Raw genomic sequence first — 56403 nt, 5'->3', positions numbered from 1 at the left:
CACCCAGCATCAGGCGAGCCTGGCTGCGGGTCACGGTACCTTGTTGACTCAGCAGATCGAAGGCGATGGTGCAGGTGCAGCCGACGGCGCGGATCCAGGCATCCAGCGGAGACTGGGTGACCAGGGTACCGAGACGGTGGTGATCCACCAGACCCAATACATTGGCTTGTGCCAGTGTGGCAGGGCCCTGTTCCAGATCACTGAAATCCACCAGCCAGACATCTTCACCGGTCAAATCTTTGGTCAGCAACTCGGGTTCGCTGACGCCAGCCTGCTCCAGAATAAAACGGGTTTCGGTGCGCAGGTCACCCAGACGCCATGGGGTGGCCTGACGGCCCTGGCCATTGAGCCAGTCGGTGATAACCAGCGCACTGCAGATACTGTCGCTATCAGGATTCTTGTGACCAAAAACGTGGATCATAGACAAAGCCTCACAATTGGATACCCATAAAGGGGGGCAACACTATGCGAAATCCGCCACATGAAGGCAACCGGATCCACGCCCATGTTGCTGCCAGCTTCGCCTAACTCGCCATTTTATTGATCTGGGTCGGTGATCCTGACGGCTCTGCGAGGTTCAAGGTGGGGAACTCGGGGCTGGTGAGTCGTGAGTCGTGACTCGTGATGTGGGATTCGATTAACGATTCACCAGTAACGATTCACCGTTATTCGTGAGTCGTGACTCGTGACTCGTGATTAGATTAACGATTAACGATTAACGATTAACGATTAACGATTAACGATTAACGATTAACGATTCCCGATCCCCATTTCAACGACGCAGCAGCTCTCGGGCATTAGCCAATGTGTTGTCGGTGATCTGATCGCCACCGAGCAGGCGGGCCAGCTCATTGAGGCGGGCACTCTGATCGAGCGCATCCATCCGGGTTTCGGTGGTTTTGCCGTCGGTATGCTTGCTTACCACCATATGTTGGTGGCCGTTGCCCGCCACCTGAGGCAGGTGAGTGACCACCATCACCTGAGTGGACTCGCCGAGCTGGCGCAGCAGGCGACCCACCACGGCGGCAGTCGGGCCGCTGATCCCCACATCCACCTCGTCGAAAATCAGGGTTGGGGTTGAGATCTTGCGGGCGCTGATCACCACGATGGCCAGGCTGATGCGCGATAGTTCACCCCCCGAGGCCACCTTGCCAAGCGGCTGGATCGGTTGTCCCGGGTTGGTGGTGACCATAAATTCCACCCGATCTATACCCAGCGGAGAGAGGCTGCTCTGGGCATCGGGGCGCACCTCGATGGCAAAACGGCCATCGGGCATCGCCAGTTCGTGCATGCTGCTGGTTACCTTGGCACCCAGCTCCTGGGCGTAACGCTGACGGCTCTGGCTCAGGGCCTCGGCAGCCTGAACAAACGCCTGACGGGCGGCAGTCAGCTCATCTTCCATCCCCTCTAACCGTTCCTCATCGGAGTTGAGACGGGCGAGATCGGAGGCCAGCTCCTGATGGTGCTGGGCCAGATCTGCCGGTTTGACGTGGTGCTTGCGGGCCAGATTGATTGCCTTGGAGAGGCGGGCTTCCAGCTCGTTAAAACGTTCGGGGTCCAGCTCCAGCCGATCCAGATAATGGCGCAGCTCGCTGTGGCTCTCCTGCACCCCTATCAGGGCTTCGTTCAGCATCTCCAGTACTGGCGTGAGACGGCTGTCCATGCTGACCAGACCCTCGGCCCGATCTACTGCCGATTGCAGCAGGCCAGCGATAGTGGTCTCTTCGTTGTCATAGAGCAGATCGAGGCAGGCGCCACACTCTTGCATCAGCTCGGTGCCGTTGGCCAGACGCTGGTGCTCCTCTTCTATCTCTTCGAACTCCCCCGGCTGCAGGGCAAATTCGTCCAGCTCCTGCACCTGATACTCGATAAGCTGGCGGCGGGCCTCTCGCTGCTGCTGCTCGGCCTTGAGCCGGTTCAGTTCATTTTGCAGCTGACGCCACTGCTGATAGTGCTGACGCACATCGCCCAGCAGCAGATGGTGACCGGCATAACCATCGAGCAGAGCGAGCTGGTAGTCGGGTTTGAGCAGCATCTGGTGGGCATGTTGACCGTGCACGTTGACCAGCAGCTGGCCCAGATTCTTGAGCTGGGTGAGGGGGACGGGCACGCCATTGATATAGCTGCGTGAGCGACCCTCAGCAGAGATCACTCGCCGCACGATGCACTCACCTTCGTTTTCCAGCTCGTTGGTAGCGAGCCAGGCGCGGGCGGCCGGGTTGTTGTCCAGCAGGAAGCGGGCGCTGACCTCGCTTTTGTCGCTATCGGGCCGCACCATGCCGGCTTCGGCCCGCTCGCCGAGGCAGAGACCGAGGGCGTCGATGGCGATGGATTTACCGGCGCCGGTCTCACCTGTGATGCAGGTCATGCCCGGTTGCAGATCGAGTTCGAGAAACTTGACGATAGCGAAGTTGTTGACGGTCAGCTGGGTCAGCATGGTCTCATCCTGTATAGGTCAACATTACTGTGTATGTATCCAGTATATACTGGTCTTATATACAGTAAAGAGGGCGCCGTCATTTTTAACAAAGGAAAGCCGCGCCAGTGCGGTAGGGCGATGAGAAGAGGGCCGTGATAACTGGCGCGCGGTACTGATATGAGAACTGCGGGGGTTATCACGAAAGAAAAGAGCAGGGCGCCAACTGCGGCACCCTTCTCTAGCCAGACGGTTTCAACCCACGCCGGTTAAAACAGCTTGCTGCCCCAGCCGAGCTTGTTGCGCAGCACGTGGAAGTAGCTGTAGTCGAGGGGATGCACCAGATGAAGCTGGTGGTGGCTCTTCTTGATCAGGATCTCGTCCCCCGGGTGAACCGCAAGGGTCACCTGGCCGTCACAGCTGACCTGCATGGCATCGTCCTGATTATCCGGCGAGACCAGCAGCCGCACTTCGCTGTCGGCATCGAGCACGATGGGGCGACTGCTCAGGGTGTGCGGAAACATGGGCACCAGCGTGATGGCGTTGAGCTTGGGGGTGAGGATGGGGCCGCCCGCTGACAGGGAGTAGGCGGTGGAGCCTGTGGGGGTGGCCACTATGATGCCATCCGAGCGCTGGCTATACATAAAGCTGCCATCGATATAGACCTCGAACTCGATCATATGGGCAATCTTGCCCGGGTGCAGCACAGCCTCGTTGACCGCCAGATTGCTCGACTTGCGCTCGCCGTGGCGATAGACCGAGGCCTCCAGCAGGAAGCGGTGTTCGCTCTTGTAGTGGCCTGAGAGCACCTGCTCCAGCGGCAATAGATAATCCTGCGGCGAGAGGTCGGTCAGAAAGCCGAGGTTGCCCCGGTTAACCCCAATCACCGCCACATCAAAGCGCGACAGTACCCGCGCCGCCCCCAGCATGTTGCCATCCCCGCCCACCACGATGGCGAGATCGGCCTGCTGCCCGAGCTGGACCAGATCCATCACATCCTCTTCCAGGATGCTAATAGCCTGGGCGACGCGGCTCTCCACCAGTACCCGAAAGCCGCGGGCGGTCAGATATTGATGCAGGCCGGTCAGCGTCTGGTTGGCTCCCTCATGCTGGGGTTTGCCAATCAGGGCGATGGTTTTGAACGGAGAATCCATAGTCTGTCTGGTTTGGGGTGGATATTGCGGGCCAGTATACCGTGCTTTGCGCCGCTTGTGACGCTCTCCGTGTGATGGGGGCGGCTAGCCCCTTGAGGCAACGGGTTAAACGGTGAGCGGTAACCCGGAGAAACTGCCGGCTGTCGCTATTCAGCACCCCTGATTGGCCTTTTACCCCTTGAAAGCCGGGGATGCATCCCCATAATAGCGCCAACATAGTCGGTCTCTGATCGTCCGGTCGCTCAACCAGACGTCAAGACCCTCATTAAGTAACCCCCGGAATTGGAGATGTCATGAACCACGAAGAGCAAAAGGTTGAAGCGATGGAGCAAGTGGAAGCCCAGCCAGTCGAGCCGACCGATGTAGACAGTGAAGTGACAGCCGAGCAAGCCCGTATTGCCGAGCTGGAGGCGCAACTGGAGGCGGCCCAGCAAGCCTCTGCAGAAGAGCGCGAGCGCGCCATTCGCGCCGTCGCCGAGATGGAGAACCTGCGTCGTCGCGCGGCGCAGGATGTGGAGAAGGCCCACAAGTTTGCTCTGGAGAAGTTCGCAGGCGAGCTGCTGCCGGTGCTGGATAACCTTGAGCGTGCCATCGAACTGGCCGACAAGGAGAACGACGCCCTCAAACCGATGATCGAAGGTGTCGAGCTGACCCTGAAATCCATGCAGAGCTCGGTGGCCAAGTTTGGTCTGGTGGCGCTGGATCCGACCAACCAAGCGTTTGATCCCAACGCCCATCAGGCGATGAGCATGGTGCCGAGTGCCGATGTGGCCCCGAACACCGTTATTGCCGTGATGCAGAAAGGCTACGAGCTGAACGGTCGGGTGATCCGTCCTGCCATGGTCATGGTCTCCAAGGCCGCTGACTGAGTCGGTGCCTGATGTTCAGGCCCGCCCCGTGGCGGGCTTTTTGTTTGGTAGTGCAGCACCTGCTCATCTTGCCCGGTTTAACGGCTCAACGTGACCGCGCAACCATGACAAAGGGTGTGGTTTTTTAGGGTTGGGGCTTGAAGCTGGGTCTGGCGACCCCATATAGGGTGCAAGGCCGCGGCGGCACAAAAAATTTGATGCCGGGAGCTTGAAAGCCAGATTGGCAGCCCCCACCTAGCCGTTAACGCATTAAGGCGAGTTCCTCGCCAGTTTATTCAAAGTATTTGGAGATTCGTCAAATGGGTAAAATCATCGGTATTGACCTGGGTACTACCAACTCCTGCGTCGCTATTCTGGATGGCGACACTGCTCGCGTGATCGAGAACGCAGAAGGCGATCGTACTACTCCGTCCATCATTGCCTATGCCGATGATGGCGAGATCCTGGTTGGTCAGCCGGCCAAGCGTCAGGCCATCACCAACCCGAAAAACACCCTGTTCGCCATCAAGCGTCTGATCGGTCGTCGTTTTGAAGATGAAGAAGTGCAGCGTGACCTGAAAATCATGCCGTACGCCATCGCCAAGGCCGACAATGGTGACGCCTGGGTTGAGGTGAAGGGCAAGAAAATGGCACCGCCGCAGATCTCTGCCGAAGTGCTGAAAAAGATGAAGAAGACCGCCGAAGACTACCTGGGCGAGCCGGTAACCGAAGCCGTTATCACTGTGCCGGCCTACTTCAACGACGCCCAGCGTCAGGCTACCAAGGATGCCGGTCGCATCGCCGGTCTGGATGTAAAACGCATCATCAACGAACCGACTGCTGCGGCTTTTGCTTACGGCGTGAACAAGGTCAAGGGCGAGCGCAAGGTTGCCGTATATGACTTAGGGGGCGGTACTTTCGATATCTCCATCATCGAGATCGACGAAGTTGAAGGGGAAACCACCTTCGAAGTATTGGCGACCAACGGTAACACCCACCTGGGTGGTGAAGACTTCGACAACCGCGTCATCAACTATCTGGTTGACGAGTTCAAGCGTGAGCAGGGCATCGACCTGCGTAACGACCAGCTGGCGCTGCAGCGTCTGAAAGATGCCGCCGAGAAAGCCAAGATCGAGCTCTCTTCTGCCCAGCAGACCGACGTCAACCTGCCGTACATCACTGCCGATGCCACCGGTCCGAAGCACATGAACATCAAGGTGACCCGCGCCAAGCTGGAATCCCTGGTGGAAGACATGGTGAAGGACTCTCTGGAGCCGGTTCGTACTGCCCTGAAAGACTCCGGTCTGGCTGTTGGCGAGATCGACGATGTGATTCTGGTGGGTGGTCAGACCCGTATGCCGCTGGTTCAGAAGACCGTGGCCGAGTTCTTTGGCAAAGAGCCGCGTAAAGACGTCAACCCGGACGAAGCCGTGGCCATGGGTGCTGCCATTCAGGGTGCGGTACTGTCCGGTGACAAGACCGACGTACTGCTGCTGGACGTCACCCCGCTCTCCCTGGGGATCGAAACCATGGGCAGCGTGATGACTGCGCTGATCGAGAAGAACACCACCATTCCGACCAAGAAGTCCCAGGTGTTCTCCACTGCCGAAGACAACCAGTCTGCCGTGACCATTCACGTGCTGCAGGGTGAGCGCAAGCGCGCCAGCGACAACAAGTCTCTGGGCCAGTTCAACCTGGAAGGCATCCGTCCGGCACCCCGTGGTCTGCCGCAGATCGAAGTGACCTTCGACATCGATGCCAACGGTATCCTGCACGTCTCTGCGAAAGACAAAGAGACCAACAAAGAGCAGAAGATCACCATCCAGGCCTCCTCTGGTCTCTCTGATGACGAGATCGAGCGCATGGTACGCGAAGCCGAAGCCAATGCGGCCGAGGACAAGAAGTTTGAAGAGCTGGTACAGGCTCGCAACCAGGCTGATGGTCTGGTCCACTCCGTACGCAAGCAGATCACCGAAGCCGGTGAAGCCCTGCCTGCCGACGACAAGACCAAGATCGAAGCCGCTCTGAGCGAGCTGGAAGCGGCCATCAAGGGTGACGACAAGGCTGCCATCGAAGCCAAACAGCAGGCTCTGCTGGAAGCGTCCCAGAAGCTGATGGAAATTGCCCAGCAGCAGGCTCAGGCCCAGGGTGCAGCCGGTGCTGATGCCGGTCAGTCCTCCTCTTCTGCCAAGGCTGACGACGACGTAGTCGACGCCGAGTTCGAAGAAGTGAAAGACGACAAGAAATAAGCCCGACCCGGATGGGCGCAGTCCGCTTCGCCCATCAGCTAGGTTTATGAATTTACGGGCGTTGGGTAACCAACGCCCGTCTGCGTAACTGCTGATATAGCAACAGGATGAGTATGTCGAAGCGCGATTTCTACGAAGTGCTGGGGGTATCAAAAGGTGCCGACGAGCGCGAGATCAAGAAGGCGTACAAGCGTCTGGCCATGAAGTATCACCCTGATCGTAACCAGGGCGATGCCGGTGCCGAAGAGAAGTTCAAAGAGGTCAAGGAGGCCTACGAGGTCCTGACCGATGCCAACCTGCGTGCCCGTTACGACCAGTACGGCCATGCCGGTGTCGACCCGAGCCAGGGTGGCGGTGGCCACGGTGGCTTTGGCGGCGGTGCCGACTTCGCCGACATGTTTGGTGACGTATTCGGTGACATCTTCGGCGGTGGCCGTGGTGGTGCCCGTCGTGGCCCGGCCCGTGGCTCCGACCTGCGTTACACCATGGAGCTGACGCTGGAAGAGGCGGTGCGCGGGGTCTCCAAGGAGATCAAGGTGCCGACCCTGGTTCACTGTGAAGTCTGTAACGGCTCCGGTGCCCACACCGGCAGCAGTGCCCAGACCTGCCCGACCTGCCACGGCTCCGGCCAAGTGCAGATGCGTCAGGGCTTCTTCGCGGTGCAGCAGGCATGTCCGCACTGTCACGGGCGCGGCAAGATCATCAAGGATCCGTGCCGCAAGTGCCACGGTGAAGGTCGCTACCAGCGCACCAAGACCCTGTCGGTGAAAATTCCGGCGGGCGTCGATACCGGCGATCGCATCCGTCTCTCCGGTGAAGGGGAAGCGGGGGAAGCGGGAGCTCCGGCAGGGGATCTCTACGTACAGGTGCACGTCAAAGAGCACGAGATCTTCGTGCGTGACGGCAACAACCTCTACTGCGAAGTGCCCATCAGCTTCACCGCAGCTGCCCTCGGTGGCGAGATTGAAGTGCCGACCCTGGATGGCCGCGTCAAGCTCAAGGTCACTCCGGAGACCCAGACTGGCAAGATGTTCCGCATGCGTGGCAAGGGCGTGAAGTCAGTACGCTCCGGTCAGGTAGGGGATCTGATGTGCAAGGTGGTGATCGAGACTCCGGTCAACCTCACCGAGCAGCAGAAAGAGCTGCTGCGCCAGCTGGACGAATCCTTCAGCGGCGCCGCTGCCAAGACCCACAAGCCGAAATCGGAAGGCTTCTTCGAAGGGGTGAAACGCTTCTTCGACGATCTGACCAGCTGATTTCAGCGACCCGAATAAAAAGAGCCGGCCTTGTGCCGGCTCTTTTTTTGCCCGCCATTTAGCCAGGAGCCGCCCTATTGAGTGGATCCTGATGAGGGATCCTCCTCACAACTCCCGCCAATTCCTGCTGTACAAATGTTATCCCGCTCACACTGTTGCTGAAACGGTTTAGTTGTCGTATTGAGCTGGCTAAATTGGTTTAGCTATGCTCTAGCTGTCGATAACAACTGCGCCCATTTGGGCCATAGATGACAGGTGAGGAAGATGATGATGTTCAAGAGCAAGTTGGCGCTGGCGGTAGCGCTGGGATTGGGGATGAGCAGTCCGCTGTGGGCGGCGCAGGCGAGTGTTGCAGGTGAGAGTGTCGAGGCCAGACTGGCGGCGCTGGAGGCGCGGGTACAGGCGGCTGAAGCGAGAGCCGAGGCAGCAGAGAGCCGTGCCAGTCAGGCGGAAGTGAAGGCGAGCGCGGCCAGCGAGCAGGCGCAGGTGGCCGACAACCGCAGCCAGAAGGTGGATGAGAAGACCGCTGGTGCCCAGGGCTTCGAGTTTCACGGCTATGCCCGCTCGGGCCTGTTGGTAAACGGCAATGGCAACGGTGGGCGCGGCGGCCCCTACATCACGCCAGCCGGTTCGGTGGGCGGGGCCGTCGGTCGCCTTGGCAACGAAGATGACACCTACATGGAGGCTAACCTGCTGAAAACCCAGACCTTCGAGGATGGCAGCTGGGCTCGCTACAAGCTGATGCTGGCAGACGGGGTTGAGACCAGCAACGACTGGACCGGCAGCGATTCGAGCCTCAATACCCGTCAGGTGTTTGCCGAGATCGGCAATCTGGCGAGCTTCGACGGCCCCTTCAAGAATGCAGTATTGTGGGCGGGCAAGCGCTTTGATCGGGACAACTTCGACATCCACTGGCTCGATTCCGACGTGGTGTTCCTGGCCGGTACCGGCGGCGGCGTTTACGACGTGCAGCTCGCCGACAGCTGGAAGGCCAACTTCTCCCTCTATGGCCGCGATTACGGCGACATCAGCGCCAGCGGTCTCTCCGATATCGAGAGCTACATCCTCACCATGAACAACCGCGTCGGCAACTGGCAGTGGATGGTGAACGGCCTCTCGGCCAAGGACAATGACGCCCGCATCAATGACAAGGGGACGGGCAGCGAGGCGGCGGACCAGGGGGCACACACCCTGTTGGCCTACCACGGCGAGAGCTTCTTTGGCATCAACCCAGGGTTTGCCAAGGCGGCGGTGTTGTATGGTCATGGGCTGGGGGCCGAGGTCAAGGGGCTGGGCTCTGACAGCGAGCTGCTGCCGGACGCCGATGCAGTGCGGGTCGCCGTGTTTGGCGCCACCGATCTCAACTCGCGCTGGCGTTTTGCCCCGGCCCTGCTGGCCGAGCAGAGTCAGGATCGCTACGTGAAAGGGGACGAGTACCGCTGGCTCACCTTCAATACCCGGGTGGCGCAGGTGCTGAGCCAGAACGTCGAGCTGGTCTACGAGGCAGCCTGGCAGTACATGGATCTCGATCCCAAGGGTTACAAGGGACGCCAGGCGGTGAACGGCAACTTCACCAAGCTCACCTTCGCCCCCACCTTCAAGGCACAGACCGCCGGTTTCTTCGAGCGGCCCGAACTGAGGGTGTTCGCCAGCTGGATGGACTGGTCCTCCGAGCTCGACAACTACGCCAGCGACGATGCCATGGGCCAGAGCAACTTCACCGCCGGTGGCGAGTGGAACTTTGGCGTACAGATGGAAACCTGGTTCTAGTTCGTTATCCCGATCACAAAAATGGCAGCCGGTGCCGAGATCTATTGGTTGGCTAAAACGGTTTAGCTGATAATGCCAGCCAACAGAACAGAGTTCGGGTTTGACCGAGGATCCGATGCAGCAGTGGAGTAGCAAGGTGACGAATCGTGTGTGGGTAATGGGGGATGCGGTGGTGGACTTGATCCCGGAAGGGGCGTTGCACTACCTCAAGTGTCCGGGTGGTGCGCCCGCCAATGTGGCGGTTGGCGTGGCACGGCTGGGTGGCGATGCGGCCTTTATCGGCCGGGTTGGTGCTGACCCGTTCGGCCGCTTTATGGCCGACACCCTGAGCAGGGAGGGGGTGGATATCGGTGCGCTGCGGCTCGATCCTGACCATCGCACCTCTACCGTGTTGGTGGCACTGGATGATGAGGGGGAACGCAGCTTCACCTTTATGGTGCGCCCCAGTGCCGACCAGTTCCTCACCCCAAATGAGTTGCCCCGCTTCAAGGCCGGTCAGTGGTTGCTGACCTGCTCCATCGCGCTCGCCAACGAGCCGGTACGCACCAGCTGCCTGCAGGCCATGGCCGCCATCAAGGCGGCAGGCGGGCGGGTCTGCTTCGACCCCAACCTGCGCCCCGAGGTGTGGGGCAACCCCGCCGAGATGCTGCCGCTGGTGCGCAAAGCCATCGCGCAGGCGGATGTGGTCAAGCTCTCCATCGAGGAGCTGCAACTGCTGAGCGGCGAGGATGATCTGGTTGCCGGGCTCGCTACTCTCTCTGGCCCTGCGTTGGTGCTGGTGACCCGGGGCGCGGCCGGTGTGGTGGCTCGTCTGGGTGGTGAGCTGCTGGAGTGGGTGGGGCAGAAAGTGACGCCCATCGACACCACGGGGGCGGGGGATGCCTTCGTCGCCGGTCTGCTGGCGGCGCTGGCCGGGCGCTCGTCGCTGCCGACTCTGGCCGAGCTACCCGCCATCCTGGCTCAGGCCCACGGCTGCGGGGCGCTCGCCACCACCGCCAAGGGGGCGATGACGGCGCTGCCGACCCGCTTCGAACTGGATGCCTTTTTGCGATCAGGCGCAAGCGGCTGTTGAGCTGCGGCTAGAAGCCCGGCTCGACAGCCCCTACTCTCATGTGACAAGGACCCGCCAGCGTGGCGGGTCATAAGAGGAAGAATATGAATATCAGTGCGATAGCCAAGGATCTGGTGCCCCTGCTCGGGGGCAAGGAGAATATCGTCAGCGCTGCCCACTGCGCCACCCGGCTGCGGTTGGTGCTGGCCGATGACAGCAAGGTAAACAAGGCCGCCATCGACAAGCTGGAGGGGGTCAAGGGGTGCTTTAGCAACGCGGGCCAAATTCAGGTGATCTTCGGCACCGGTCTGGTCAACAAGGTCTATGCGGAGTTTGTGGCGCTGACCGGTACCGGCACCGCCAGCAAGGCGGAGCTGACCGACATGGCAGCGGCCAAGCTCAACGTGGCCCAGCGGTTGGCGCGAACCCTCTCCAACATCTTCGTGCCGATCATTCCGGCCATCGTCGCCTCGGGCTTGCTGATGGGGCTGCTCGGCATGGTGCGCACCTACGGCTGGGTCAATGCCGACAGCGCCCTGTTTGTGATGCTCGACATGTTCAGCTCGGCGGCCTTTATCATACTGCCGATCCTCATCGGCTTTACGGCAGCACGTGAGTTTGGTGGCAATCCGTACCTCGGGGCGACCCTTGGCGGCATCCTCACCCACCCGGCGTTGACCAACGCCTGGGGCGTGGCCGGTGGCTTCAAGACCATGGACTTCTTCGGGCTCGATGTCGCCATGATCGGCTATCAGGGCACCGTATTCCCGGTACTGTTGGCGGTCTGGTTTATGTCCCATCTGGAGAAACAGCTGCGCAAGCGCATTCCGGATGCGCTGGATCTGATCCTCACGCCGTTTCTCACCGTCATCATCACCGGCTTCGTGGCGCTGCTCTTTATCGGCCCTGCGGGTCGGGTGCTGGGGGATGGCATCTCGTTCGGTCTGAGCGCCCTCTATGAGCAGGCAGGCTGGTTGGCGGGGCTGGTGTTTGGCGGCACTTACTCGCTTATCGTCATCACCGGCATCCACCACAGCTTCCATGCCATCGAGGCGGGGCTGCTGGCCAATCCGCAAATTGGCGTCAACTTCCTGCTGCCCATCTGGGCCATGGCCAACGTGGCGCAGGGCGGGGCTTGCCTCGCGGTCTACTTCAAGACCCGCGATGTGAAGATCAAGGCCATTACCGTGCCGGCGGCCATGTCCTGTCTGCTGGGCATCACGGAAGCGGCCATCTTTGGGGTGAACCTGCGCTACATCAAACCCTTCCTCGCCGGTCTGTTTGGCGGGGCCTGCGGCGGCGCCTACGTGGTGGCGGCCAAGGTGGGGATGACGGCGGTGGGGCTGACCGGTATTCCCGGCATGGCCATCGTCCAGCCCATGAGCCTTGTTCATTACATCATCGGGCTGGTGATCGCCTTTGGCGCCGCCTTCGCTGCATCCTACCTGCTCAAGTACAAGGTGGAGTGATGAAGGAAAACGATCTTCTCAACCAGATTGTCCGGTCGCTGCTGGCCGGACAGCTCAAGGCGGCGGCCGATCCCCATCGGCCCCGCTGGCATCTGGCAGCCCCGGTGGGGCTGCTTAACGATCCCAATGGCTTTATCGAGCACAACGGGCGCTACCACCTCTTCTACCAATGGAATCCGCTGGGCTGCGAGCACCGCAACAAGGGCTGGGGCCATGTCACCTCCACTGATCTGCTGCATTGGCAGCACGAGCCGGTGGCGCTGTTGCCCACCGAAGCCTATGAGAGCCACGGCTGCTATTCGGGCTCTGCGGTGAGCGACGAGCAGGGGCGTCTGACCCTCATCTACACCGGCAATGTCAAATACCCGGATGGCAGTCGTACCGCCTATCAGTGTCTGGCCCGCGCCGATGGTGAGGGAGGCTTCGAGAAGCTGGGGCCTGTGCTGGATCTGCCCGAAGGCTACAGCGGCCACGTGCGCGACCCCAAGGTGTGGCACGACGGCCAGCAGTGGCTGATGGTGCTGGGGGCCCGCACCCTGGATGACAAGGGCGAAGTGCTGCTCTATCGCGGTGACACCCTGCAAAGCTGGCAGCGGGTGGGCCCCATCGCCGGTAGCGGGCGAGGTGGGCTGGGTGAGTTTGGCTATATGTGGGAGTGCCCGGATCTCTTCCCGCTGGGGGAGCGCCATGTGCTGATCAGCTGCCCGCAGGGGATTGCCCCGGTGGGCGAGGATTATCGCAACCTCTACCAGTGCGGCTGGCTGGCGGGGGATTTCGACGGCGAGCGCTTCGCGCACGGGGCTTTCCACGAGCTGGACCGGGGCTTTGAGTTCTATGCGCCGCAAACTACCCGAGACAGTCAGGGTCGCCGCCTCTTGCTCGGTTGGCTGGGGCTGCCGGAGGAGAACGAGATGAGCCAACCTACTGTCGCTCACGGCTGGATCCACCAGATGAGCTGCCCGCGGGAGCTGTTCTGGCAGGATGAGTGGCTCTGCCAGCGGCCGGTGGCGGAGCTGGCGGCATTGAAGGGAGAGTTGACCCGTTTCGAGGGGACGCTTGGCGAGTTTCCGGGGCTGGCCATCGACTCGGCCTGGCTCGATATGGGGCTCTGCGGTGAGGGGAGTCTCTGGTTTGGCGCCGTGGCCGAGCTGTGCTGGCAGCCGGGGCGCATCACCTTGCGGCGCCAGAACTGGCAGAGCGGGGAGTGGGAGACCCGCAGCAGCCCATGGGCTGGCGGGCGGATCACCGTCCTGTGCGATCGCTCCAGTCTGGAGTGTTTCATCGATGAGGGGCGTCACAGCCTGTCTGCGCGCTACTTCCCCGGGGAAAAGCCTCAACTTTCATCAGGTAACGGCGATGATGGCTGCAAAATTTGCCTCAATCACTGGCCGCTGTCGGCGTGCCTAGTACAATAGCCCGGTTCTAGTCAGCCGGGAGGCCAGGTGGAGAAGAAGAAACGGATCACGATTGCCCAGATCGCCGAACTGGCGGGGGTGTCCAAGGCGACCGCCAGTCTGGTGCTCAACGGGAAGAGTGCGGAGTACCGCATTGCCGACGATACCCGCAAGCGCATTCAGGCGGTGGCGGAGGAGTGTCACTACCTGCCGAGCTTTCATGCCCGCTCCCTGCGCGAGACCCGCAGCTACACCTGGGGGCTGGTGATCCCCGATCTCACCAACTTCGGTTTTGCCCGCATCGCGCGCGCCCTCGAGGCTCACTGCCGGGAGGCGGGCATCCAGCTGCTGATCGCCTGCTCCGAGGATGATCCCGCCCTTGAGCAGCGGGTGGTGGACAACCTCATCAGCCGTCAGGTGGACGGGCTGATTGTCGCTTCCAGCGGCCACAGCGATGACATCTATGCCCGCATTCACGACCGCCTGCCAGTGGTACAGCTCGACCGCCATATTGGCGAGTCGCGCCTGCCCATGGTGATCTCCGATGCCTGCAAGGCCACCGCCGAGCTGGTGCGGGATATGGCCAGCGAGTGCGGTGAGGAGATCTACTACTTCGGCGGTTTGCTGGATCTCTCCCCCAGCCGTCACCGGCTGGCGGGCTATGAGCTGGGGCTCCATCGCGCCGGTTTTGAAGCCGATGCAGCCCGGGTGCGCCATCGCGACTACCAGCCGAGCTCCGGTTATCAGCTGATGGCTGAGCTGGTGGCCGAACTGGGGGCGCCCCCCAGGGGGCTCTTTACCGCCTCCTTTACCCTGCTGGAAGGGGTGCTGCGCTACCTCAACGAGGCGGGATTGATGGAGACGGGCATGCGGCTGTGTACCTTCGATGATCACGACCTGCTCGACTGCATTCCCATGCGCATCGACTCGGTGGCACAGGATTGTCCGGTGCTGGCCCACGCCGCTTTCGAGCTGATGCAGCAATTGATTGCAGGTAATCCTCCCGCACAGACCGCCCAGGTGATCACCCCCAGGGTGCGCTGGCGCAGTCGCCGCTAGCCACTCTTCGCCCATCCATATGAGAAAGCCCCGCCATTGCTGGCGGGGCTTTTTGCTGCGGGCGGATGGCTCGTTCCTCTGACCAACGGCTCAGTCGGTGGTACTGGTGCGCCAGAACACCTGCTTGATATGGGGGTGGATGGCCAGCTTTTGCATCAGGGCATCCAGCTCGTCGCCATCGATGGAGGTAGCCAGCAACACTGCCGAGATCTCCAGATCCCCCTCGCCAAACGGCTCGATATCGAGCTCGCTCAAGGGATAGTTGGCCTGCTCCAGCATCTCCTCGAGCCAGTGCAGCACCTCTTTTTGATGCTCGCGCTGGGTCAGGGCCGTCACCTTGTAGGTCACTTCGGTGTCCAAATTGTCTACCGGACGACGGTTGATCTGGTTGACCAGCGGTCTCAGCAGGGTGTTGGCGGCCAGCACGAACAGGGCGCCCAGAATGGCCTCCATGGCGAGCCCTGCGCCACAGGCGGCGCCGACCGCAGCTACGCCCCAGAGGGTGGCGGCGGTGTTGATGCCGCGGATATTGCCCGATTCGCGCATGATGACCCCGGCGCCGAGAAAGCCGATGCCGGAGACGATATAGGCCACCACATGGACCACACCGTAACTGCCGCCGTGCAGGTCATAGATACGCTGGGCCAGATTGACGAACAGCGCGGCTCCCACGGCGACCAACACGTTGGTGCGAAGGCCCGCGGTACGTTGGCGGTACTGGCGCTCCAGCCCGACCAGACTGCCGAGCACAAAGGCGAGCAGCAGGCTGGCCAGAGTGTCGAGCAGGGAGAGCATGTCAATTTGTTGCCACATCTTCATGGCGTACTCCTTCTGATAAGCGCTGGCTTGGCGCAATCCATGATGAAACGCCGGGAGGCGGATGGATCAGCGAATGATTGCGCGGATGGCCAGCAGACAAACAAAAACGCGGTGTCCCGGGGCGCGAGCATCATCAGATGCTCTAGCACTCGGAGAGGACGCAACAAGGGAGGCCAGCGTGGCTGGCCCCTTTCACTGTGGTTAACGCAGATGAGCGGTCAGTTGAGCTCGGGATCGCAGTCGATACGCGGGCGCAGTTGCCAGCGCACCGGATGCGCGACTCCGACCTGATGAACAAACTGCACCAGATAGCGGCGCTGGGGCGGGGTACAGAGCAGGTTGAGCACCAGCTCCCGCCCGCCGCCGCGACCGGGTCGCAGGGACTGCAGAGGGTGCAGGCCCGCCGGTTGCAGGGTGTGGCTCACCAGATCCAGCACCTGCTCCATATCGGCGCGATCCTCGCAGCGGATCTGCAGCCGGTAGTGGTGCTGGCGCGGTTTGCCACCCAGCCAGCGTGGCAGCAGGTCACGGCCGAGCCGGCTCAGCAGGGGATGAACCCGGCGAGCAACAGAACCTGTTGCGACCGTGGGATCCGCAGTCGGTTTGATTGAGATAAAACGCATAGCAGCCTCCTTGTGGGAAGTAGAAACTATGCAGGCATGGCGACCGTGGCGGTTGGCCTCTGGTTGCCAGACGTCAAGTGTAAATAGAGAGAAGAGGGGAGTGGATTTCCGCTTCTCGCAGGGTTGCGAGCATGCGGCACAAAGACCTGCGGCTAGCTCGCGACCTGAATACCGACGACGAGGGTCGGTCTACAACTGTCACTTGATGAGTTGCCCACTGATGGTCTCCGCTGTGTTAAGAACGGCGAAATGGTACTCATCCAGAGCGGTGGGGTAAAGCCTCAACGCCCTTTCAGCAACATTTAGATACAAGTTTGTCAGTAATTGGGGTCGGCTGGCTACCTTCGTGACCATGACAGGCCGCAGAGAAGCCAGCTCTTCCGTCCTGCATTCCATCTGGCTGATCAGCTACCTACCATCATCCGTGACCCTATCTTCAACCCCAGCCGCTTGAGGCCATCGCCGCTGGGCAGAAACCGGTGAGGGCACACTGGATCAGGTTGATCCCGATGAAGGCGCTCAACCAGGCAACCCCCCGGATGGACCCAGGTGGTAAGGATTAGCGAGAGCGGCAACATGCAACCCGCGACGATTCTGACGCCGTTATCTACCGTCATATCGCTAACCCATCTTTATTTAGATATTGCTAAATTAGAGTGGTTTTATACAATGGACGAATATCAGCAGTTGCTAATTTACTCTTGTGGGTCAATTCGACCCGATAAACAGACATGCGACAGCTGCCGCCCCCCTGCTCAAGGCGTTGGCTCATCCCAAACGCCTGCTGGTGCTTTGCCAGCTGGTGGAGGGGGAGAAGGGGGTCGGCGAGCTGCGGGCCCATAGCCAGCTGGGGAAGTCGGCTTTCTCCCAACAACTGGCGGTATTGAAGCGCTATGGCCTAATCCGTTCACGCAAGGTCTCCCAGCAGATCTGCGACTCGCTGGTGAGCGAGGCGGCCGCCGATCTCTTGGGGGCGCTGCAAACCCATTTTTGTCACTCGGAACATAAGGAGTCTTGATGATGGACACACAATGGCTGCTCTCTTTGGGCGGCGGCATGTTGGTGGGGCTGTCAGCCCTGATCCTGATGTTGTTCAACGGCCGGGTAGCCGGGATCAGCGGTATATTGGCGGGGGCGCTGCAACAGCGGACGCCCTGGCAGATCTGGTTTTTGCTCGGGCTGGGGGGCGGTGCCTGGCTGGCATTTCACGCAGGCTGGATCAGCATACCCGCCTTCACCACCTTGCCCGGCTGGCCGGTGGTGCTGCTGGCCGGTCTGCTGGTCGGTATCGGTACCCGTCTTGGCAATGGCTGCACCAGTGGCCACGGCATCTGCGGCATGGGACGGCTCTCCCTGCGCTCCATCGTTGCCACCCTGACCTTTATGGCGGCTGGCTTTATCACCGTCTTCGTCACTCATCATCTGCTGTAAGGGACTGATCGCCATGAAATTACTGATAAGTTTGCTGGCCGGTGTGTTGTTTGGGCTGGGGATGGCCCTCTCCGGCATGGTGGATCCGGCGCGAGTGATAGGTTTTCTCGATCTGGCGGGAGCCTGGGATCCCAGCCTCGCCTTTGTGATGGGGGGCGCCTTGCTGGTCTTTATGCCCGGTTACTTTCTGCTGGTGAAGCCAAGGCAACAGAGCCTGCTGGGCGAGCCGATTGCGACAGTGCCTGCGCCGCGCATCGATCGCCGACTGCTGGGGGGCGCTGCGCTGTTTGGTGTCGGCTGGGGGTTGGCCGGGGTCTGCCCTGGCCCTGCACTTAGCCTTATCACCAGTGGCCAGCCGCTGATCCTGCTGTTTATTGCTGCCATGGTGGTCGGGATTGTGTTGTTCGATCGTATTCTGGCCAAATGGGTGCGGGGTTAAGAGCGCTCTGCCGGGTGGCAACCCTTCTTTTTTTGAAGATGGGCAGTGGGATGGCAGGGTTGAGACTTGTCATCCCACCGCTCTCTCTTTGAGTTCATCGCGGCTTTTCGGGATCCGGCTCTCCCCTCATGCCACCTTGATGGTGATACTCTGGCACAACATGTACCTGCAGTGTGTTGTGGTCACTGACCGGGGCCAAAGCGAAAGGATGCGCGATGAAGAGAGGCTGGTTGTGGTGGGGAAGTGGCGCTGTGGTAGCGGTGGCAGCTGCGGCATGGTGGTGGCGACCGCAGCCGACGCCGATCAGACTGGCCGAGGTCGGGCGGGGGGATGTGCTGGTCACTGTGGTCAACACCCGGGCCGGCACCATCAAGTCGTGTCAGCGGGCCGGACTCAGTCTGCCCGGTGGTGGCGTGGTGGCGCAGATCGCCGTCAAGGCCGGGGAGCGGGTAGCCCGGGGAGATCTGCTGCTGACCCTCTGGAGTGACGATATTCACGCCGATCTTGCCCGTGCCCGTGCCCAGCAGGCCCTTGGCAAGACCCAGCGCGAGGAGCGTTGCAGCGAGGCGGCCTACTACGAGCGGGAGGCCAACCGGCTGGCCACCTTGCTGGCCAAAAACCTCACCTCCCGCACCCTCGCCGAACAGGCCCAGAATCTGGCCGATACCCGCCGCTATGTCTGCCGCGCATCCCGTCAGCAGGAGCGGGTCGACGAGGCACAGGTCGCCCAAGTGGAGGCCCGCTTGAGTGAACGCCGTCTGCTGGCGCCGTTTGCCGGGGTGGTGGCCGAGGTCAACAGCAAGCAGGGCGAGTACATGACCCCCTCTCCGCCCGGAGTGGCCATGCCACCGGTTATCGATCTTATCGACGATAACTGTCTGTATGTCTCAGCTCCCATCGATGAGGTGGATGCCGCCCGCCTCAAGGTGGGCCAGTCTGCCCGGGTACTGCTCGATGCCATGCCCGGGCGCGATTTTGCCGCCACCGTGACCCGCATTGCCCCCTATGTGAAGGAGCTGGAAAAACAGGCCCGCACCGTGGAGGTGGAGGCGGAGCTCACCGCCTTGCCTACCGATGTGCCCCTGCTTATCGGCTACAGTGCTGACCTCGAAGTCGAAGTGACCCGCGCCACCGATGTGCTGCGGGTAGCGGCCAGCAGCCGGGCCGACGATGGCAGCGTGCTGCGGCTGGAAGGGGATCAGCTGGTGCGGGTGCTGCCCCGTTGGGGAGTGGAGAACTGGAACTGGATTGAGGTGGCCGAGGGGCTCGCCGCCGGTGATCGGCTGGCAGCCCAGCCCGGCCAGATTGTCGGGGAAGGACCTTTCAGCGCCGCCACGGAGCAGACGGATGAGTGATCTCATTCGTCTTGATGCAGTCAGCCGTCGTTTCACGCTGGGGGGCAGTGAGGTGGCCGCCCTCGACCGCATATCCCTGCGGGTTGCCGAGGGGGAGTATCTGGCGGTGATGGGCCCCTCGGGATCCGGCAAATCGACCCTGCTCAATATGCTGGGGCTGCTGGATCGGCCCGATGAAGGGCGTTACTGGCTGGGAGGGGAGGATACCGCCACCCTGTCAGAGCCGGCGCTGGCCCAGCTGCGCGGTCATCGCATCGGTTTCGTGTTCCAGTCGTTTCATCTGATCTCCCGCCTCACCGCCCGTGAAAATGTCGAGCTGCCGCTGATGCTGTGCGGGATCGCTCCCGCCGAGCGCCATCGCCGCAGCCAGCAGTTGCTGGGAGAGCTGGGGTTGGAGAACCGGGCCGGCCACCGCCCTGCCGAGCTTTCCGGCGGTCAGCGCCAGCGGGTGGCCATCGCCCGGGCCATGGCCATGGCGCCGCGGCTTATTCTGGCCGACGAGCCCACCGGCAATCTCGATTCCCGCTCCGGGGAGGAGGTGATTACCCTGCTGGAGGAGCTCAACCGGGAGCAGGGGATCACGCTGGTGGTGGTAACCCACGACCCGCGCCTCGGTGATCGGGCGGGCAGGCGGATCCTGATGAACGATGGCCGCATCAACATTGATAGCTGCGGTGGCTGAATGCGGCGCCCCGATGTGATCCGCTTTGCCGCCGTGGCGTTATTGCGTCAGCGTTCACGGGCGCTGGTCTTGATCCTGGCGGTGAGTCTGAGCGTCACCTCTGTGCTGCTGCTTACCGCGCTGGGGGAGGGGGCGAGGCGCTATGTGGCCGACCAGTTCAGCTCCCTTGGCAAGGATCTGCTGGTGATGTTCCCCGGCCGCAAGGAGACCACCGGTGGGCTGCCGCCGGTCACCGGCAACAGCCTGCGGCAGATCACCCTGGATGACATGGACTATCTGGCCCAGCACCAGCCCAATCTGCGACTGGTGCCGCTGGTGATGGGCTTTGCCGAGGCCAAACAGGGGGCGCGGCTGCGCCAGACCATGCTGCTTGGCAGTAGCAACGGGCTGCGCGATACCCACGGACTGGTGCTGCTCTCTGGCCGCTGGCTGCCGGGAGATGCCGCAGCGGATCGATCGGTCACCCTGCTCGGGGCCAAGGTGGCCCGGGAGCTGTTCGGTCAGGCCGATCCGGTCGGCCAGTGGCTGCGTTTTGACAATCGCCGCTTTCGGGTGGTGGGGGTCTTCACCAGCCAGAGCAGCAATCTGGGGATGGATATGGCCGAGGCCGCGTTGATCCCGGTCGGTAGCGCCATGCGGCTGTTCAATACCGAGGGGCTGTTTCGGCTGCTGATCCAGCCGTTGGCGGGGCAAGCGGTGCCCCCGCTGGTCGCCCGGCTGGAGCGGCTGATGCAAGCGCGTCACGGCGCGCTCGATGTGACCGTGGTGCGCCGTGACGCCATGCTGGCCACCTTCTCCACCATTCTCTCGACCCTCACCCTGGCGGTGGCCGGTATTGGCGCCATCAGCCTGCTGGTCTCCGGCATCATGATGATGAATCTGGCGCTGATCAGCACCCGCCAGCGCACCGGCGAGATCGGCCTGCTCAAGGCGCTGGGGGCTGACAGTCGCCAGATCCGTCAGCTGTTTTTATGGGAGGCGCTGCTGCTAAGCGGCAGTGGTGCGCTGTTTGGCACGGCCTTGGGCTATGCCCTTGTTGCCCTCGCCGGAGTGATTTGGCCCGGTTTCCCGGTGGCGGTCCCTCTGCTCGCTACTTTCTGCACCATACCGGCGGCCCTGCTGACCGGGCTGTTTTTTAGCTGGCTGCCCGCCTCCCGGGCAGCACGGCAAGATCCGGTCAGCAGCCTGCGTAGCGGGCAGTGGAGCGGTGGCTGATGCGCGCCGCTGATCTGCTGCTCTGGCTCTGGCGCGCCTTGCTGGCGGGGCGCAGTCGCAGCCTGCTGTCGGCGCTGGGCATCGCCATCGGGATCGCCTCGGTGACTTTGCTCACCGGCATCGGCGAGGGGCTCAGACTCTATCTGCTCGACAGCTTCTCCCAATTTGGCACCCGGCTGATCGCCGTGACCCCGGGCAAGACCGAAACCGCCGGCGGCCCGCCCGGCATCCTCTCCAGCAGCCGTCCCCTGCTGCTGGAGGATGCCGATGCCCTGGCCAGATTACCGGGTATCGAGGCGGCACTGCCGGTGGTGCAGGGGCAGGGGGAGGTGCGCAGCCGCGGGCTGACCCGCAGCACCACCATTCTGGGCACAGGTCCGGCGGCGCTCTCTGGCTGGCGACTCACCCTGGTGCAGGGGCGTTTTCTGCCCGCGGATGACAGCGCCATGCCCCGCGCCTATGCGGTGCTGGGGGCCAAGGTGGCGGCTGAGCTGTTTCCCGGTGGCGATGCGCCGGGGAGTCTGCTGCGGGCCGGTGATCGCCGTTTTCGGGTGGCCGGGGTGCTGGCGCCCAAAGGGCAATTTCTCGGCTTTGATCTGGATGACATGATCTATCTGCCCGCCGCCCATGCCCAGGCGCTGTTCAACAAGGAGGGGCTGCAGGAGATCGACGTCATCTATCGCGCCGGGCAGACGGAGGCGGATATCTCGGCCCAAATCCGGCGGGTGCTGATCTCCCGCCACGGCGCCGAGGATTTTACCCTCACCTCCCAGCAGGACATGCTGGCCAGCCTCGACAAGATCCTCTCCATCATCAAGCTGGCGGTTGGCGGGCTCGGTATTATCTCGCTGCTGATCGGGGCGGTCGGCATCTTCAGCATCATGAGCATCGCCCAGCAGGAGCGGGTCCCCGAAGTGGGTCTGCTGATGGCGCTGGGCTGCCCGCGGCGGCGCATTCTATTGCTGTTCCTGCTCGAAGCCGTGGTGCTGGCGCTGCTGGGCGGAGCCATGGGGTTGGCCCTGCTCGGCGGGCTCAAGCTGCTGCTCACCCTGCTGGCGGCCGGCTTGCCGCTCACCCTCCATCCTCTCTATCTGCTGCTGGCGCTCGGTTGCAGCGCCCTGGTGGGTCTGCTGGCCGGGGTCGCTCCTGCGCTGCGGGCAGTGCGTCTCGACCCCGTGGTGGCCCTGCGGGGTGACTAGGCCGCCCCTTTCGCAAGAGTCGCATTACGCTCGGGTCTGAACGGGGGGGACTAGGCGACCACCTCCGCAACCGACAGGCTGCGCTCAGATCTGAACAGGGGGAAGTAGCGGCGATCCGCCTGACTCATGTGGCCGACTACCAGCTCCTGAATGATGAAGTTGAGCAGCTCGTCGTTGCCCAGAGTCCCCGCTTTGGCAGCGTGCAGCAGTTGGCTTGCTTTGTTGAGCAGGCGCTGGTGATCCTGACGGTGGCTAAGGAGTTCCTCATAGTCGATCTCCGCCAGCATCTGCTCTTCAAAGGCGAAGTGGTGGCGGGCCATGTCGAACAGGCTCTCCAGACTCTCCAGAAACGGGGCCGGATCCTCGTGCTGATCTTTCATCCGCTCCAGCAGCCGGTTGGTCAATACGAAGAGCTGGCGATGCTCGGCATCGATGCGCGGGTGACCGCACTCGTGGCCGGGTTGCCACAGCAGGGCGCCCTGCTCGGGATCAAGGCCTTCGGTATAGAGGCAGACCCGGCCGCGGCCGCGATTCTTCGCCTGATACATGGCCTGATCGGCGTGGTGCATCAGGGTCTTGGCATCCTCCCCGTGCTCGGGATAGAGCGCCAGCCCGATACTGCTGGAGATGAGTAGCTCCTGCCCCTCCAGCTGGAACGGATGGCGCAGCTGCTGGTGCAGCTTGTCGGCCATCGCCAGCACTTCGTCGCCACTATCCGGCAGCAAGATAACGAACTCATCGCCCCCCAGCCGTGCCACCAGATCCTGTTTGCGCACGCAGTGGCTCATCCGCTCGGCCACCATATTGAGCAGAATATCCCCGGTCTCATGGCCGAAGGTGTCGTTGATCGGCTTGAAGTGATCGAGATCGATAAACATCAGCGCCAGCGGACGGGGCGCCTCCTGCTCCATCAGCTCCTTGAGCCGTTGCTGCAGCAAGCGGCGATTGGGCAGCCCGGTGAGGGGGTCGTAGAATGCGAGGCGGCGCATCATCTCCTCCCGCGCTGCCCGCTCGGTGATATCCCGGGTGACCCCGAGGATCGCCTCCGGCTGGGCATTTTGGTTGCCATGGAGGGTGGTGATGGTCTCGGTCGACACCATATGGCCATCCTTGTGGCGCAGCTGGGTGCGAATGACCCGGCGAGTCTGGTCATGTTCCCCCCGCTGCCATGCCTCCAGAGTGGCAGAGATCTCCTCGCGCAGCAGTTGCCTTGAGGCATCCGGTAGCAGCTGTTTGAGGGGCAGGGCAAACAGCTCGGGGGCCTCGTAGCCGCTCAGAGGAGTGATGGCCGGGCTGACGTAGCGAAAGCGCAAGCTGGCGGCATCCATGGTCCAGATCACATCGGCGCTGTTCTCCGCCACGAAGCGATAGTGCTGCTCGCTCTGGGCCAGTTCACGGGTCAGCCGCTGGCGATCCCGCGCCTCCTCACGCAGGCGCAGATAGAGGTGCAAAAAGATGCCGAGCAGGGTCATCAGGGTAAAGGTGATGAGCATTGCCACCGCCACGCTCTTGTCGAGCAGTTGCCGTTGCTGGCGCAGCCGCTCCTGCGCCGGATCGTAGATAAAGCGGTCGAGGTTGGGCAATACCGTGAGCATGCCTGCCTCCAGATAGGTTTTGGCGATCTGCAGCCAGCGCTCCTGCTGCATGTAGCCGGGTTCGATCAGATCCGGCTGCATCAGCGCTCTGGTTTCGCGAGCCTCGAACTCCAGCTGTTCACGGCCAGCCCCGGTCGGGTACTGCTCCATGATGAGGTTGATCATCTCTTCGGGGTGGTCCATCGCATAGCGCCACCCCTTGAGGCTGGCCTGCTGGAAGGCGTAGACCCGATCCTGTCGGGTGATCAGCTCCCGCTCGGAGGTAAACAGGTTGTCGCCGTAGAAGTCAAAGTCGATGGTGCGCGGACTGAAGACCCGATAGGGGATCCCTTTTTGTTGCAGATAGAAGGGCTCGGTAGTGCTGTAGGCGCTGATGGCATCCACCTTGCCCGCCAGCAGTGCCTGTATTCCCTGTTTGTAGGGGAGGGTGACCCAGTCGCGGCTGCGGGTCTGGTGAGAAAGGTAGGTCAGCAGCTCGTTGGAGCCAGGCTCCAGCATCAGTCGCTTGTTGGCCAGATCGGCCGGGTTGCGAATATCTGGCCTATCCAGCGTGAGCAGAACCAGCGGCGAGTGCTGCAGCAGGGCGGCGAGCACCACCACCGGACGACCGGCAGCCCGATCCAGCAGCAGATCACTGCCGCTGATGCCAAAATGGGCCTTTCCCGAGATCACCTCGCTGACCACATCGGTGCGGGAGTCCGCTTCGCGCAGGGTGACATGCAGACCGGCCTCCCGATAAAACCCTTTGGCGATGGCCGCGTAGTAACCGGCAAACTGGAACTGGTGTTGCCACGGCAACTGGACGATGACCTGCTCGCCGGCTCGCACGGGGGGAGAGATCAGGGTCGCGATGACCATACTGACCAGCATTGGCAGAAGCAAGCTCAGGCGCTGGCGGGGGGCTGCATTCTCCGTCATACAACGTTTCTCTCGGGAGCGGTGTCTAGGCTAGATTCAAGCAATTTTGTGTCACCTGCAAGGGGAGAAAAGGCGTTTGCAATGGGGTATAGGGGGGTTGGAAAGTCATTTTTGTGTCGTTCATCACACGGGATGGATACATGCCGCTTTTTTGCAAGTTATGTGACCAATAAGAGAGTCATATGGCCTATCGAAGTGGTCGCATTCTAGCCACTTTTCCCGTTTTTATCGTTGTTATTGTGGCTTGACTGCATTTTTTCCGTGGTTGCACGTCAAGCTGTGTCGTTATATCAATAGATACTTTTATGAGGCGGTCAGGTGTGACCCAAATGTATCGCGGCTGCTGCGCACCGGTTAATGTGCGACTGCTCAGTGATGGTACCCCGTCAGTGTTATCATGCTGCCCCCAGTTCCGGATAAGGTCTTTTTATGTCCCGCTTGTGTCTGCTTGTCTCCGACTCTCACGATCCCCTGTTCAATCTGGCCGTTGAGGAGTGCATTTTCCGCCAGATGGACCCCGGCCAGCGGGTGCTGTTCCTCTGGCGCAACGCCAATACCGTGGTGATCGGCCGGGCCCAGAACCCGTGGAAGGAGTGCAATACCCGCCGCATGGAAGAGGATGGGGTCACCCTGGCCCGCCGCAGCAGTGGCGGTGGCGCCGTGTTCCACGACCTTGGCAACAGCTGTTTCACCTTTATGGCGGGCAAGCCGGAGTATGACAAGAGTGTCTCCACCGCCATCGTGCTGAACGGGCTCAAGGGATTGGGGATCGAGGCGTTTGCCTCCGGTCGCAACGATCTGCTGGTGGCGACCCCGGACGGGGAGCGCAAGGTATCGGGGTCGGCTTACAGGGAGACTCTGGATCGCGGGTTCCACCACGGCACCCTGCTGCTGGATGCCGATCTCGGCCGCCTTGCCAACTACCTCAACCCCGACCCCAAGAAACTGGCGGCCAAGGGGATCAACTCGGTGCGCAGCCGGGTGGCCAACCTGTGCGAACTGCTGGCGGGGATCGACCATCAACAGGTGAGCGAGGCCCTTGCCGAAGCCTTCTTCCACCACTATGGCGCGCGAGTTGAGCCCGAGCATATCTCCCCCGAGCAGATGCCCGATCTGCCCGGTTTTGCCGAGACCTTCGCTCGCCAGCGCAGCTGGGAGTGGAACTATGGCCATGCTCCGGCGTTCAGCCATCTGCTGGAGGAGCGGTTCAGCTGGGGCGGGGTGGAGCTGCACTTTGATGTGGCGAAAGGGGTCATCACCCGGGCGCAGCTCTTTAGCGATACTCTGGAGCCGGCCCCGTTTGATCTGCTGGCGACCGAACTGGCGGGCTGCGGCTATCGACCGGACGCCGTCGCCGCGCGCCTGCAGCCCTGGTTGGCGGCCTTTCCGCAGCAGCAGGTCGAGCTGGTGGAGTTTATCCGGTGGCTGTTGGCTGCCCTGCGTTGAGGGGGGCGCTGTGCTGATGGCGGTCCGTTAGTGCGTTGTCAGCCAGGATGGGAGCAAGATCACGAAATATAAAGAGGCGCCAGAAAGGCGCCTTTTTGCCAGCCCTTGTCATGGCTGATACATGACAAAAAGTAGGGTAGGCCATTAGATATTGTCACTGTCGGCCCTGCTGACACAGGGGTATAACGGCCGCACATTTGCTGTACTAATGGTATAAAAATGAGTGACTTAGTTTATCTTCAAGACGAAAGTGTCAATGCCGTCCACCCCGATTTCTCTGCCCGTTTCGCCACCGTCAAAGCCAACTTTTTCTCGCGCAATCCCGATCTCTGGCCGGTCTTTCGTGAACCCGGATTTGCCACCCTCAACGAATTTCGGGCCCGTGGCCTGGCCCCCGATGCCCGCCTGAACGCCTGGCCTGATGGCCGTGCCCGCTTGACCGATCTCTGCGAGACCATGCCGGTGCCTGCCCCCATGCGCACCCCTGGCGAACCGATGGCCGAGCTGCTCTTTGCCGCTGCTCTATCGAAGGATTGGGAGAACCCCGCCAGCGTCGAGAACGTCATCACCATGTCGGCGGATCCCGCCATCTACGGCGCCCAGCTGGGCATTCTGGCCAACCCCAATCTGGTCTACTCCGAATACGCCGGGGTGGCCGAGGAGCTGGAGAAGAAGGTGGTGCGCCAGATTGCGCTGCTGGCAGGTTACGACCCGGCTCGCGCCACCGGCATCTTCACCCAGGGGGGGACCTTCTGTAACCTCTACGGCTATTTGCTCGGCATTCGCAAAAGCTTGCCCGATGCCAAGCACAAGGGGCTCGGCCACTATCAGGATTATCGCATTATCAACTCTCAGGGCGGTCACTACTCCAACATCACCAACCTCTCCCTGCTCGGGGTCGACATCGAGAACAAGACCATTCGCATTCAGGTGGGTGAGAACAATGACATCGATCTCGACCACCTCGAGCGCACCCTGACCGCCTGTTTTGCCCTGAAACACGTGGTGCCGACCATCATGCTCACCATGGGCACCACCGACACCTTCGGGGTGGATCAGGTGAAACCCGTGTTCGAGCTGCGCAATCGCCTCTGCGAGCAGTTTGAGGTGGTGGTCAAGCCCCATATCCACGTCGACGCAGCCATCGGCTGGTCGATGATCTTCTTCCTCGATTACGACTTTGCCGCCAACCCGCTCGCCATCAACAGCGCCACTCTGGCGGGGATTGAGCGCAACGTGGCACGCTTTGCCGAGCTCAAATATGCCGACTCCTTTACCGTCGACTTCCAGAAGTGGGGCTATGTGCCCTACACCTCCAGTCTGGTGATGATCAAGGAGCAGGATGACCTCAAGGCGATGGAGAATGACCCGGAGAACTTCTCCTACTTCGAGCGGGACATTCAGGGCCAGACCCACCTGCAATCCACCATCGAGTGCTCCCGTGGTGCGAGCGGTCTGTTCGGTGCCTATGCGGCGCTCAACTACATGGGGGTCGAGGGGTATCGCACCGTGCTGGCCCACTGCCTGCAAAATGCCAACTACTTCCGCTTCCGGTTAAGCCAGCTCGGCAACGTCAAGCTGGTGGCGCAGGAGAATCAGGGGCCGAGTGTCGGCTTCAAGATCTACAATCCCGAGTGGGTGAGCGATCCGGAGGCCGAGTTCGCCTTCGAGCTGGCCCGCTCCAGCGATCCTGCCTACAAGGCGCGACTGCAGCGCAATACCGACTATCACCGCAGCCTGTTCAAGGGGCGCGGCAAGGTGGGGCTCTACACCAACTGGGTGGAGGCGGTGGCCCACTCCGACTATGACGCCCGCGGCAAATACTCTTACATCGCCGGGGAGAAGGCTGTCTTTATGAACCCCGCCTGCACCCGCGAGCAGATCGACGCTTTTATCGACCATATTCGCGGCTGACGGATGTGGCCCTGACAGCTGAGCGTGGCCTGTGATGGCAAAAGGCGGTCAGGGTACCTCGCCAACAGATAAACAAAGGGCAAGCCAATTGGCTTGCCCTGCTGTTTATGCGGCTCTGTGCGTAAGTAGTGGGGAAGGGCGGGTTCAGAGGGCCAGCAACTGCTCGTTTTCGACAATCTCGCACCCGGCGGGCAGTTTCGAGAGGGCGATCATGGCGCGGGCCACCTGACGGGCCTCGATGGCGCGCCAGCGGGTGAGCTTGCCCACCAGCAGCGGCCGAAACAGCGGGTAGATAGTCTGAAAGATCTGCTCGGAGAGGCGTGGTGGCTGGCGATCCCCCAGCAGCATGGCGGGCCGCACGATGGCGAGCCGTGGCCAGGATTGGGCCAGCAGGGCCTGCTCCATCTTTCCCTTAGTACGCGGATAGAGAGCCGGGGACGATGCGCTGGCTCCCATGCTCGAGACCACGATAAGGCGTTGACAGCCGTGGCGGCGGGCCAGTTCGGCAAAGGCGACCACATAGTCGAGATCGACCCGGCGAAACGCCTCGGCAGAGCCCGCCTCCTTGCGGGTGGTGCCGAGGGCACAGAAGGCGATATCGACCGGGCGGGAGAGGGTGACGCTGGCCAGATCATCAAAATCGACCGGTAGCCAGTGGTGTGCCTCCTTGCCCTGCTTGCGACAGAGCAGGGTCAGTTCATGTTCGGCAGGCAGTTGCTGCACCAGTTCGCGACCGATCAGGCCGCTGGCTCCGGCAATCAGGATCCGGCTCATGGGGATGCTCCCTGTGTTATTTGATGGTGTTGATGCCATGGTGGCTGCTCATCAGCATCAGCCAATTTGCAGGCAGCTGCAATGGGAAGAGATGACACAGGATTCCCAGACAGGATCACGGGCAGGATAGATAGTGCAGGGCTGGATAAAACAAAACCGGCGCGAGGCCGGTTTTGCGGGATATCAGAGCGGGGTATTGAAGGCGGCTGGCAGCGGGAAGTCCCCCGTCACCGTGGTGAGCCTGTCATTGGCAAAGGTCACAGTGAGCTCTTTACGCTCTTTCTGGCCTCGGCCCGGCTGGAACTCATAGAGGTAGTACCAGCTGTTGGGGTCAAAGCCGTCACGCAGCATAGGGGTCCCCAGCACATAGCTGACCTGCTCGCGGGTCATCCCCTGGCGCAGTTTGTCGACCTGTTTTTGTTCCACATAGTTGCCCTGGGGAATATCGATACGATAGACCAGGCTGCAACCGGAGAGGGTGAGGGCGGTCAAGGCCGCGGCAATCAGCTGTTTCATCCGCATATCGAGTTCAGATCATCCATTCAAGTCTTTTTACGCTGGCCGAATCATACCGACTCCCTCCACGGAAGTAAAAAGCCATTGATCCATCAGCCAATAAAAAGGGTCGCACTGCGACCCTTATGGGCAATCCGGCAGCCGTTACATCGCCGCGCGGAAGATGGCGACGATCTCGTCGTGGCTCGCCTGTTTCGGGTTGGTGAAGCCGCAGGCATCTTTCAGGGCGTTGCTGGCCAGGGTATCGAAGTCATCGGCCTTGACGCCGAGCTGCTCCAGACCGGCCGGGATCTTCACATCCAGCGCCAGCTGCTTGATGGCGGCAATGGCAGCGGCGGCGCCCTGCTCGTCGTTCATGGCGCTCACATCCACCCCCATGTAGCGGGCCACATCTTTCAGACGAGCCGCGCTCACCTGGGCGTTGAACGCCTGAACATGGGGTAGCAGCACGGCGTTGCAGACACCATGGGGCAGGTCATAGAAACCGCCCAGCTGGTGGGCCATGGCGTGCACGTAGCCCAGGCTTGCGTTGTTGAAGGCCATGCCGGCCAGGAACTGGGCATAGGCCATCTGCTCGCGGGCGTGCAGGTCATCGCCCTGGTGAACGGCGGTGCGCAGGTGCTTGGCAATCAGCTCGATGGCCATCACGGCGCTGGCATCGGTTACCGGGGTGGCGATGGTGGAGACATAGGCCTCGATGGCGTGGGTCAGGGCATCCATACCGGTGGCGGCGGTGAGACCGGCCGGCTTGGCCAGCATCAGCTCGGGATCGTTGACCGACATCAGCGGGGTAACGTGCTTGTCGATGATGGCCATTTTCACGTGGCGCGCTTCGTCGGTGATGATGCAGAAGCGGGTCATCTCGGAGGCGGTACCGGCGGTGGTGTTGATGGCGATAAGCGGCAGTTGCGGCTTGGCGGAGCGATCCACCCCTTCGTAATCCTTGATGCTGCCTCCGTTGGCGGCCACCAGCGCAATGCCCTTGGCGCAGTCGTGGGGCGAGCCGCCACCCAGCGAGATGACGCAGTCGCAGCCGTTGGCCTTGATCATCGCCAGACCCGCTTCAACGTTGTTGGTGGTGGGGTTGGGTTTGGTCTCATCGAAAACCACGCTCTCAATGCCATGTTCAGCCAACAGGGTGGTGAGCTTGGCGACCACGCCGATCTGATTGAGAATTTTGTCGGTGACGATCAACGCCTTGCCATAGCCATAACCCTTGATATCGGCGGCAGCCTCTTGCAGACAGCCGGCACCCATCAGGTTGATGGCCGGAATATAGAACTTGAATGTCGCCATGATGTACTCCCTGTTAGTTAGCCATTAAGTGGTATCTTTGGGACAGACTAGCACTTTAAAAGGGATACAAAAGCATCTTGTTTACAACTTTACGGAGTCGATCACGAGTCGTTAATTCAGCGCTGAACCGGGCTTGACTTTCTCGCGTCGGGCCCGGCAGGTGGAAAAACGTTTGTTAATTATTTCATTGGCTTAGCAAACGTTTTGCGTGTGATTTGTGGCTGTCAATGCATGGAAATGTGAGGCGCTTCAAGGAATTGGCCCGCGCTTTCGACCATAGTTGGCGCCTCCCCAAAGAGGGGGGTAAAGGCTTGAAAGTACCATAAAGAATCATCTTAACTTGCGCCCTGACCATGCTGGCAGGGGGCAACCAGGAGTCCACTATGTCTGATGTATTTCACTTGGGTTTGAAGAAAGCGGATCTGCAAGGCGCCACCCTGGCGATCGTCCCCGGTGACCCCGAGCGCGTGAAGCGTATCGCAGAGCTGTTGGATAACCCGGTGCACCTGGCCAGCCATCGTGAATTCACTACCTGGCGCGGCGAGATGGACGGCAAGGCCGTGATCATCTGCTCTACCGGTATCGGTGGCCCGTCCACCTCCATCGCGGTAGAAGAGCTGGCCCAGCTGGGTATCAACACTTTCCTGCGTATCGGCACCACCGGCGCCATCCAGCCGCACCTGAACGTGGGTGATGTGATCGTGACCACCGGTTCCGTGCGCCTCGACGGTGCCAGCCTGCACTTTGCACCCATGGAGTTCCCGGCGGTTGCCGACTTCGACTGCACCACCGCGCTGGTCAACACCGCCAAAGAGATGGGCTCCAAGCTGCATATCGGTGTGACTGCCTCATCTGACACCTTCTACCCGGGTCAGGAGCGTTACGACACCGTATCCGGCCGCGTAGTGAGCCGTTTCCAGGGTTCCATGAAAGAGTGGCAAGCCATGGGCGTGCTGAACTATGAGATGGAGTCCGCAACCCTGCTGACCATGTGCTCCAGCCAGGGCCTGCGTGCCGGTATGGTGGCTGGCGTTATCGTCAACCGTACCCAGCAAGAGATCCCGAACGCCGAGACCATGGCGAAGACCGAATCTGATGCCATCAAGATCGTACTGGGCGCTGCCCGCAAGCTGATCTGATAGCACCACTAAGAGTGGGGGGTGGGGGCCGTTGCGAAAGCGCGGCCCCTATCTTTATCCGCCGTTTGTCCCTTTTCTTCTCGCGTCACGCCTTTCTCTATTCCCGCCGCACTCGCGTCTATTGCCATCTACTGACGGCCTCTACTGATTGCTCCTAAAAAGGCGCGGCACAGCGGATCTGCATCGGCTCGCCGCTCACCGGATGAGCAAAATCCAGCTCGCTGGCATGCAGCATCAGCCGTGGTGCCTGTTCGCAGCCGGGTGGCAGCAAGCCACCATAGAGATCGCAGCCGAGAATGGGGTGGCCCAGCAGCTGGCTGTGGATGCGCAGCTGATGGGTGCGGCCGGTCTGTGGCACCAGTCGTACCCGGGTCAAAGGCACGGTCTGTCCCTGCATCAGCGGTTCCAGCCGCTCAATCACCTGATAGCGGGAGCGGGCGGGTTTGCCGCTGGTGGCGCAGATCTTCATCAGCGGGAAAATGGCCGGATCCTTGGCGATGGGGGCATCGATAAGCCCTTCATCACTAGCCAGATGACCGCACAGCAGGGCGCTGTAGGCCTTGCTCACCGCCCGCTGGCTGAACTGCTGGCAGAGCAGGGCATTGATGGTCTTGTTTTTGGCCACCACCATGATGCCCGAGGTACCAAAATCGAGGCGATGGACCAGGGTGCAGCCGGGGTAATCCTGCACCAAGCGATAGTGAACCGAGTCGAGGTTCTGCGGGTTCTTGCCCGACAGACTCAGCAGGCCGCTCGGCTTGTTGATAAGCAACAGGTGATCATCCTCAAACAGGATCTCGATGGCGGCACTGCAGGGCGGGGCGATAAAGGTGTCGACGATAACAGACATAGGACGCACGGGCAGAAAACGGGGGGCGATCATACCCGAACCGGCGCGACCGGGCTAATGGGCGGTGCGCAGCCTCGGAAAATGAACGGGATGACGCCATGCAACCTCTTGATAATGAGCCGCGTTGAGCGAGACGGTATAAAGTGCAAACCGCCCTGGTCAGCAACAAGGCGCCGTTTTGTGACCCCCTCCCGAGTTCATCCGACACTTGCTTGTTAAGGTATGGCTCCCTGTTATGTTGTAAGGAGTCATCCCATGGTACTGCCCGTTATTCTCGATTGTGATCCCGGCCACGACGACGCCATCGCCCTGATTCTGGCGCTGGCCAGCCCTGAACTGAAGGTGCTGGCGGTCACCACCAGCGCGGGCAACCAGACACCGGACAAGACCCTCAACAATGCCCTGCGCATCCTCACCCTGCTGGGGCGGGACGATATTCCGGTGGCGGCAGGGGCGCCGAAACCGCTGGCCCGCGAGCTGATTATCGCCGACAACGTCCATGGCGAGTCGGGCCTCGATGGCCCCACACTGCCGGATCCCGCCTTTGCACCGCAAGCCATGACGGCCCTTGAGCTGATGGCCAAGTGCCTGCGCGAGAGCCCGGAGCCGGTGACTCTGGTGCCGACCGGCCCGCTCACCAATATCGCCCTGCTGCTGGCGGCCCACCCCGAGCTCAAACTCAAGATCGCTCGTATCGTGCTGATGGGGGGCGCCGCAGGGGCCGGCAACTGGACCCCGGCTGCGGAATTCAATATTTATGTGGACCCACAAGCGGCCGATATGGTGTTCAAGTCGGGCATCCCCATCACCATGTGTGGCCTTGATGTGACCCACGAGGCGCAGGTGATGGATGAGGATATCGAACGGGTGCGCGCCATCACCAATCCGGTGGCCCAGTGCGTGGCCGGGCTGCTCGACTTTTTCATGATCTACCATCGGGATCCCAAGTGGGGATTTGCTGGTGCACCACTGCACGACCCCTGTACCATTGCCTGGTTGCTGGCGCCCGAGCTGTTCCACGGGGTCGAGTGCCGGGTCGATATCGAAACCAGTGGCGAGCATACCGTGGGGATGACGGTGGTGGACCGTTATGGTCTGACCGGCAAGCCAGCCAATGCGCTGGTATTGTTGGGGTTGGATCGTCCGGGCTTTATAGAACTGCTGGTGACGCGGCTGCGGGCCTTTGACTGATCGCCGATTCATTTTGGCAAGAAGGGGCGGGGAATGTGGAAGAGAGGCTTGGTGCTGCTGGCCGGGTTGCAACTGACGGGGTGCGCGACGCCATTTGAGCGGATGTGGCAGGGGCTGGCGACTTGCGATTTTAACGATCTTTACATCGATGGTGAGACGGGGCGGCCAGCCAATCTGCAGCTGGCTAATTACACCCCCTACAAGGTGAGCGACGGCTTTGCCTGGTACAAGGTGCACGAGGAGCTGCACGGCCTGCCGGTGGTCGGCTTTATCGTGCCTGCCGCAAGCTTCGAAGTGCATGCCCTGTTTGTCGATACCCCCATCGCCAACGCCCGCCGGTTGACCCATAACGCCTACGGCAGCGAGTTTAGCGACGAGCAGATGCACAACGAGGGCTCAGCCCCTCTGCTTTTGCGCGATCCCAACAACCCCAAGCGCTCCATCATCGACTGCACCCGCGGCGAGTCTGACGGGGAGCTTGAGGATTCGGTCATGCCTGAGTAGGGCAACCTGTCATGCTATCGGTCTGAAATAGAGGGGCCAGCCTTGCCGGCTGGCCCCTCTTTAGTTTAAAGCAGAGTGTGATTGCAGAGCGGTTCCCGGATCAGGGATAGCTCAGCGCCGCTTTGATAAGCGGCAGCTGTGCCTTGATCCAGGTCGGGTTGATGGGCCCCCAGTCGCTGATGCGGTAGTGTCCCTGCAGGTGGCGAGCCCCCTCGGTCTGCTCGAAGGCGCAGCTGATGTCGAGCTCGGCCAGCGCGCTCAGGGTATCTTGCGCGGTGCGGCGCGGCATGCCGGTCGCCTCCATGATGGCAGGTACCGTATCCGTGCCCTGGCTGATCAGCCAGGCCACGTAGAGCCGCCGGTAGAAGCTGGTGCGGGTCTTGCTCGGCTCGCTCATATCTCGTCCTCAAGACGATCGAAGTAGCGCCAGGTCGCAATGGCTGCCTTGCCCATCACCAGGGCCCAGAGGCCGAACCAGAACCAGCGGAAGAAGCTCCAGGTGGAGGCGTCAGGCTCTGTGCTCTCAATCTTGGTGACGTTGGGGAACATGGAGAACATGTTCACGCGCCAGCCGTAGGAAGTAATGATGGCCAGGCGTTTCTCGAACTCCATGGACTTGGCCTTGGCTTGGACGTCGGCGGCGTTGAACTTGAAGTAGAAGGGCCAGCCCCACTCGGTATCTTCATTGCGAAACACCCGGATCTTCTCGCCGGGGCGCTCGGTGTAGATGTAATAGACGTCGGTGGTGGGGCCGTCAGCCGGGTTTTTCTGGCTGATGGGGCCATCCTTGTCGGTACGCTTCACCTCGACCCCGGTGATGGTGGCGATGGTGTGCTCCGGCAGGTAGTAGTCGAGCCAGGCGGCGGAAATAAGGGCGATGAGCCCCAGGGCGATAAAAGCGGGTTTCTTGAATCTCAGGCTCATGGTGTGCTCACGTGAGGGGAAGTGACGTGCCTCTACCATACCGATATTTGACAGGGTAGCCCAGCCCCTTATGGCACCAACGGCCAAAAAATGGCGTTTAAAACAGCGACTTCGCATCAATCTTCCCCTTTTTTGCGGTACCTAAGGTCCGGAGGGCGTGAGTAGGTAATGGTCGGGTGGGCGGTGAGCAGGTCGGTTGGCATAATGTGTCGCTTTAGCCCGGCGATGCGACTTGAAGCTTGGGAATGTTTTCGCTTGTCGTTACTGGGTTGGCAAGGCAAGATTGCCATCCCCCGGAGTCTTGCCCAATTGCAGCGGTGTGCTGTTATCTGTGTGTTCCGGTTGCGTTGTTATCTGCCATTGCCATGGAGGTGTGTTGTGTCAAGCTGGATCGATCCGGCCATTCTGGCTCTGTTTATCCCGACCTTTTTCTTTGTCTCGGTGACCCCCGGCATGTGCATGACCCTGTCGATGACCCTGGGAATGAGCCTGGGGGTGCGCCGTACCCTCCATATGATGTGGGGGGAGCTTATCGGGGTCGGGTTGGTCTCGGTACTGTCGGTGATCGGGGTAGCCACCATCATGCTCAACTATCCGGGGATCTTTGCCGCCTTCAAATATGTGGGGGGCGCCTATCTGGTGTGGCTCGGCATTCAGATGTGGCAGGCCAAGGGGAAGATGGCCATTGTGGCGGATCTCTCGGCCAGTCAGCAGACCAGTGCCATGGGGCTGGCGGTGCAGGGCTTTGTGACCGCCATTGCCAACCCCAAGGGGTGGGCCTTTATGGTCTCGCTGTTGCCACCGTTTATTTCGGCCAGCAAGCCGATGGCGCCGCAGATCTCCGCGCTGGTGCTGCTGATTTTGTTTATCGAATTCTCCTGCCTGCTGCTCTATGCCAGTGGTGGCCGTACTCTGCGTCACTTCCTTGCCAAAAGTGGCAATGTTGCCCTGATGAACCGCATCGCCGGGACTCTGATGCTGGGGGTGGGGGTCTGGCTGGCGCTCGGTTAAAAGCCGTCAGTGACCCGCACCAGACAAGAAAAATGCCACCGGTCGGTGGCATTTTTATGGGTGCGGCTTGGCTCAGCGGGGTTTAAAACGTTCGACCCAGGGGTTGGCGGTGAGACCGTGCAGGATGACGCTCAATATGATGGTGCAGAGTACGGTGGCGATGATGGGACGCTGGCCGCTCAGCGCCGGTTCGTTTTGCAGCACCATCACCGCAAAGACGATACTGGCCAGACCCCGCGGCCCGAACCAGCCGATAAAGAGCTTGAGCTCAGGCTTGAGGCCGGTACCCATGAGGCTGAGCCAGACTGGCACCATCCGCAACAGGGTGAGGCTGGCGGCGGCATAGAGCCAGTATTGCCAGTGCAGCAGCTCCGGCAGGATGGGCATCAGGGTCGCGCCAAACACCATCCAGATCACCACCGAGAGCAGGTCGCCATAGCCTTCGCAGCTATTCATATAGGCGTGCTTGTGCTCGCCGAGCCGGTGGCCGATAAAGAGACCGCCGACAAAAGCAGCGATAAAGCCGCTGCCACCCAGGGTCTGGGCCAGGGCAAAGCAGAGCAACGCCAGCCCCGGCATGGTGAGCTGACGCCAGAGCGGCAGTTGCCAGCCGTTGAGATAGGAGATCTTCAGCAGCCGGATGGTGAGGCTGGTCAGCACAAAGGCGACCAGCAGACCAATGCCGATCTCCTCCAGCATCAGGGTGAGGGCAAGGGTAGCGGTGCCGGTGTGTTGCTCGGTGGGGGCGATAAGGGCCAGCAGCAGAAGCAGCACCGGCACACAGATGCCATCGTTGAGGCCGCTCTCCTGATTGAGCCCCTCTCGTAGTGGTGCCGGTACAGCGGGGTTGCTCACCACAGCCTTGCCGAGCGCCGCATCAGTGGGGGCAAGAATGGTGGCGAGGATAGCCATCTCCAGCAGCGGCAGGTCGGGGAAGAGCCAGTGACCAAACAGGGCGCCACAGGCCAAGGTGAGGGGCAGGCCAATCAGTAGCAGCCGGATCGGGAGCTGCCTGTTGGCCAGCAGCACCTGCCAGTTGGTGTTGGCGGCATCGTTGAACAGCACGATAACCAGGGTCAGCTCGGCCAGCAGCTTGATGCCGGCGCTGTCGATGGAGAGGGAGAGCAGCTCCAGTCCGCCAGGCCCCAGCAGCCAGCCGGTCAGCAGAAACAGCAGGGGGCCGTTGACCAGTTTTGATTCGAAGCGCCCCGCGATCAGGCTGTAGATCAGCAAGAAGGCGCCGATCACCGCCAGATTCTGGTAAAGCAGATGTGTATCCATACCAGCTCCCTTGAAACCAGCCTGTCAGGGCTATTGCACGACCAGCTTGGGTCCGGGCTGCGTCCATCACGCCAGCCGAGACAGACTCTAACGCTCCCCGCCTGGCGATTCAATCAATCAGTCAGACAGTCGGGGTCGAATACATATTCGCCATTCAGCCAGCGCACGATTTCGTCGACGCAGGATTGGTCGCGAAACGGCAGATAGCGCGCCTTGAGGGCGGCAATCTGCTCTGGGATGAGCTGGGCCAGCCCCAGATCCTGCAACAGCGGCAGGTCAGCCTCGATCATCGCCGAGATCTGTGGGCCGCAGGTGGCATTAAGGGCGGCGTGCAGCGCCTGATCGGGATCATACTGTTTGCCGAGCCGGTAGCTCATCGGCAGGGTGGCCAGCGGCAGGGCGGAGAGCGCCGCCTGCTTCATCGGGTTGACCGCGTGGCCGGATACCAGCTCCGCCAGCTCGGCAGGGCGATTCTCGAAGGCGCGCAGGTGCAGGTAGCTGCTCGCCTTGCTGCCATCGTTGACCGGGTAGTTGTCCCACAGGAAGGGCTTGCGGCCGAGCAGTTCGGCCACCTGCTTGAGATGTACCGCCGGATATTCGGTCGAGCAGACCTTGGGGCCGGTCCAGAAGATCTCGAAGCGGCGGTCGAGCTGCGCGCCAAGATCCGTGAGATAGCGGGGGGGCATGGTACCAAACACCTTCTCCAGCACCGGATCGGTCGAGTAGTAGCTGGGGCAGAAGAGGAGGCGGCTCGCCTTGCTGTGAGCCGCGATATCGTGGGCGATGGTGAGCTGGTGATGGGCCAGATCCGGGGTATCCCCCTTCATGTCATCGAACAGTACCGCCAGAATATCGGGCTGCAGCGCCTCGTCGATAAGACGCACTTTTTCAAGCAGTGCCGGGCGCTGCCGCTCATAGTCGTGATGCGCCCCCATGGGGCTCAAGCCCACCCCGAAGGCGAGGCCATTGGCGCGGCACTGGCGCGCCAGCTCGGCGAGATCGGCCAACTGCTGTTCGGGCCAGGGGAGGGCCCAGTGCTTGCGCAGATAGCCATCCTCTTTCGGGGCGTAGATATAGAAGCCGTAACCGTGGCGCGGCAGCCACTGGGCATAGCGGGTACGGGCCTGCCAGCTCCATCCCTTGCCAAAAAAGCCTTCAATGACCCCCAGATTGGCAGCGGGGGGCAGCTGGCCTGACAACAAACTCTGATATGGCATAACACTCTCCCTTCTTGCTTGGGGACGTGTGGTGGTCTGATGAATCAGACCGGGTCCTCTTCCTGAAAGCGCACCCCAATCTTGCTCGGCACGCTTTCGTCCATTTCGGCCACGGTCCAGATCAGGCCCTGCCATTCGATGTTGTCACCGACCACCAGATTATCGCCTAACTGGTTGGCAATAAAATCGCCCAGTGTCTGATCCGCTACCTCGCTCACATCCAGCCCGTAGAGGGGGGCGAGGTCGACCAGCCGCGCTGCCGCCTCCAGCAGAAAATCACCGAAGAAGCGGGGGCCGAGGTCTTGCTCCGGCGCCTGACTGAACAGCTGGCCAAGGGCGGGGAGGTCCCGTTCATGACCGATCACGCAGAGGATGTCATCGGCCTGCAGACAGGTACTGCCCGAGGGGTGGAGCAGCTCGCGGCCGCGAAACAGGGCGCATACCCGGGTACCGTCGGGCATCTTGAGATCCCGCAGCGGTGAACCGATGCACCACTTCTCCGCCCCCAGCTGGTAGACGAAAGTCTCCCATTGGCTGTCGAGATCGATCTCGAGCCCTGAACGGTTGATGGGGGACGGTGGTGCCGGTACTTCCACCCGTGCCAGTTTTGATGCCAGCGGCAGCGAGCTGCCCTGCAAAATCAGCGAGACCAGCACCACAAAGAAGGCGACGTTGAAGTAGAGCTGGGCGTTGGGTAGCCCCGCCATCATGGGGAACACCGCCAGAATGATCGGCACGGCGCCACGCAGGCCAACCCAGGAGATAAACCAGCGCTCGCGCGGCGCGAAGTTTTTGAATGGCAGCAGCCCGATCCAGACCGAAATGGGGCGAGCGAACAGGATCATCCACATCGCCAGTGCCAGCGCGGGCAGGGCGATGGGTAGCAGATTGCTGGGGGTGGCGAGCAGCCCCAGCACCAGAAACATGCCGATTTGGCTGAGCCAGGTCAGGCCATCCAGTACCGACAAGGTGGTACTGCGGCTGCGCAGGGCGAGGTTGCCGAGCAACAGACCGGTAAGATAGATGGCAAGAATGCCGCTGCCACCGACCGCCGTGGTGAGGGCAAAAATGAGCAGGCCGCCGCTGACGGTGAGCAGCGGATAGAGACCGGGAGCCAGCCGCGCACTGTTGATAAGCTTCCACAGTAACCAACCGCCGCCGAGGCCAATTGCTGCACCAAGGCCGAATTGCTTGAGCAGTTGCAACAGCAGAAAGCCCCCATCCAGCCCCTGCTGGGCGGTGGCGAGCACCTCGATCAGGGTAACGGTGAGAAACACCGCCATGGGGTCGTTGCTGCCTGACTCTATCTCCAGAGTGGCGCTCACCCGTTCGTTGAGGCTGCGTCCACCGAGCAGGGAGAAGACCGCCGCCGCATCGGTGGAGCCGACGATAGCCCCGATCAGCATCCCCTGCAGCAGGTTGAGGTCAAACAGCCAGGCGGCGGCGAGGCCGGTCAGAGCGGTAGTGATGGCCACCCCGACCGTCGCCAGCGACAAGGCAGGCCAGAGTGCAACCCGAAACGAAGAGACCCGGGTGCGCATGCCGCCGTCGAGCAGAATGATGGCCAGCGCCAGGTTACCCACCAGATAGGCAACGGAGTAGTCGGCAAAGTGAATGCCACCGGGGCCATCCTCACCGGCCAGCATGCCGACGGCGAGGAAGATAAGCAGAATAGGGATACCGAGGCGGGAAGAGAGGGTGCTGAGCAGTACGCTGGCCCCCACCAACAGGGCAGCGACAAAAAAGAAACTGTTGATGGTAGCGGCATCCAAGGGCGAACTCCTTCCCGGCAATCTGCAAAGTAGGCGCATTATATGCAGTTAAGCCCCCCTTGTGTGGCTTATTTGTGCATCAATTTGCACTTTCTTACATTTTTAATCCCTTTTCCCCGCATGGTTGCGCGTGACGGGGCTAACGAAAACAGAGTCAAAGGAGCGTTGATTTAAGGATTGGCAGGGAGGCGGTGGGAGGAGGAGTGACACGGCGTCAGTCAAGGGGAGCACAAGGGTGCTCCCCACGGGAGGAGGCGGGATGTCAGTCGTCCTCGTCATCCTTCACTTCGCGGATCTTGTCCTTGTACTTGGGCAGCTCCTTTTCCAGTCGTTTCATGTCTTTGATGGCATTGAGAAACAGCCCGAGCAGGAAGAGCAGCGGCAACCCTATCCAGAGCCAGAGATTCATGGGATTGTCCTTTCGTCAGGAGAGGTGGTGACATAACGGGTCAAGATGTCATCAAGGTTGGCCAATATGGTCGACTTGCCTTCAATATCCGCCTGTTGCAGGCACAGCGCCAGTGCCGCGGGATCGAGTCGCAGCTCGTCAGACTCCAGCGAGAAGCTGATATGCCAGGGCTCGTAGGCGACCCCGATCGCGGCCCCGACCGGTTTGGCATAAGGGAGGAAGAAGCCAAAGTCGCTCATATGGTCGCTGAGCCATTCGCTGAGGTCTGCAAACCAGCCCCCGGCTTCATACTCCCACGGCTCCAGCGCCAGTTTGGTATCGGCGGGCAGACAGTCGGGGTCGTAGATGTCGAGATCGGTCCCCCAGTGGTGCCGGCTGGTGCCTGGCAGGGCGCTCCAGCGCAGGATGGCGTGCAGCCGCTCTGTCTCGCCCAGTTGCAGGGCATCGATGGGCTGGCTGTTGGCATCGAGCAGCGGCCGCTCGCCGCGCCACTTGCCATTCCAGATGGCGAGCTGGCGCTCGAAGCTGCGCCAGCTGGAGGCTGCCTGCAGGTTGAACCCCTCATAGGCGGCCGCCACCTGCATGTCGTTGAAGGCCGCCGCGGTGGCGGCAGTCAGCCGATGGGGGCCGCGCCCCACCAGAATTAGGTGGCTCTCATCGAGCCCCAGCAGTTGCTCCTGCGTCATGCTAGCAATCTCTCCAGCACCCCTTGGTACATGTCCGCCAGCAGATCCAGATCGTCCTCCTTCACGCACTCGTTCACCTTGTGAATGGTGGCGTTGACGGGGCCAAGTTCAATCACCTCGGCGCCAGTGGGGGCGATAAAGCGCCCGTCGGAGGTGCCGCCGGTGGTGAGCAGGGCTGGCTGCTGGCCATTGACCGCCTCGATGGCCGCCACAGCCGCATCGAGCAGCGCGCCGGTGTCGGTGAGGAATGGCTGGCCGGAGAGGGTCCAGCTCAGCTGATAATCGAGGCGATGTTTATCCAGCAGCGCTTCGACCCGCTCACGGATATCCATGTCGGTCAGTTCGGTGCTGAAGCGGAAGTTGAACTGCACCTGCAACTCGCCCGGAATGACGTTGGATGCACCGGTGCCGGCCGATATGTTGGCGATCTGGAAGCTGGTGGGGGGGAAGTAGGCGTTACCCTCATCCCACTCGGTGGCAGCGAGTTCCGCCAGCGCTGGCGCGGCTTTGTGAATGGGGTTATCCGCCAGATGGGGATAAGCCACATGGCCCTGCACCCCGCGTACCAGCAGATCGCCGGTGATGGAGCCGCGGCGGCCATTCTTCACCACATCCCCGACCACGGCGGTGGAGGAGGGCTCGCCGACGATGCACCAGCGGATCTTCTCGTTGCGGGCCTCCAGGGTGTCGATCACCCGGGTGGTGCCATTGATAAAGGGTCCCTCCTCATCGGAGGTGATGAGAAAGGCGATGGACCCGGTGTGATCCGGATGTTCGGCCACGAAGCGCTCGACCGCCACCACCATGGAAGCCAGCGAGCCCTTCATGTCGGCGGCGCCGCGCCCGTAGAGCACACCATCCTTGATGGTCGGCTCGAACGGCGGGGTGTGCCATTTGTCCAGCGGCCCGGCGGGCACCACGTCGGTGTGGCCGGCGAAGCAGAACAGTGGCCCCTCGCTGCCACGGCGGGCCCAGAGGTTGGTGGTGTCCTCAAACACCATGGGCTCGATAACGAATCCGATCCTGGCGAGGCGCTCCGCCATCAGGGTCTGGCACCCTTCATCGAGGGGGGTAACGGAGGGGCGGCGGATCAGCTCCTTGGCCAGTGCGATGACATCCGACATCAGTTGTCCTTAGTTGTCCTTAACGGGAGAAGAGGGATTGGTAGTGATCAGCCTTGAAACCCAGGGTCAGTTCGCCGTCACGATCCAGCAGCGGGCGCTTGATCATCGCCGGGTGTTCCAGCAGCAGGGCGCGCGCCTTGGCGGTGTCGAGCCCCTGTTTGGCCTCGTCCGGCAGGGCGCGGAAGGTGGTGCCGCGGCTGTTGAGCAGCGCTTCCCAGCCGAGTTGTGCCAGCCAGCTGTCCAGATCGTCCGGGTTCAGGCCGTCGGCGCGGTGGTCGTGAAAGCGGTAGTCGATACCGGCCTCATCCAGCCACTTGCGGGCTTTCTTGATGGTGTCGCAGTTCTTGATGCCATAGAGGGTGATGGCCATGGGGAGTCCTTCTCTGGTGGGCGCAGGCGGTGGGCCGTGCCCGAAAATCCGAATCAACACAGTGCAAGGGCCTGATTCTGGCATTGTGGCGATCCCATGGCAACGCCGATGGTTCGGCTCGCGGGTTTTACCTGTGATAGCTGTACTTGAATTGGTCAGTACCGGAAATTGATAAAAGTGACCAAGCTTGAGTGGCTGGTTTGGAACACCCGGCACTTGCTGGAGATCACAGACCAGTTACACGCCAAAGGGGTAACATTACAGATCCAGAATCTGGGCATCGACACGGCCACACCGACAGGCAAACTGATGCTGACCATGATCGGAGCCATCGCCACGTTCGAGCGGGAAATCATGCTAGAGCGTCAGGCGGAAGGTATCGCCTTGGCGAAGACCAAGGGGGTCTACAAGGGCCGGAAGCCGACAGCGATGGATAAGCGGGACGTGGTGCTGCATCTTCTATCGCAAGGCATCGCTAAAGCATCAGTGGCAAAGCGGTTGGGTATCAGCGTGTCGAGTGTCCATCGGATAACTTGTATGTCGCTGTGATTTTGTACGTAATTTGGTAGTATTTCGCGGGGTGTTGTACTGCTTGAGTTGTGCCCCGCTGAAATTTTAATGATTTTACATATTTTATTATCGAGGGATTAGTGTAATGGGGCGGTATCGAAGTTGGCGTTATCGAAGAAGATTTGGGTCACAGACGCCATCAAAATATCGTGTTTTGATGTCATGTTTTGGAGATGCTATCACAGATATTCGTCAAGCATTCTTTAACTTTGATACCGATGCTCTTGATAGCATGCTTTCAGATTATGGTGATATGTATGGTTCATCTGCCGAGAGTTACGCTAGAAAAACTTTCCCTCTTTGGAAAAGTGGAAATACAAAACTATCTGGTCAAACAATGGAAAGGCTTGTTGAACTGGTTCCACCATACCTTTCTGCTAATCAAAGATATGACCTTCTATCAAAGGTTATACACAAGCACAAAGTGAAATGTACTACCTACAAATCTATAAGGATTAATGTAAAAGAGCCATCGTTGGGGTTCTCTGAATTGAATTCAGCGTTAGATTCTATGTCACATGATGACGTGTTGGCTCACATCCCAGAGAACGTGATGAAGGCGGCATCTTGGTTATATGATGACGATATATCTGCCGCACGTGCTATGTTAGCTCAGGCTACAAGGCTAGAGAATGAGTTGATAAAAAGCAATGCTAAAAAAGAAATTTAGTTGCTGAGGAAAACTATATCAACCGGGCAGGTTCAATCCGCAAGCTATAGTGTAACTATGCCAGCAGGTCAGCTTAATGTAGTTGCATATACACCATCTAAATGTTTCATTGCTACAGTGTGTTATGGTGAGCAGGCTTGGGAAACTCAAGTGCTACGCTATTGGAGAGACTCCCATCTGATCAATACATCTTATGGGAGGAGTTTTATAGTTTGGTATTACACCCATGGTGAGCATCTTTCTAAGATCATAGGAAAACATAAAGTTATAAAGCTATTAACTAAATCTATGGTCAGTCCATTGGTTAAGTTTGTTTATTTCTGCAATCGTAAGGAACTATCATGAGCAATGATGGCAATCTCCCCTCAAAAACACAAAGCAACTCATTGCAGTCGCTTCATGATAATGGCTTGAGGGCTGGTTCTCTTATTGATGCTGCCGTTCGTAGCCTTGATGAAGAGCAGACTAAAAACCTATTAGCAAAAGCTGCTGAAGAGGCTCTTAGGCTGGAAACAAAATCACGTGAACAAAATATGGATTATATTGCAGGAAAGAAAGTGGCTGAAGATCATATCGACACTTTCAGCATGTTAGAAAAAAGCGGTCGCTTGACACGCCAGAGTGTTACCTCAGATATAAAAACTGGGGCAGGTAACATGCGTATTGAAAGTAAGTCGGGAGCCACATGTTTCGTTGCATCTGTTGCATACGATGACCCTAATCATCCTGATGTAATGTTTTTGAGATGGTATCGTGACCATATTCTTCAGTATCATTTACTCGGTAGGGTATTCATCGCAACATATTGGAAAGTTGGTCCAAAGATCGCGAAGTTTGTAGGTAGAACGAATGTGCTTAGATCTTGGTCAAGATATGTTATTTCCATTATCGTTAAAGCCCTAAAAAATAAATGCAATAATCACTCCTAGCCTCGGCTTTTCTACTAAGAACAGCTCGCAGTTTTTGATGCCATAGAGGGTGATGGCCATGGGGAGTCCTTCTCTGGTGGGCGCAGGCGGTGGGCCGCGTCCCGAAAATCCGAATCAACACAGTGCAAGGGCCTGATTCTGGCATTGTGGCAATCCCATGGCAACGCCGATGGTCGGGAGTGAGCGGGATTCTCGTCACGGATCCCCCCTGAACGGCATGTTTGAGCTCAAGCGGATGAGCGCAGTAGCAGGTGGGCTCGATGGGAAGCGGTTATTGCAAGAGCACAACGGCTATTGCAGGGGAAAAAGAGAAAGGGCAAACGCCAGATAGCCAACACGCGCTCGCAGGCGCGTGTTGGGCGGCATCGTCAGGTACCCTAATCAGTGCAGGGTGGACCACTCATGGTCAAAGACCCGGGCGCGCTCCCAGGGTGCATCCGGCAGGCTGGAAGAGAGGCCAGTGTATTTGCCCACGTCATCCACCACGATGGCGGAGAGGATCGGCAGGTTGTTTTCGGTGCAGTACATGCGGATACGTTGCAGCAGGGTGCGCAGTTCATCCTGGCACTTTTCCAGCCCGGCCTGCTTGGCCAGTTTGGAGTAACGAATGGTAGTGCGTTCCTTTGCAGACTCGACGAGGATGTCCCACAGCTTGTAGTCGCAGGTCGAAGCACCTGCGGTGGCTTGGCTTGTCATAACTCTCTCCGGCGCGAAATGGTCGCTATATGTCGAAGCGCATCTTCGCCACTTCGGCGCTGTTATATGTTGATCCAACGCAAAAAAGAGGGGAGTCGCGTCACACAATTCCCGGATAAGGGGCGATCAAGGTTTTGCGGTAGTTGAAATGACTGAAATGTGTTTCGCTATCGACATATTGCGCTAGTTAATCACGATGATGACACCTTTCTTGATAGGGATCAAAGGCAAACTGAGGTCAGATCACTAGATTTCGCTCTTCGATAAATCTATCTGGAGTGAATATTGGAACTGTTATTCGTCTTGCTCGTTCTGGTCGCCGTGGTCTACGGCATTATCAAGGATTACAACCCGCAGGCGGTGCTGGCACTGGCGGGCATGGCCATCTTCGCCGTCGCCTATTGGCTGGGGCTACATCCCATTCTCCCCGCTGACAAGAGCACCGGCTTCGCCCTGTTCGACCTGTTCGAGGTGTTCAAGGGGATCTTCTCCTACCGCGCGGCGGGGTTGGGCCTCACCATTATGGCGGTCGCCGGCTTTGCCACCTATATGTCCCATATTGGTGCCTCCCAGGCGCTGGTGCGGGTAGCGGTCAAACCGGTGGCGAGGATCCAGTCCAGCTACCTGATGCTCTCCATCTGCTATCTGGTGGCGGTGTTCGTTTCCCTCTTCGTCACCTCTGCCACCGGCCTTGGCCTGCTGTTGATGGTCACCATGTACCCGGTGATGCGTAACCTCGGTATCAGTCCGGCCTCCGCCTGTGGCGTCATCGCCACCTCCCAGGCGTTCGAGATTGGCCCGACCCAGACCAACGCGATCTTCTCTGCCGGTCAGTCCGGCATGGATCCGACCAGCTATTTCGTTGACTACCAGATCTGGCTGGTGGCCCCCATGCTACTGGTGACAATGGTGCTGCACTTCTTCTGGCAGCGGCACTGCGATCGCAAGGAGGGGTGGGATCCAGCCCAACACCGTGGCGAGCATGCCGAGCTGGACGAGCAGGGCAGCGAGACCCTGAACGCGCCAACCTGGTACGGTCTGCTACCCATCATCCCCTTCGTGCTGATGATGACCTTCTCCAAACTGCTGGTGAGCGACATCAAGATGAGCGTAGAGGTGGCCATGCTGCTGTCGGTCTTTATCGGCATGTTGTGTGAGCTGCTGCGCAGCCGCTCGGTGCGTACCGCGTTTGCCGGTCTGTCGAGCTTCCTCGATGGCATGGGCAAGGTGTTTGGCCCAGTAGTGGCGCTCATCGTCTGTGCCGAGCTGTTTGCCGAATCTCTCAAGGCCATCGGCGCCATCGATACCCTGCTGCACTCGGCCAGCAATGCCGGGATCGGCAGCGGTCTGATGACGCTGGTGATGGTGGGCCTCATTATGGTGGCGGCGGTCATCATGGGCTCCGGTAATGCGGCGTTCCTCAGCTTCTCGACCCTGGCACCGGCGGTGGCGGCCAAGTTTGGCGTGCCGGCGGTCACCATGCTGCTGCCGATGCAGTTGGCCTCCAGTATTGGCCGTACCGTCTCTCCCATCGCTGCGGTACTGATCGCCTGTGCGGGGATCGCCAAGGTATCGCCTTTTACCGTGGTCAAGCGCACCAGCGTGCCGATGGCGGGGGCGCTGGTGACTGCGCTGACCCTCAACTATCTGCTGTTTATGTAACCGGGCAGCGGACGGCATGGGTCGTCCGCTCCCTTCATTTGGCCGTCGGACGGGAGGCTCACCCTCTCGCCTCAGGAGACGACAATGACAGATTCTCGCAACACCTTTTCCCTGGATGCCTATCTGGCGGATCTTGCTCCCCTTATCAACCTTGATTGCGGCACCCGCACCCCGGCCGGGGTAGCGAAAGTGGCCGACATCATGAGCGAGAAATATGAGGCCATCGGCTGGCAGGTGACCCGCCACCAGTTCGCTGCCGAGTGCGGCCCCTGCCTCGAGGCAACCAATGCGCCGGGAGCCGATCACTACGACGTAATGCTAGTGGGCCACATGGATACCGTCTTCCCCGAGGGGACGGCGGCCAAGCGCCCGCTGAAAATCGAAGGCAATCAAGCCTTTGGCCCCGGCGTGTCAGACATGAAGAGTGGCTTGCTCTCTATCTGGTATGCCCTCAAAGAGATGGACCCAGCGCAGTTGGCCAAGCTCAAGGTGCTGGTCTGCTACAACTGCGACGAGGAGATTGGCTCCCCCTGGTCGAAAGATTGGCTGGTGGAGAAGGCCAAACAGAGCGGCTGCGTGCTGGTGGCCGAGGCGGCGCGCCCGAGCGGGGATCTTATCAGCGCCCGCAAGGGCAACGCCAAATACCGCATCACCTTCCACGGCAAGGCGTCCCATGCCGGTTCAGCCCTCACCGAAGGGATCTCTGCCATCACCGAGCTGGCGCACTGGGTGCTGGCCATCAACGCACAGGTCAACATGACCACGGGCACCACCATGAACGTCGGCGTGGTACAGGGGGGCACCGGCGTTAACGTGGTACCGGACTTTGCCGAGGCGATCGTCGATCTGCGTTTCTGGAGCAACGAAGAGGCCGCTGCGGTACATGACCGGCTTACTTTTATGGCCAACAACCCCTTCCTCGCCGGTTGTCGGGTTGAGGTGGATCGCCAGACCTTCAAGCCGGCGATGCGCCCGAGCGGTGACACCGAGGCGCTGATGGCGCTGGTGGAGGCGGCAGCCAAAGAGGAGGGGATCCCCTTCAACTGGCTGGAGGCCGGTGGTGGCTCGGATGCCAACTTCACCGCCGCCGCGGGTGTGCCGTCCCTCGATGGTTTCGGCCCCATGGGGGGCGGTTTCCACTCGGAGGCGGAATTCCTGCTGCTGGAGAGCATCGAGCCGCGCATCCGCCTGCTGCAGCGGGTGCTGGGCAAGCTGGCGAAATAAGCCGGTTTATCCCTTATTCGGGTCGTCATGGCCCGCTCAAATCCAAACGGGAGGCTATGGCCTCCCGTTTTTTATCAGTGCTGTTTGTTGTTGAGTATCAGCAGTTCAGGCAATCGCGAGGGCTCTGATAAACAAGGGCATTTGATGCGGGAGAATAGAAAAGAACAAGCCCCCGAGCGGGGGCTTGTGGACCAGATTAAACAGCGAGTGTTGATTAAAGCAGGATGCTGGTCAGGATAAAGCCCAGGGTACAGGAGGTGATGACCCCGATCAGCCCCGGAATGATGAAGCTGTGGTTGATGATGAACTTGCCGATGCGGGTAGTGCCGGAGCGGTCGAAACCGATACAGGCCAGATCGCTCGGGTAGGTTGGCAGCACAAAATAACCGTAGCTCGCCGGCAGGAAGGCGATCAGCAGCTTGGGCTCGACACCCAGCGCCAGACCCATGGGGGCGATGGCGGTGAGGGCGGCGGCCTGGCTGTTCACCAGCTTGGAGATGAGGAACAGCACCAGGGCGTAGGTCCAGGGCTGGGCCTGTACCACATGGGCCAGGGTCTCTTTGAGTAGCGGCATGTGAGCCTGGAAGAAGGTCTCGCTCATCCATGCCACCCCGAATACGGAGAAGATGGCGACCATGCCCGCCTTGAAGACGGCGCCGTTGGCGATCTCGCCCGGTTTGACCTTGCAGCGCATCAGGATGATGGCACCGGCGATCAGCATCATCATCTGGATCACCAGGTTCATGGAGAGCGGGCCAGTTTTGTCCTTGATGGTGAACACAGGTCGCAACGCTTCGTTGGCACCGAGCAATACTACGGCAGCGATGGCGGCGAAGAAGATCCAGGTAGACCAGTAGGCCTCTTTCGGGAACTTGGTGCCCAGCAGGGTTTCACCGCCACCATAGATAAAGGCGCGCTGCTCCGGGTCTTTGAGCTTGGCCTGGAACTCTTCGTCCTTGTCCAGATCCTTGCCGCGACGCAGGCTCCACAGGGCTGCCATGACCACACCGGTAAGGGAGGAGGGGATGGCGATCATCAGAATGTCGAGCAGACCGTAAGCCTGACCGATACCGTGACCGGCCGCCAGGATGGAGACCATGGAGACCACGGCAACGGAGACCGGGGAGGCGCAGATGGCCATCTGGGAGGCAACGGAGGCGACTGCCATCGGGCGCTCGGGACGGATGTTCTTTTGCAGCGCGATGTCAGAAATGATGGGGAACATGGTGTAGACCACGTGGCCGGTACCGCACAGGAAGGTGAGGGTCCAGGTGGTGAGTGGTGCCAGGATTGTGATGTATTGCGGGTGACGGCGCAGCAGACGCTCGGCCACCTGCATCATCAGGTTGAGGCCACCGGCAGTCTGCAGAGTGGCTGCGCAACCGATCACCGCCAGAATAGTCAGCATCACCTGCACCGGCGGTTCGCCCGGTACCAGACCGAAGACGAAGGTCAGCAGGAACAGACCGATACCACTGATGAGACCGAGTCCCATGCCCCCAAAGCGGGTACCCAGCAGCAAGCAGCCGAGTACCACCAAAAATTCCATCAAGATCATTCCGTTACCTCGTGTGATTCAACCCATATTGCCGCGGGCAGCCTGAACCATGAATTGTCATTGTTTGTTTTATTTAGCCCAAAAGGGTTAGGCGCTATTCTGCTCCTCCGTATAGGTGAAAAAATTGAGTTACTTCAATAACTCGATGAATTTCGATTTAACCACTTAAAAACCACGCACTAATGAAAATGTCATTTTTGTCGCCAAGCAGCCCCATTCGGGGTCGCACCATCTTGGTGGTGGCAGCGGTAGTGAGGGGGGCAGGAGTGCAGAAGAGGGGCCGAAAAGGGGGTAATAGCGACAAAAGAGGGCTAAAAAGCCAGCCTTCAGGCTACTTTTACCTGCAAATGCTGACTTCGGCGGGTCGGCTCACTTGGCTGCCGGCGCTTGCTGCAGATAGCGGCGCTGATAATCCTCGCTTAGCTTGGCAATATCGAGTTTGGCAATGGCCTGTGCCAGCCGTTGCTGCAACGCCAGCTGATCGGGGCGAAACATGATGTGCAGGCTTTTGTGCTCGAGGATCTTCGGGTGAAACTGCAATCCGGTGCCGTCCAGTTTGTGATCATGCTTGATGAGCCAGTGAAAGACATCCCGGTCGATCACCGCCAGATCGAGCCGGTCACGCTGCAATTTGCGCAGGTTGAGCAGGTCCGCATCGACGGCAGCGGTGTTGAGACGCTTGCTGGCCATCAAGGCATCGAATTCCGGGGTATTGACGTACCCTTCGACCACACCTATCCGGTAGGGGGCGAGATCCGTGAGCGTTTGCCATATAATAAGGTCTCCCGCCCGCTGGGCCAGGCCCAGCACGCTGTCCCCTACGCTTTGGGAGCTACGCCACAAGGTCGGCAAGGCGTCGGAGAGGTATTCGGGAAAATAGCCGCTATAAGGCTGGGTCGGGTCGGCCGCCAGCCGCACCGCCCGCTGCCAGGGGTAGAAGTCGAACGTCACCTCCAGTCCCGCCTCGGCAAAGGCGCGCTTGACGATATGACCGGTAAGGCCGCCATCGGGCAGACTCTGACTGGTATAGGGAGGCCACTCCAGGGTGGTCAGACGAACTGGCTCGGCCCACAGCTGAGCAGGTATCCAGAGCAACAATAGAGAAAGCAGCAGGCGATATCCCATAGACGACCAGTTCCTTGTGCCGGTTTATCCTGAGTATCACCCATATCGGTGACAATAAAAAAGCCGACCCGCAGGTCGGCTTTTGCAATGCAGTGGCAAGAGGCCGCTGATCAGAACTCGGCGGTACGCGGAGTACGCGGGAACGGGATCACGTCGCGCACGTTGCCCATGCCGGTCACGTATACAACCAGACGCTCGAAGCCCAGACCGAAGCCGGAGTGCGGCACGGTACCGAAGCGACGCAGGTCGCGGTACCACCAGTAGTCTTCCTTGTTCAGGCCCATCTCGGCCAGGCGGGCATCCAGTACCTCCAGACGCTCTTCACGCTGGGAGCCACCGATGATCTCGCCGATACCCGGGGCCAGTACGTCCATCGCGGCAACGGTCTTGCCGTCGTCGTTGAGGCGCATGTAGAAGGCCTTGATATCTTTCGGGTAGTTCTTCACAACTACCGGAGACTTGAAGTGCTCTTCCGCCAGATAGCGCTCATGCTCGGAGGAGAGATCGATACCCCAGGAGACCGGGAACTCGAACTTCTTGCCGCAGTTTTTCAGTACTTCGATGGCGTCGGTGTAGTCGATCTGGGCGAAGTCGGAGGAGACGAAACGCTCCAGACGGCCGATGGCATCCTTGTCCACGTGCTGGGCGAAGAACTCCAGATCGTCGCGACGCTCGGTCAGTACGGCGTTGAAGACATACTTCAGCATGGCTTCGGCCAGGGCGGCGTTATCGTTCAGATCGGCGAAGGCCACTTCCGGCTCGACCATCCAGAACTCGGCCAGGTGACGGCTGGTGTTGGAGTTTTCGGCGCGGAAGGTCGGGCCGAAGGTGTAGACCTTGGAGAGGGCACAGGCATAGGTCTCGACGTTGAGCTGGCCGGACACGGTCAGGAAGGTCTCCTTGCCGAAGAAGTCCTTGTCGTAGTCCACCTTGCCTTGCGGGGTGCGCGGCAGGTTTTCCATGTCCAGAGTGGAGACACGGAACATCTCGCCGGCGCCTTCGGTGTCGGAGGCGGTGATGAGTGGGGTCGCAACCCAGAGGAAACCCTCTTCGTGGAAGAAGCGATGAATGGCCTGGGAGAGGCAGTTACGCACCCGGGTCACGGCGCCAACGATGTTGGTACGGGCGCGCAGGTGACCCTGCTCGCGCAGGTATTCGATGCTGTGGCGCTTGGCAGCCATCGGGTAGGTGTCCGGATCTTCGACCCAGCCGACCACCTTCACCTCGGTCGCCTGCAGTTCGAATGCCTGGCCGCTGCCCTGAGAGGCGGCAACCAAGCCGGTCACTTCCACGGAGCAGGCAGTGGTCAGACGCAGCACTTCATTCTCGTAATTGGCCAGGGTATTGGGGACAACTGCCTGTACCGGATGGAAACAGGAGCCATCGGAAATGGCCAAAAATGAGATCCCCGCCTTGGAATCACGGCGAGTCCGGATCCACCCTTTGACAGTTTGGGTGGTGCCGACCGGATACTTACCGGCCAGCACATCTACTACGGATGCGTGCGTCATCGAAATATTGTCTCCAGCTTGTTCTTGCAGCGCTATTTGCAACACTAGGGAGTCTGGCCCGGGCACAGATGGCCCACCTTGGCAGACTAAGCCGTCAATCTTACCCGCGCGGGTTTGATAAACAAGCAAAAATGTCGGACGCTAGTGGGGTTTTCGGCAGGGTTCACTCAACAAGAGTGTCACGGACGCAGGAGAAGCGGGTGAAAGAGAGACGGCATGGGCCGGATTGGCTGACACGGTTGTTGCGGGGGTTGGTGCTGCTCTGCTGGGGCGGCTTCATTGTGCTGCTCTCCCTGTATCACTACGCCAGGCCGGAGGTCGCTTACGGTTTCCTGGTCTATGGCGGCATTGAGGTGCGCGATTATTGGGATCCCGCTCTTACCCCCTTACTGGTTTATGGTTTATGGGGATGCAGCTTGTTGACCCTGAGTGTACTGCTGCTGGAGAAGATGCGCAGTCGTCGCAAAGAGGATGCCTATCATGTCAATCTGGCTATCCTGCTGCTTATCCTGATCGCCAGCTTGTTGTTCTACTACATAGGTTAAGGGGCGGGACGGTCACGCGACTCTTCGATACGACACTGGGGCTTGCGACTTTGCGCTCGCTTGCCAAGCTGGCGCTCCACGCTGTCGAGCATCTGGTTGTAAGCCACCGCCACCCGGCCAATCTCATCCCCGTCATCCCCCTCCAGCCGGTGGCCGAAGTCGTGCAGGTCGGTGGCCTCTTCCATGGAGCGGGTCAACTGGTTGAGGGGGCGCACGATCCAGGTGCGGATGACCCAGAGGGTCAGCAGCAGTCCCATCCCGAAAATGCCGGTGAGGATCAGCGCCGAGGTGAGAATATTCTGCTCGACCCGGGTAAACAGCGAATCGAGGGAGTAATCAAAGCGCACCGCACCCAGCACGGTATTCTCCGGCACCAGATGACAGCTGGTGCAGTCGGTGCCGCGAAAATCTTTCTGGGCCAGCAGCGGGCGGGTCACTACCAGCCGGCTGTGCATGTCGTCGTGTACTACCTCCAGGCTCCCCTTGCCCGCCAGAGCCAGTTCATCAAACTCATCCTTTACCTGCTCTGTCTCTCGTCCCGCCCCGAACTGTCTGCTTACTGCATCGCCGCGGACGATGCGGGCATCTTCCACATGGGCGTGGTCGAGAAACTTGCCGCGCAGGGTATCGCGGGCATCCATCTGGCCGGTCAGCATCAGCATATTGAGGCCGTCGAAATAGGCTTCGGTCTGCTCGCGGCTCTGCTCCTTGATGAGGGTCAGGATGAGATCCCGCTCGCGCACCGCCTGATAGGCGGCGGAGAAGACCAGGACCATGGAGAAGATGAAGAGCAGGAAAAAGTTGATTTTGGCAGCAATGGAGAGGCGCATGAGCAGTCTTTCTTGATGGTAAAACCGCAGCAGTTTACCCCTCTTGGGGTCTCAGGTCTGGTGTGTTGCTCACATTACAGCAAGTGAAACCGCACTGAAGTGGATAAAGTTGCCCTCTGCATATATCAAATGCCGGTAGTCAAACGGGCGGCTGCGAGGGCCGCCCGCTGCATGTATTAACACTCGCCTTCGGCGATGGCCTGACGGATGGCAGCGGTCAACACCCGAAGCTCTTCAGGAGTGATAACGAAGGGGGGCATCAGGTAGACCTGCTTGCCAAAGGGGCGGATCCAGGCGCCCAGTTCGACAAACTTGCGCTGGATGCGGGCCACATTCACCCGCTCTTTCATCTCCACCACCCCGATGGCGCCAAGCACCCGCACATCGGCGACCGCCGGGTGCAGGGTCAATTCCACCAGCTCGGTACGCAGCTGATGCTCGATGGCGCGCACCCGCTCCTGCCACGGGGAGGCCAGCAGCAGATCGATGGAGGCGTTGGCCACCGCGCAGGCAAGGGGGTTGCCCATAAAAGTGGGGCCGTGCATAAAGACCCCCGCCTTGCCGTCACAGATGGTGCGGGCAACATGCTCGCTGGTCAGGGTCGCCGAGAGGGTGAGGTAGCCGCCAGTGAGCGCCTTGCCCAGACACATGATGTCGGGACTGATCCCCCCCCAGTCGCAGGCAAACAGCTGGCCGGTGCGGCCAAAGCCGGTGGCAATCTCGTCGGCAATCAGCAAGACGCCGAACTCGTCGCACAGGGCGCGCACCCACTGCAGGTAGCGGGGGTGATAGAAGCGCATGCCGCCAGCCCCCTGCACTATGGGTTCAAGCACAATGGCGGCGATCTCCTCGTGGTTATCGGCCATGAGTGTGGCCAGCTCCACCACGCACTGCTCGTCCCACTCGGCGTGGAAGCGACAGCTCGGGGCAGGGACGAAGTAGTGCTCCGGCAGGAATCCCTTATAGAGCTCATGCATGCCGCCATCGGGATCGCAGACGCTCATGGCGCCAAAGGTGTCGCCGTGATAGCCACCGCGCAGGGCAACGAATTTGGCTCTGGGCGTCCCCTTGGCATGCCAGTACTGCTGCGCCATCTTGAGCGCCACCTCCACCGCCACCGAGCCGGAATCGGCCAGAAATACCCGATCAAGCCCTTGCGGGGTGATCTCCACCAGCTTGCGGCAGAGCTCGACCGCCGGGGCGTGGGTGAGGCCGCCAAACATCACGTGGGACATCTTGCCGAGCTGGGCGGTGGCGGCGGCGTCCAGCTCCGGCACCTGATAGCCGTGCACGCAAGCCCACCAGGAGCTCATGCCATCCACCAGTTCACGGCCGTCGCTGAGAGTGATCTTCACCCCTTTGGCGCTGGCCACTTCATAGCAGGGCAGGGGGTGAGTGAGGGAGGTATAGGGGTGCCAGATGTGGTGCAGGTCGAATTCTTGATTGGTCATTTGTTGTTCTGTTGTCAATTGGTTTGATCTGGTCGGTGTTGACAGTCTACGCCTGCTCTCTACACTAGCCAACAATTTCAGCCACTTGGCACAGCGCATCACCCTGAGCGCGTGGGCCCGGCGGCGGGTTTGGTGGCCGTCCATCCCAAGATGGCGGGCACAGGATCCCACTAATAACAACCGGAAGCCATGTATGAATGCTCTCACCGCGGGCGGTCACGCCCTTCGTCATGACTGGACCCTCGCCGAGGTTCAGGCCCTGTTTG

At 60.4% G+C, this 56403-nt stretch carries 54 protein-coding genes and 1 pseudogene (2 of these 55 running past the window's edge); 29 read left to right on the top strand and 26 right to left on the bottom strand.

Features of this window, described 5'->3' with window-relative positions:
- The 3 genes from BN1117_RS03345 to nadK all read right to left on the bottom strand — a co-directional run.
- A protein-coding gene (locus BN1117_RS03345; RefSeq protein ID WP_040094840.1) for a manganese-dependent inorganic pyrophosphatase crosses the window boundary here: on the bottom strand, window positions 1-421 show its beginning. Its footprint begins 470 nt before the window's first position; 421 of the gene's 891 nt are visible here — the first part of the coding sequence; its start codon is at window positions 419-421; the stop codon falls past the left edge of the window.
- 351 nt (window positions 422-772) lie between these two features.
- Window positions 773-2437, bottom strand: a complete 1665-nt coding sequence (gene recN, locus BN1117_RS03340) for a DNA repair protein RecN (protein WP_040094839.1) — start codon at window positions 2435-2437, stop codon at window positions 773-775.
- A 248-nt stretch (window positions 2438-2685) separates the two neighbouring features.
- Window positions 2686-3570, bottom strand: a complete 885-nt coding sequence (gene nadK / locus BN1117_RS03335) for an NAD(+) kinase (protein WP_040094838.1) — start codon at window positions 3568-3570, stop codon at window positions 2686-2688.
- Between the two features lie 293 nt (window positions 3571-3863).
- Between nadK and grpE the strand changes: the two genes are divergently transcribed.
- The 8 genes from grpE (at window position 3864) to BN1117_RS03295 (ending at window position 14666) form a co-directional block, all read left to right on the top strand.
- Window positions 3864-4439 (top strand): nucleotide exchange factor GrpE, encoded by a 576-nt coding sequence (grpE, locus tag BN1117_RS03330; protein ID WP_040094837.1) that lies wholly within the window; start codon window positions 3864-3866, stop codon window positions 4437-4439.
- A 299-nt stretch (window positions 4440-4738) separates the two neighbouring features.
- Complete coding sequence (dnaK, locus tag BN1117_RS03325) at window positions 4739-6667, top strand: molecular chaperone DnaK (RefSeq protein WP_040094836.1); 1929 nt, start codon at window positions 4739-4741, stop codon at window positions 6665-6667.
- A 113-nt stretch (window positions 6668-6780) separates the two neighbouring features.
- A complete protein-coding gene (gene dnaJ, locus BN1117_RS03320) occupies window positions 6781-7923 on the top strand; it encodes a molecular chaperone DnaJ (RefSeq protein ID WP_040094835.1) in 1143 nt (380 codons plus the stop codon).
- Window positions 7924-8187: 264 nt separating this feature from the next.
- Complete coding sequence (locus BN1117_RS03315) at window positions 8188-9693, top strand: carbohydrate porin (protein ID WP_156129857.1); 1506 nt, start codon at window positions 8188-8190, stop codon at window positions 9691-9693.
- A gap of 115 nt (window positions 9694-9808) precedes the next feature.
- Window positions 9809-10765: an aminoimidazole riboside kinase gene (locus BN1117_RS03310; RefSeq protein WP_082032543.1), complete on the top strand. Its 957-nt coding sequence runs from the start codon at window positions 9809-9811 to the stop codon at window positions 10763-10765.
- A gap of 83 nt (window positions 10766-10848) precedes the next feature.
- The gene (locus BN1117_RS03305) at window positions 10849-12213 is read left to right on the top strand and encodes a sucrose-specific PTS transporter subunit IIBC (protein WP_040094833.1); all 1365 of its coding nucleotides are present in this window, start codon (window positions 10849-10851) and stop codon (window positions 12211-12213) included.
- Window positions 12213-13628, top strand: a complete 1416-nt coding sequence (locus BN1117_RS03300; RefSeq protein ID WP_040094832.1) for a glycoside hydrolase family 32 protein — start codon at window positions 12213-12215, stop codon at window positions 13626-13628. The genes BN1117_RS03305 and BN1117_RS03300 overlap by 1 nt, the downstream gene beginning before the upstream one ends.
- Before the next feature lie 27 nt (window positions 13629-13655).
- Window positions 13656-14666, top strand: coding sequence for a substrate-binding domain-containing protein (locus tag BN1117_RS03295; RefSeq protein WP_040094831.1), 1011 nt, complete (start codon window positions 13656-13658; stop codon window positions 14664-14666).
- A 90-nt stretch (window positions 14667-14756) separates the two neighbouring features.
- Here BN1117_RS03295 and BN1117_RS03290 read toward each other — a convergent pair whose 3' ends face one another.
- From BN1117_RS03290 to BN1117_RS18860, 3 genes and pseudogenes are all read right to left on the bottom strand, one after another.
- On the bottom strand, window positions 14757-15485 hold the full coding sequence (locus BN1117_RS03290) for an MgtC/SapB family protein (RefSeq protein ID WP_040094830.1): 729 nt from the start codon (window positions 15483-15485) through the stop codon (window positions 14757-14759).
- 218 nt (window positions 15486-15703) lie between these two features.
- Entirely contained in the window at window positions 15704-16108 is a 405-nt protein-coding gene (locus BN1117_RS03285) for a hypothetical protein (protein ID WP_040094829.1), read from the bottom strand.
- A gap of 404 nt (window positions 16109-16512) precedes the next feature.
- Window positions 16513-16725: pseudogene (locus tag BN1117_RS18860) on the bottom strand (YgaP family membrane protein).
- Window positions 16726-16811: 86 nt separating this feature from the next.
- Here BN1117_RS18860 and BN1117_RS03275 point away from each other — a divergent pair.
- The 7 genes from BN1117_RS03275 (at window position 16812) to BN1117_RS03245 (ending at window position 22429) form a co-directional block, all read left to right on the top strand.
- Entirely contained in the window at window positions 16812-17126 is a 315-nt protein-coding gene (locus tag BN1117_RS03275) for an ArsR/SmtB family transcription factor (RefSeq protein ID WP_040094827.1), read from the top strand.
- Window positions 17126-17539 (top strand): YeeE/YedE family protein, encoded by a 414-nt coding sequence (locus BN1117_RS03270; RefSeq protein ID WP_040094826.1) that lies wholly within the window; start codon window positions 17126-17128, stop codon window positions 17537-17539. The genes BN1117_RS03275 and BN1117_RS03270 overlap by 1 nt, the downstream gene beginning before the upstream one ends.
- A gap of 13 nt (window positions 17540-17552) precedes the next feature.
- Window positions 17553-17978 carry a YeeE/YedE family protein gene (locus BN1117_RS03265; RefSeq protein ID WP_040094825.1) on the top strand — a complete coding sequence of 142 codons (426 nt, stop codon included), beginning with the start codon at window positions 17553-17555 and terminating at the stop codon, window positions 17976-17978.
- Between the two features lie 215 nt (window positions 17979-18193).
- Complete coding sequence (locus tag BN1117_RS03260; protein ID WP_040094824.1) at window positions 18194-19333, top strand: efflux RND transporter periplasmic adaptor subunit; 1140 nt, start codon at window positions 18194-18196, stop codon at window positions 19331-19333.
- Complete coding sequence (locus tag BN1117_RS03255) at window positions 19326-20015, top strand: ABC transporter ATP-binding protein (protein ID WP_040094823.1); 690 nt, start codon at window positions 19326-19328, stop codon at window positions 20013-20015. Before BN1117_RS03260 ends, BN1117_RS03255 begins: the two co-directional genes overlap by 8 nt.
- Window positions 20016-21230, top strand: coding sequence for an ABC transporter permease (locus tag BN1117_RS03250; RefSeq protein ID WP_040094822.1), 1215 nt, complete (start codon window positions 20016-20018; stop codon window positions 21228-21230).
- Window positions 21230-22429 carry an ABC transporter permease gene (locus tag BN1117_RS03245; protein WP_040094821.1) on the top strand — a complete coding sequence of 400 codons (1200 nt, stop codon included), beginning with the start codon at window positions 21230-21232 and terminating at the stop codon, window positions 22427-22429. The genes BN1117_RS03250 and BN1117_RS03245 overlap by 1 nt, the downstream gene beginning before the upstream one ends.
- Before the next feature lie 50 nt (window positions 22430-22479).
- On the opposite strand, the gene BN1117_RS03240 is transcribed toward BN1117_RS03245, so the two are convergent.
- Window positions 22480-24942: a diguanylate cyclase domain-containing protein gene (locus BN1117_RS03240; RefSeq protein ID WP_040094820.1), complete on the bottom strand. Its 2463-nt coding sequence runs from the start codon at window positions 24940-24942 to the stop codon at window positions 22480-22482.
- A 429-nt stretch (window positions 24943-25371) separates the two neighbouring features.
- On the opposite strand from BN1117_RS03240, the gene lplA reads away from it, so the two are divergent.
- Window positions 25372-26388 (top strand): lipoate--protein ligase, encoded by a 1017-nt coding sequence (gene lplA / locus BN1117_RS03235; RefSeq protein WP_040094819.1) that lies wholly within the window; start codon window positions 25372-25374, stop codon window positions 26386-26388.
- Window positions 26389-26607: 219 nt separating this feature from the next.
- Window positions 26608-28302 carry a pyridoxal phosphate-dependent decarboxylase family protein gene (locus tag BN1117_RS03230; protein WP_040094818.1) on the top strand — a complete coding sequence of 565 codons (1695 nt, stop codon included), beginning with the start codon at window positions 26608-26610 and terminating at the stop codon, window positions 28300-28302.
- Between the two features lie 144 nt (window positions 28303-28446).
- Here the strand turns inward: BN1117_RS03230 and BN1117_RS03225 are convergent, their stop codons facing one another.
- From BN1117_RS03225 to yiaY, 3 genes are all read right to left on the bottom strand, one after another.
- Window positions 28447-29076 (bottom strand): NAD(P)H-binding protein, encoded by a 630-nt coding sequence (locus BN1117_RS03225; RefSeq protein WP_040094817.1) that lies wholly within the window; start codon window positions 29074-29076, stop codon window positions 28447-28449.
- Between the two features lie 183 nt (window positions 29077-29259).
- Window positions 29260-29598, bottom strand: a complete 339-nt coding sequence (gene bamE, locus BN1117_RS03220; RefSeq protein WP_040094816.1) for an outer membrane protein assembly factor BamE — start codon at window positions 29596-29598, stop codon at window positions 29260-29262.
- A gap of 138 nt (window positions 29599-29736) precedes the next feature.
- A complete protein-coding gene (yiaY, locus tag BN1117_RS03215) occupies window positions 29737-30888 on the bottom strand; it encodes an L-threonine dehydrogenase (protein WP_040094815.1) in 1152 nt (383 codons plus the stop codon).
- Between the two features lie 383 nt (window positions 30889-31271).
- On the opposite strand from yiaY, the gene udp reads away from it, so the two are divergent.
- Window positions 31272-32027: a uridine phosphorylase gene (gene udp / locus BN1117_RS03210; RefSeq protein WP_005344336.1), complete on the top strand. Its 756-nt coding sequence runs from the start codon at window positions 31272-31274 to the stop codon at window positions 32025-32027.
- A gap of 154 nt (window positions 32028-32181) precedes the next feature.
- On the opposite strand, the gene BN1117_RS03205 is transcribed toward udp, so the two are convergent.
- Complete coding sequence (locus tag BN1117_RS03205; RefSeq protein ID WP_156129858.1) at window positions 32182-32877, bottom strand: RluA family pseudouridine synthase; 696 nt, start codon at window positions 32875-32877, stop codon at window positions 32182-32184.
- A 255-nt stretch (window positions 32878-33132) separates the two neighbouring features.
- On the opposite strand from BN1117_RS03205, the gene rihA reads away from it, so the two are divergent.
- Window positions 33133-34068, top strand: a complete 936-nt coding sequence (gene rihA / locus BN1117_RS03200; protein WP_040094813.1) for a pyrimidine-specific ribonucleoside hydrolase RihA — start codon at window positions 33133-33135, stop codon at window positions 34066-34068.
- Window positions 34069-34101: 33 nt separating this feature from the next.
- Window positions 34102-34572, top strand: coding sequence for a hypothetical protein (locus BN1117_RS03195; protein ID WP_040094812.1), 471 nt, complete (start codon window positions 34102-34104; stop codon window positions 34570-34572).
- A gap of 100 nt (window positions 34573-34672) precedes the next feature.
- Here BN1117_RS03195 and BN1117_RS03190 read toward each other — a convergent pair whose 3' ends face one another.
- Complete coding sequence (locus BN1117_RS03190; protein ID WP_040094811.1) at window positions 34673-34969, bottom strand: winged helix-turn-helix domain-containing protein; 297 nt, start codon at window positions 34967-34969, stop codon at window positions 34673-34675.
- Complete coding sequence (locus tag BN1117_RS03185) at window positions 34966-35496, bottom strand: DUF1523 family protein (protein ID WP_005337948.1); 531 nt, start codon at window positions 35494-35496, stop codon at window positions 34966-34968. Before BN1117_RS03185 ends, BN1117_RS03190 begins: the two co-directional genes overlap by 4 nt.
- Window positions 35497-35874: 378 nt before the next feature.
- Here BN1117_RS03185 and BN1117_RS03180 point away from each other — a divergent pair, with 378 nt between their 5' ends.
- Window positions 35875-36507: a LysE family translocator gene (locus BN1117_RS03180; RefSeq protein ID WP_040094810.1), complete on the top strand. Its 633-nt coding sequence runs from the start codon at window positions 35875-35877 to the stop codon at window positions 36505-36507.
- A gap of 72 nt (window positions 36508-36579) precedes the next feature.
- Here BN1117_RS03180 and BN1117_RS03175 read toward each other — a convergent pair whose 3' ends face one another.
- From BN1117_RS03175 to BN1117_RS03150, 7 genes are all read right to left on the bottom strand, one after another.
- Entirely contained in the window at window positions 36580-37788 is a 1209-nt protein-coding gene (locus BN1117_RS03175) for a cation:proton antiporter (protein ID WP_040094809.1), read from the bottom strand.
- 113 nt (window positions 37789-37901) lie between these two features.
- Window positions 37902-39005 carry a beta-N-acetylglucosaminidase domain-containing protein gene (locus tag BN1117_RS03170; RefSeq protein WP_040094808.1) on the bottom strand — a complete coding sequence of 368 codons (1104 nt, stop codon included), beginning with the start codon at window positions 39003-39005 and terminating at the stop codon, window positions 37902-37904.
- A 44-nt stretch (window positions 39006-39049) separates the two neighbouring features.
- On the bottom strand, window positions 39050-40777 hold the full coding sequence (locus BN1117_RS03165) for a potassium/proton antiporter (protein ID WP_040094807.1): 1728 nt from the start codon (window positions 40775-40777) through the stop codon (window positions 39050-39052).
- Between the two features lie 262 nt (window positions 40778-41039).
- Window positions 41040-41186 (bottom strand): hypothetical protein, encoded by a 147-nt coding sequence (locus BN1117_RS19330; RefSeq protein WP_156129854.1) that lies wholly within the window; start codon window positions 41184-41186, stop codon window positions 41040-41042.
- Complete coding sequence (locus tag BN1117_RS03160) at window positions 41183-41872, bottom strand: M15 family metallopeptidase (protein WP_040094806.1); 690 nt, start codon at window positions 41870-41872, stop codon at window positions 41183-41185. Before BN1117_RS03160 ends, BN1117_RS19330 begins: the two co-directional genes overlap by 4 nt.
- The gene (gene dapE / locus BN1117_RS03155; RefSeq protein ID WP_040094805.1) at window positions 41869-42996 is read right to left on the bottom strand and encodes a succinyl-diaminopimelate desuccinylase; all 1128 of its coding nucleotides are present in this window, start codon (window positions 42994-42996) and stop codon (window positions 41869-41871) included. The genes BN1117_RS03160 and dapE overlap by 4 nt, the downstream gene beginning before the upstream one ends.
- Before the next feature lie 19 nt (window positions 42997-43015).
- On the bottom strand, window positions 43016-43366 hold the full coding sequence (locus tag BN1117_RS03150; RefSeq protein ID WP_005344356.1) for an ArsC family reductase: 351 nt from the start codon (window positions 43364-43366) through the stop codon (window positions 43016-43018).
- 177 nt (window positions 43367-43543) lie between these two features.
- On the opposite strand from BN1117_RS03150, the gene BN1117_RS03145 reads away from it, so the two are divergent.
- The 4 genes from BN1117_RS03145 to BN1117_RS03130 all read left to right on the top strand — a co-directional run bounded on the left by BN1117_RS03145 (window position 43544) and on the right by BN1117_RS03130 (window position 45535).
- A complete protein-coding gene (locus BN1117_RS03145) occupies window positions 43544-43915 on the top strand; it encodes a recombinase family protein (RefSeq protein ID WP_052441401.1) in 372 nt (123 codons plus the stop codon).
- 106 nt (window positions 43916-44021) lie between these two features.
- A complete protein-coding gene (locus BN1117_RS19325; RefSeq protein WP_156129853.1) occupies window positions 44022-44606 on the top strand; it encodes a hypothetical protein in 585 nt (194 codons plus the stop codon).
- A 57-nt stretch (window positions 44607-44663) separates the two neighbouring features.
- Window positions 44664-44951 carry a CFI-box-CTERM domain-containing protein gene (locus tag BN1117_RS20010; RefSeq protein WP_425283247.1) on the top strand — a complete coding sequence of 96 codons (288 nt, stop codon included), beginning with the start codon at window positions 44664-44666 and terminating at the stop codon, window positions 44949-44951.
- Complete coding sequence (locus BN1117_RS03130) at window positions 44948-45535, top strand: CFI-box-CTERM domain-containing protein (protein WP_040094802.1); 588 nt, start codon at window positions 44948-44950, stop codon at window positions 45533-45535. The genes BN1117_RS20010 and BN1117_RS03130 overlap by 4 nt, the downstream gene beginning before the upstream one ends.
- 381 nt (window positions 45536-45916) lie before the next feature.
- On the opposite strand, the gene BN1117_RS03125 is transcribed toward BN1117_RS03130, so the two are convergent.
- On the bottom strand, window positions 45917-46231 hold the full coding sequence (locus tag BN1117_RS03125; RefSeq protein ID WP_040094801.1) for a hypothetical protein: 315 nt from the start codon (window positions 46229-46231) through the stop codon (window positions 45917-45919).
- 285 nt (window positions 46232-46516) lie between these two features.
- Between BN1117_RS03125 and dcuC the strand changes: the two genes are divergently transcribed.
- Window positions 46517-47893, top strand: coding sequence for a C4-dicarboxylate transporter DcuC (gene dcuC, locus BN1117_RS03120; RefSeq protein WP_040094800.1), 1377 nt, complete (start codon window positions 46517-46519; stop codon window positions 47891-47893).
- An 84-nt stretch (window positions 47894-47977) separates the two neighbouring features.
- Window positions 47978-49117: a M20 family metallopeptidase gene (locus BN1117_RS03115; protein ID WP_040094799.1), complete on the top strand. Its 1140-nt coding sequence runs from the start codon at window positions 47978-47980 to the stop codon at window positions 49115-49117.
- A gap of 214 nt (window positions 49118-49331) precedes the next feature.
- Here BN1117_RS03115 and BN1117_RS03110 read toward each other — a convergent pair whose 3' ends face one another.
- The 3 genes from BN1117_RS03110 to asnS form a co-directional block, all read right to left on the bottom strand.
- Window positions 49332-50675, bottom strand: a complete 1344-nt coding sequence (locus tag BN1117_RS03110; protein WP_040094798.1) for an anaerobic C4-dicarboxylate transporter — start codon at window positions 50673-50675, stop codon at window positions 49332-49334.
- A gap of 369 nt (window positions 50676-51044) precedes the next feature.
- Window positions 51045-51800 (bottom strand): substrate-binding periplasmic protein, encoded by a 756-nt coding sequence (locus BN1117_RS03105; protein WP_040094797.1) that lies wholly within the window; start codon window positions 51798-51800, stop codon window positions 51045-51047.
- 110 nt (window positions 51801-51910) lie between these two features.
- Entirely contained in the window at window positions 51911-53311 is a 1401-nt protein-coding gene (gene asnS, locus BN1117_RS03100; RefSeq protein ID WP_040094796.1) for an asparagine--tRNA ligase, read from the bottom strand.
- Window positions 53312-53511: 200 nt separating this feature from the next.
- Between asnS and BN1117_RS03095 the strand changes: the two genes are divergently transcribed.
- Window positions 53512-53856 carry a hypothetical protein gene (locus tag BN1117_RS03095; protein ID WP_040094795.1) on the top strand — a complete coding sequence of 115 codons (345 nt, stop codon included), beginning with the start codon at window positions 53512-53514 and terminating at the stop codon, window positions 53854-53856.
- Here the strand turns inward: BN1117_RS03095 and BN1117_RS03090 are convergent.
- Window positions 53853-54686, bottom strand: coding sequence for a HAMP domain-containing protein (locus tag BN1117_RS03090; protein WP_040094794.1), 834 nt, complete (start codon window positions 54684-54686; stop codon window positions 53853-53855). The two genes, BN1117_RS03095 and BN1117_RS03090, sit on opposite strands and share 4 nt — an antisense overlap.
- 176 nt (window positions 54687-54862) lie before the next feature.
- Complete coding sequence (gene bioA / locus BN1117_RS03085; RefSeq protein WP_040094793.1) at window positions 54863-56137, bottom strand: adenosylmethionine--8-amino-7-oxononanoate transaminase; 1275 nt, start codon at window positions 56135-56137, stop codon at window positions 54863-54865.
- A gap of 193 nt (window positions 56138-56330) precedes the next feature.
- Here bioA and bioB point away from each other — a divergent pair, with 193 nt between their 5' ends.
- Window positions 56331-56403, top strand: partial view of a biotin synthase BioB gene (gene bioB / locus BN1117_RS03080; protein ID WP_040094792.1) — the 5' end (the start) only. 1028 nt of this gene lie beyond the right edge of the window; the window shows 73 of its 1101 coding nt (coding positions 1-73); it begins with the start codon at window positions 56331-56333; the stop codon falls past the right edge of the window.

It is taken from the genome of Aeromonas australiensis (assembly GCF_000819725.1).
GTDB lineage: Bacteria > Pseudomonadota > Gammaproteobacteria > Enterobacterales > Aeromonadaceae > Aeromonas > Aeromonas australiensis.
Note: the sequence above shows the minus strand (reverse complement) of the source record. Positions and strands in the feature narration are given on the sequence as shown.

Excerpts from the sequence above, each read along its gene's own strand:
- recN (WP_040094839.1), bottom strand. The coding sequence starts at position 2,437 with ATGCTGACCCAGCTGACCGTCAACAACTTCGCTATCGTCAAGTTTCTC.
- nadK (WP_040094838.1), bottom strand. The coding sequence starts at position 3,570 with ATGGATTCTCCGTTCAAAACCATCGCCCTGATTGGCAAACCCCAGCAT.
- grpE (WP_040094837.1), top strand. The coding sequence starts at position 3,864 with ATGAACCACGAAGAGCAAAAGGTTGAAGCGATGGAGCAAGTGGAAGCC.
- dnaK (WP_040094836.1), top strand. The coding sequence starts at position 4,739 with ATGGGTAAAATCATCGGTATTGACCTGGGTACTACCAACTCCTGCGTC.
- dnaJ (WP_040094835.1), top strand. The coding sequence starts at position 6,781 with ATGTCGAAGCGCGATTTCTACGAAGTGCTGGGGGTATCAAAAGGTGCC.
- BN1117_RS03315 (WP_156129857.1), top strand. The coding sequence starts at position 8,188 with ATGATGATGTTCAAGAGCAAGTTGGCGCTGGCGGTAGCGCTGGGATTG.
- BN1117_RS03310 (WP_082032543.1), top strand. The coding sequence starts at position 9,809 with ATGCAGCAGTGGAGTAGCAAGGTGACGAATCGTGTGTGGGTAATGGGG.
- BN1117_RS03305 (WP_040094833.1), top strand. The coding sequence starts at position 10,849 with ATGAATATCAGTGCGATAGCCAAGGATCTGGTGCCCCTGCTCGGGGGC.
- BN1117_RS03300 (WP_040094832.1), top strand. The coding sequence starts at position 12,213 with ATGAAGGAAAACGATCTTCTCAACCAGATTGTCCGGTCGCTGCTGGCC.
- BN1117_RS03290 (WP_040094830.1), bottom strand. The coding sequence starts at position 15,485 with ATGAAGATGTGGCAACAAATTGACATGCTCTCCCTGCTCGACACTCTG.
- BN1117_RS03285 (WP_040094829.1), bottom strand. The coding sequence starts at position 16,108 with ATGCGTTTTATCTCAATCAAACCGACTGCGGATCCCACGGTCGCAACA.
- BN1117_RS03270 (WP_040094826.1), top strand. The coding sequence starts at position 17,126 with ATGATGGACACACAATGGCTGCTCTCTTTGGGCGGCGGCATGTTGGTG.
- BN1117_RS03265 (WP_040094825.1), top strand. The coding sequence starts at position 17,553 with ATGAAATTACTGATAAGTTTGCTGGCCGGTGTGTTGTTTGGGCTGGGG.
- BN1117_RS03260 (WP_040094824.1), top strand. The coding sequence starts at position 18,194 with ATGAAGAGAGGCTGGTTGTGGTGGGGAAGTGGCGCTGTGGTAGCGGTG.
- BN1117_RS03255 (WP_040094823.1), top strand. The coding sequence starts at position 19,326 with ATGAGTGATCTCATTCGTCTTGATGCAGTCAGCCGTCGTTTCACGCTG.
- BN1117_RS03250 (WP_040094822.1), top strand. The coding sequence starts at position 20,016 with ATGCGGCGCCCCGATGTGATCCGCTTTGCCGCCGTGGCGTTATTGCGT.
- BN1117_RS03245 (WP_040094821.1), top strand. The coding sequence starts at position 21,230 with ATGCGCGCCGCTGATCTGCTGCTCTGGCTCTGGCGCGCCTTGCTGGCG.
- BN1117_RS03240 (WP_040094820.1), bottom strand. The coding sequence starts at position 24,942 with ATGACGGAGAATGCAGCCCCCCGCCAGCGCCTGAGCTTGCTTCTGCCA.
- lplA (WP_040094819.1), top strand. The coding sequence starts at position 25,372 with ATGTCCCGCTTGTGTCTGCTTGTCTCCGACTCTCACGATCCCCTGTTC.
- BN1117_RS03230 (WP_040094818.1), top strand. The coding sequence starts at position 26,608 with ATGAGTGACTTAGTTTATCTTCAAGACGAAAGTGTCAATGCCGTCCAC.
- BN1117_RS03225 (WP_040094817.1), bottom strand. The coding sequence starts at position 29,076 with ATGAGCCGGATCCTGATTGCCGGAGCCAGCGGCCTGATCGGTCGCGAA.
- bamE (WP_040094816.1), bottom strand. The coding sequence starts at position 29,598 with ATGCGGATGAAACAGCTGATTGCCGCGGCCTTGACCGCCCTCACCCTC.
- yiaY (WP_040094815.1), bottom strand. The coding sequence starts at position 30,888 with ATGGCGACATTCAAGTTCTATATTCCGGCCATCAACCTGATGGGTGCC.
- udp (WP_005344336.1), top strand. The coding sequence starts at position 31,272 with ATGTCTGATGTATTTCACTTGGGTTTGAAGAAAGCGGATCTGCAAGGC.
- BN1117_RS03205 (WP_156129858.1), bottom strand. The coding sequence starts at position 32,877 with ATGTCTGTTATCGTCGACACCTTTATCGCCCCGCCCTGCAGTGCCGCC.
- rihA (WP_040094813.1), top strand. The coding sequence starts at position 33,133 with ATGGTACTGCCCGTTATTCTCGATTGTGATCCCGGCCACGACGACGCC.
- BN1117_RS03195 (WP_040094812.1), top strand. The coding sequence starts at position 34,102 with ATGTGGAAGAGAGGCTTGGTGCTGCTGGCCGGGTTGCAACTGACGGGG.
- BN1117_RS03190 (WP_040094811.1), bottom strand. The coding sequence starts at position 34,969 with ATGAGCGAGCCGAGCAAGACCCGCACCAGCTTCTACCGGCGGCTCTAC.
- BN1117_RS03185 (WP_005337948.1), bottom strand. The coding sequence starts at position 35,496 with ATGAGCCTGAGATTCAAGAAACCCGCTTTTATCGCCCTGGGGCTCATC.
- BN1117_RS03175 (WP_040094809.1), bottom strand. The coding sequence starts at position 37,788 with ATGGATACACATCTGCTTTACCAGAATCTGGCGGTGATCGGCGCCTTC.
- BN1117_RS03170 (WP_040094808.1), bottom strand. The coding sequence starts at position 39,005 with ATGCCATATCAGAGTTTGTTGTCAGGCCAGCTGCCCCCCGCTGCCAAT.
- BN1117_RS19330 (WP_156129854.1), bottom strand. The coding sequence starts at position 41,186 with ATGAATCTCTGGCTCTGGATAGGGTTGCCGCTGCTCTTCCTGCTCGGG.
- BN1117_RS03160 (WP_040094806.1), bottom strand. The coding sequence starts at position 41,872 with ATGACGCAGGAGCAACTGCTGGGGCTCGATGAGAGCCACCTAATTCTG.
- dapE (WP_040094805.1), bottom strand. The coding sequence starts at position 42,996 with ATGTCGGATGTCATCGCACTGGCCAAGGAGCTGATCCGCCGCCCCTCC.
- BN1117_RS03150 (WP_005344356.1), bottom strand. The coding sequence starts at position 43,366 with ATGGCCATCACCCTCTATGGCATCAAGAACTGCGACACCATCAAGAAA.
- BN1117_RS19325 (WP_156129853.1), top strand. The coding sequence starts at position 44,022 with ATGGGGCGGTATCGAAGTTGGCGTTATCGAAGAAGATTTGGGTCACAG.
- BN1117_RS20010 (WP_425283247.1), top strand. The coding sequence starts at position 44,664 with ATGCCAGCAGGTCAGCTTAATGTAGTTGCATATACACCATCTAAATGT.
- BN1117_RS03130 (WP_040094802.1), top strand. The coding sequence starts at position 44,948 with ATGAGCAATGATGGCAATCTCCCCTCAAAAACACAAAGCAACTCATTG.
- BN1117_RS03125 (WP_040094801.1), bottom strand. The coding sequence starts at position 46,231 with ATGACAAGCCAAGCCACCGCAGGTGCTTCGACCTGCGACTACAAGCTG.
- BN1117_RS03115 (WP_040094799.1), top strand. The coding sequence starts at position 47,978 with ATGACAGATTCTCGCAACACCTTTTCCCTGGATGCCTATCTGGCGGAT.
- BN1117_RS03110 (WP_040094798.1), bottom strand. The coding sequence starts at position 50,675 with ATGATCTTGATGGAATTTTTGGTGGTACTCGGCTGCTTGCTGCTGGGT.
- BN1117_RS03105 (WP_040094797.1), bottom strand. The coding sequence starts at position 51,800 with ATGGGATATCGCCTGCTGCTTTCTCTATTGTTGCTCTGGATACCTGCT.
- asnS (WP_040094796.1), bottom strand. The coding sequence starts at position 53,311 with ATGACGCACGCATCCGTAGTAGATGTGCTGGCCGGTAAGTATCCGGTC.
- BN1117_RS03090 (WP_040094794.1), bottom strand. The coding sequence starts at position 54,686 with ATGCGCCTCTCCATTGCTGCCAAAATCAACTTTTTCCTGCTCTTCATC.
- bioA (WP_040094793.1), bottom strand. The coding sequence starts at position 56,137 with ATGACCAATCAAGAATTCGACCTGCACCACATCTGGCACCCCTATACC.